General features: G+C 64.1%; 39 protein-coding genes and 3 tRNA genes (1 of these 42 cut by a window edge). 20 read left to right on the top strand and 22 right to left on the bottom strand.

Features of this window, described 5'->3' with window-relative positions:
- Positions 1–576: 576 nt before the first annotated feature.
- Positions 577–1,188: an HPP family protein gene (locus DESPIG_RS02545; protein ID WP_081446799.1), complete on the bottom strand. Its 612-nt coding sequence runs from the start codon at positions 1,186–1,188 to the stop codon at positions 577–579.
- 741 nt (positions 1,189–1,929) lie between these two features.
- On the opposite strand from DESPIG_RS02545, the gene DESPIG_RS02540 reads away from it, so the two are divergent.
- The 6 genes from DESPIG_RS02540 to DESPIG_RS02515 all read left to right on the top strand — a co-directional run bounded on the left by DESPIG_RS02540 (position 1,930) and on the right by DESPIG_RS02515 (position 12,596).
- Positions 1,930–3,138 (top strand): ammonium transporter, encoded by a 1,209-nt coding sequence (locus DESPIG_RS02540; RefSeq protein WP_006004666.1) that lies wholly within the window; start codon positions 1,930–1,932, stop codon positions 3,136–3,138.
- Positions 3,139–3,184: 46 nt separating this feature from the next.
- Positions 3,185–3,520, top strand: coding sequence for a P-II family nitrogen regulator (locus DESPIG_RS02535; protein WP_006004664.1), 336 nt, complete (start codon positions 3,185–3,187; stop codon positions 3,518–3,520).
- Positions 3,521–3,631: 111 nt separating this feature from the next.
- Positions 3,632–5,788 (top strand): glutamine synthetase III family protein, encoded by a 2,157-nt coding sequence (locus DESPIG_RS02530; RefSeq protein WP_006004660.1) that lies wholly within the window; start codon positions 3,632–3,634, stop codon positions 5,786–5,788.
- A gap of 97 nt (positions 5,789–5,885) precedes the next feature.
- Positions 5,886–10,466, top strand: coding sequence for a glutamate synthase large subunit (gene gltB / locus DESPIG_RS02525; RefSeq protein WP_006004658.1), 4,581 nt, complete (start codon positions 5,886–5,888; stop codon positions 10,464–10,466).
- Positions 10,459–11,358, top strand: a complete 900-nt coding sequence (gene dapF, locus DESPIG_RS02520) for a diaminopimelate epimerase (RefSeq protein WP_040369127.1) — start codon at positions 10,459–10,461, stop codon at positions 11,356–11,358. Before gltB ends, dapF begins: the two co-directional genes overlap by 8 nt.
- Before the next feature lie 2 nt (positions 11,359–11,360).
- The gene (locus tag DESPIG_RS02515) at positions 11,361–12,596 is read left to right on the top strand and encodes an LL-diaminopimelate aminotransferase (RefSeq protein WP_006004654.1); all 1,236 of its coding nucleotides are present in this window, start codon (positions 11,361–11,363) and stop codon (positions 12,594–12,596) included.
- Between the two features lie 256 nt (positions 12,597–12,852).
- Here DESPIG_RS02515 and DESPIG_RS02510 read toward each other — a convergent pair whose 3' ends face one another.
- The 12 genes from DESPIG_RS02510 to DESPIG_RS02455 all read right to left on the bottom strand — a co-directional run bounded on the left by DESPIG_RS02510 (position 12,853) and on the right by DESPIG_RS02455 (position 26,330).
- Entirely contained in the window at positions 12,853–14,520 is a 1,668-nt protein-coding gene (locus DESPIG_RS02510; protein WP_147589143.1) for a sigma-54 interaction domain-containing protein, read from the bottom strand.
- A 318-nt stretch (positions 14,521–14,838) separates the two neighbouring features.
- Positions 14,839–14,915, bottom strand: a tRNA-Arg gene (locus DESPIG_RS02505).
- 68 nt (positions 14,916–14,983) lie between these two features.
- Positions 14,984–15,253, bottom strand: coding sequence for a 30S ribosomal protein S20 (rpsT, locus tag DESPIG_RS02500; protein WP_006004646.1), 270 nt, complete (start codon positions 15,251–15,253; stop codon positions 14,984–14,986).
- Positions 15,254–15,397: 144 nt separating this feature from the next.
- Positions 15,398–17,488 (bottom strand): glycine--tRNA ligase subunit beta, encoded by a 2,091-nt coding sequence (gene glyS / locus DESPIG_RS02495; protein WP_006004643.1) that lies wholly within the window; start codon positions 17,486–17,488, stop codon positions 15,398–15,400.
- Positions 17,489–17,491: 3 nt separating this feature from the next.
- The gene (gene glyQ / locus DESPIG_RS02490; protein WP_006004641.1) at positions 17,492–18,370 is read right to left on the bottom strand and encodes a glycine--tRNA ligase subunit alpha; all 879 of its coding nucleotides are present in this window, start codon (positions 18,368–18,370) and stop codon (positions 17,492–17,494) included.
- Between the two features lie 116 nt (positions 18,371–18,486).
- On the bottom strand, positions 18,487–19,239 hold the full coding sequence (recO, locus tag DESPIG_RS02485; protein ID WP_006004640.1) for a DNA repair protein RecO: 753 nt from the start codon (positions 19,237–19,239) through the stop codon (positions 18,487–18,489).
- A complete protein-coding gene (locus tag DESPIG_RS02480) occupies positions 19,239–20,243 on the bottom strand; it encodes a helix-turn-helix domain-containing protein (RefSeq protein WP_006004638.1) in 1,005 nt (334 codons plus the stop codon). Before DESPIG_RS02480 ends, recO begins: the two co-directional genes overlap by 1 nt.
- A gap of 75 nt (positions 20,244–20,318) precedes the next feature.
- Positions 20,319–21,257 (bottom strand): SurA N-terminal domain-containing protein, encoded by a 939-nt coding sequence (locus DESPIG_RS02475; protein WP_040369126.1) that lies wholly within the window; start codon positions 21,255–21,257, stop codon positions 20,319–20,321.
- Between the two features lie 81 nt (positions 21,258–21,338).
- On the bottom strand, positions 21,339–24,797 hold the full coding sequence (gene mfd / locus DESPIG_RS02470; protein WP_040369124.1) for a transcription-repair coupling factor: 3,459 nt from the start codon (positions 24,795–24,797) through the stop codon (positions 21,339–21,341).
- A gap of 211 nt (positions 24,798–25,008) precedes the next feature.
- Complete coding sequence (locus DESPIG_RS02465; RefSeq protein WP_081446798.1) at positions 25,009–25,329, bottom strand: IscA/HesB family protein; 321 nt, start codon at positions 25,327–25,329, stop codon at positions 25,009–25,011.
- A gap of 176 nt (positions 25,330–25,505) precedes the next feature.
- A complete protein-coding gene (locus tag DESPIG_RS02460) occupies positions 25,506–25,832 on the bottom strand; it encodes an IscA/HesB family protein (protein WP_006004631.1) in 327 nt (108 codons plus the stop codon).
- A 171-nt stretch (positions 25,833–26,003) separates the two neighbouring features.
- The gene (locus tag DESPIG_RS02455; protein ID WP_006004629.1) at positions 26,004–26,330 is read right to left on the bottom strand and encodes an IscA/HesB family protein; all 327 of its coding nucleotides are present in this window, start codon (positions 26,328–26,330) and stop codon (positions 26,004–26,006) included.
- A gap of 120 nt (positions 26,331–26,450) precedes the next feature.
- On the opposite strand from DESPIG_RS02455, the gene pyrR reads away from it, so the two are divergent.
- From pyrR to DESPIG_RS02430, 5 genes are all read left to right on the top strand, one after another.
- Positions 26,451–26,987: a bifunctional pyr operon transcriptional regulator/uracil phosphoribosyltransferase PyrR gene (pyrR, locus tag DESPIG_RS02450; protein WP_006004627.1), complete on the top strand. Its 537-nt coding sequence runs from the start codon at positions 26,451–26,453 to the stop codon at positions 26,985–26,987.
- 345 nt (positions 26,988–27,332) lie between these two features.
- Complete coding sequence (gene yedE, locus DESPIG_RS02445) at positions 27,333–28,427, top strand: YedE family putative selenium transporter (RefSeq protein WP_006004624.1); 1,095 nt, start codon at positions 27,333–27,335, stop codon at positions 28,425–28,427.
- A complete protein-coding gene (locus tag DESPIG_RS02440; RefSeq protein ID WP_006004622.1) occupies positions 28,427–28,645 on the top strand; it encodes a sulfurtransferase TusA family protein in 219 nt (72 codons plus the stop codon). The genes yedE and DESPIG_RS02440 overlap by 1 nt, the downstream gene beginning before the upstream one ends.
- A 47-nt stretch (positions 28,646–28,692) precedes the next feature.
- Positions 28,693–29,289 carry a putative Se/S carrier protein gene (locus tag DESPIG_RS02435; RefSeq protein WP_006004620.1) on the top strand — a complete coding sequence of 199 codons (597 nt, stop codon included), beginning with the start codon at positions 28,693–28,695 and terminating at the stop codon, positions 29,287–29,289.
- On the top strand, positions 29,277–30,182 hold the full coding sequence (locus DESPIG_RS02430; protein WP_006004618.1) for an NAD(P)H-hydrate dehydratase: 906 nt from the start codon (positions 29,277–29,279) through the stop codon (positions 30,180–30,182). Before DESPIG_RS02435 ends, DESPIG_RS02430 begins: the two co-directional genes overlap by 13 nt.
- A gap of 189 nt (positions 30,183–30,371) precedes the next feature.
- Here DESPIG_RS02430 and DESPIG_RS02425 read toward each other — a convergent pair whose 3' ends face one another.
- From DESPIG_RS02425 to DESPIG_RS02400, 6 genes are all read right to left on the bottom strand, one after another.
- Positions 30,372–31,880, bottom strand: a complete 1,509-nt coding sequence (locus DESPIG_RS02425) for a tripartite tricarboxylate transporter permease (RefSeq protein WP_006004616.1) — start codon at positions 31,878–31,880, stop codon at positions 30,372–30,374.
- A 10-nt stretch (positions 31,881–31,890) separates the two neighbouring features.
- A complete protein-coding gene (locus DESPIG_RS02420) occupies positions 31,891–32,340 on the bottom strand; it encodes a tripartite tricarboxylate transporter TctB family protein (RefSeq protein WP_006004614.1) in 450 nt (149 codons plus the stop codon).
- Between the two features lie 63 nt (positions 32,341–32,403).
- On the bottom strand, positions 32,404–33,315 hold the full coding sequence (locus DESPIG_RS02415; RefSeq protein ID WP_006004613.1) for a tripartite tricarboxylate transporter substrate binding protein: 912 nt from the start codon (positions 33,313–33,315) through the stop codon (positions 32,404–32,406).
- Positions 33,316–33,751: 436 nt separating this feature from the next.
- Positions 33,752–33,828: transfer RNA gene (locus DESPIG_RS02410), tRNA-Met, on the bottom strand.
- A gap of 380 nt (positions 33,829–34,208) precedes the next feature.
- Positions 34,209–34,285 (bottom strand) — tRNA-Met (locus tag DESPIG_RS02405).
- Positions 34,286–34,378: 93 nt separating this feature from the next.
- Complete coding sequence (locus DESPIG_RS02400) at positions 34,379–35,173, bottom strand: undecaprenyl-diphosphate phosphatase (RefSeq protein WP_006004607.1); 795 nt, start codon at positions 35,171–35,173, stop codon at positions 34,379–34,381.
- An 80-nt stretch (positions 35,174–35,253) separates the two neighbouring features.
- Here DESPIG_RS02400 and DESPIG_RS02395 point away from each other — a divergent pair, with 80 nt between their 5' ends.
- Entirely contained in the window at positions 35,254–35,448 is a 195-nt protein-coding gene (locus DESPIG_RS02395) for a hypothetical protein (RefSeq protein ID WP_040369122.1), read from the top strand.
- 421 nt (positions 35,449–35,869) lie between these two features.
- Here the strand turns inward: DESPIG_RS02395 and metG are convergent, their stop codons facing one another.
- On the bottom strand, positions 35,870–37,834 hold the full coding sequence (gene metG, locus DESPIG_RS02390) for a methionine--tRNA ligase (RefSeq protein WP_006004602.1): 1,965 nt from the start codon (positions 37,832–37,834) through the stop codon (positions 35,870–35,872).
- Between the two features lie 12 nt (positions 37,835–37,846).
- A complete protein-coding gene (locus DESPIG_RS02385) occupies positions 37,847–38,914 on the bottom strand; it encodes a PSP1 domain-containing protein (RefSeq protein ID WP_006004600.1) in 1,068 nt (355 codons plus the stop codon).
- Positions 38,915–39,212: 298 nt separating this feature from the next.
- On the opposite strand from DESPIG_RS02385, the gene DESPIG_RS02380 reads away from it, so the two are divergent.
- The 8 genes from DESPIG_RS02380 (at position 39,213) to DESPIG_RS02345 (ending at position 50,572) form a co-directional block, all read left to right on the top strand.
- Positions 39,213–39,761: an HDIG domain-containing metalloprotein gene (locus DESPIG_RS02380; RefSeq protein WP_006004595.1), complete on the top strand. Its 549-nt coding sequence runs from the start codon at positions 39,213–39,215 to the stop codon at positions 39,759–39,761.
- A gap of 26 nt (positions 39,762–39,787) precedes the next feature.
- Positions 39,788–41,107: an ATP-dependent 6-phosphofructokinase gene (locus DESPIG_RS02375; RefSeq protein WP_006004593.1), complete on the top strand. Its 1,320-nt coding sequence runs from the start codon at positions 39,788–39,790 to the stop codon at positions 41,105–41,107.
- Positions 41,100–44,387 carry a UvrD-helicase domain-containing protein gene (locus tag DESPIG_RS02370; RefSeq protein ID WP_006004591.1) on the top strand — a complete coding sequence of 1,096 codons (3,288 nt, stop codon included), beginning with the start codon at positions 41,100–41,102 and terminating at the stop codon, positions 44,385–44,387. Before DESPIG_RS02375 ends, DESPIG_RS02370 begins: the two co-directional genes overlap by 8 nt.
- A complete protein-coding gene (locus DESPIG_RS02365; protein ID WP_006004589.1) occupies positions 44,384–47,365 on the top strand; it encodes a PD-(D/E)XK nuclease family protein in 2,982 nt (993 codons plus the stop codon). Before DESPIG_RS02370 ends, DESPIG_RS02365 begins: the two co-directional genes overlap by 4 nt.
- 113 nt (positions 47,366–47,478) lie before the next feature.
- On the top strand, positions 47,479–48,609 hold the full coding sequence (locus DESPIG_RS02360) for an NAD(P)H-dependent flavin oxidoreductase (protein WP_006004587.1): 1,131 nt from the start codon (positions 47,479–47,481) through the stop codon (positions 48,607–48,609).
- 64 nt (positions 48,610–48,673) lie between these two features.
- Positions 48,674–49,153 carry a hypothetical protein gene (locus DESPIG_RS02355; RefSeq protein ID WP_006004585.1) on the top strand — a complete coding sequence of 160 codons (480 nt, stop codon included), beginning with the start codon at positions 48,674–48,676 and terminating at the stop codon, positions 49,151–49,153.
- A 186-nt stretch (positions 49,154–49,339) separates the two neighbouring features.
- On the top strand, positions 49,340–49,552 hold the full coding sequence (gene rpmB, locus DESPIG_RS02350; RefSeq protein ID WP_040369119.1) for a 50S ribosomal protein L28: 213 nt from the start codon (positions 49,340–49,342) through the stop codon (positions 49,550–49,552).
- A 54-nt stretch (positions 49,553–49,606) separates the two neighbouring features.
- Positions 49,607–50,572, top strand: a complete 966-nt coding sequence (locus tag DESPIG_RS02345; RefSeq protein WP_006004581.1) for a rhomboid family intramembrane serine protease — start codon at positions 49,607–49,609, stop codon at positions 50,570–50,572.
- 135 nt (positions 50,573–50,707) lie between these two features.
- Here DESPIG_RS02345 and DESPIG_RS02340 read toward each other — a convergent pair whose 3' ends face one another.
- Positions 50,708–50,717, bottom strand: partial view of a PTS sugar transporter subunit IIC gene (locus tag DESPIG_RS02340; protein ID WP_006004579.1) — the end only. 674 nt of this gene lie beyond the right edge of the window; the window shows 10 of its 684 coding nt (coding positions 675–684); the start codon falls outside the window, past its right edge — the gene reads right to left on this strand; it ends in the stop codon at positions 50,708–50,710.

The raw sequence follows: 50,717 nt of genomic DNA, 5'->3' as shown, positions 1-50,717 counted from the left end.
TTCGGCGGCGGTGGCGTCAGAGCCGGACAGGGCGCTGTTGAGCAGGTAGCCGCCGGCAAGACCGGCCCCCACCCCCAGCAGGGCGCTGCCCATACCGCTACCCTGCGACTGGGGTGCGGCCATGGTCTGGCCGGGTGCCGCCGTCTGGCCATAGGGCATGCCCTGGGCCGTGGTGGGCTGGGTGGCCGTAGCCGCAGGGGACGTAGCCGTCCTGGGAGCTGTCGTCGTAGCCGCCGCTGCCGGGGCAGAGTGGTCTGTTGCGTGGCCGTCGGGGCAGGCTGCGTCACCGGTTTGCTGACCGTACGAGGACGCACGCGGTTACGCTTGACCGCCGCATCCGAACAGTCCACAGAAATCATGGTGCCAGCCACCAGAAGACCCAACAGCACGGTAAAAACCTTTTTTATCATCAAGCTATCTCCTTTAGAGAGGGAATGTCCACTAAAGCATAGTGATTCGGTTACTCCTTTTATAATGTAGACTATTCCCCTCCCGCAGGCAAGATAGAGGATGACAGGGGAAATACAGGCAGGAACTGCCGCCCTGCATTCCCCACTGCCGGGCCTGCTCTGATCTTTATGCCATACGGGACCCCGCATCTTGCCGGACGGGCCGCGCGTTTTCCCTCTCCGACAGGATGCGGAGAGCCGATGTATCTCTCTCTTCCCCCACGATCACACGGCCATGCAGGTTGCCCCACCGATAAACCACCGCCGTCATGACCCAGGCGACGGCCAGCATGAGAGCGGCTCCGGCCAGGCAGGGGACCACAGCGTACCAGAAGCCCAGTTGCCGTATCTGCTCACCGCCCGTTACGGCGATAAGGGCCGTGGCCCCTCCCGGCGGGTGCAGGGTCCCGCTCAGCATCATAACGGCGATGGCTGTGGGCACGCAAAGGCAGATGGCCCAGAAGGGCGGCAGCCATTGCGCGCAGGCCACACCGACCAAGGCAGAAAAAAAGTGCCCTCCCAGCAGATTGCGTGGACGGGACAAGGGACTGTCCGGGGCCGCGAACAGCAGGACTGCCGAGGCTCCGAAAGACCCTATCAGCATGGGGACGCCGTAATCTCCCACGACGAACCTGTCCAGAGCTGCTACCAGCAAAAGGCCGCAACAACTTCCCAGCCAGGCCCGCCCTATCCTGAGAGTACTGGCTCCCTTTCCTGCCAACCATCTTTGTTCGGGCATGCCGATCTCCTTGTTTGTGTTTGAAGGTATGACCTTCGATCCACAGGGAGATACCCGCATCACGTCCAGGATTCCGTGTGCGAGCGCACGAAAGCTGTCTTTTCCTGGCAATAGCAGGACCACTGCGCAGGTCCTCCGGCCTTTTCGGGCATCCCTATCCCAAAATGCTTTTCCCCTGCCGGCTCCGCCTTGATCTGCAGGGAACGCCCCGCTCCAGAAAGCGGTCAGGATATGCCGCCGTCCGCTCTGCCCGATAACTGCGTCCTGTCCACATTTTGGTATAAATCAAAAAAAAGATAACGATACCAAAATGATATATCTCAAACATCCATGACTGAGCGCTCAATCAATGAGCAGTATGATTATTTTTCACATTTTGGTAGAAAATAAGCATATCCAGTATATCCATTTGATTTTTCAAACTTATCCCGCATTACATCCCGTTTGTGCCGCAAAGCACATGCTTGCATGTCCATGCCATTTCTACGTTTTGGTAGAAATATGCCTTCCCCAACAAGTCATTTTCCCCTGTTTTGTCATGCCCCTTGCCTAGAAATAATTTTTTATAAGTAATTCCAGCATATTAAATAAAACAAACCTTCCTCGATACCGGTTATGGCACAGGGCTTGCTTTGTCCTGTGACGTCTGCCGCTGCTCGCTGTCTGAGAAAACGGCAATCATGTTTCCGCAGTGCACAAGTCCGGTACCTGTCGCACCGCCAGACCACAGGAAGGTTTTCCATGAATCCCGCAGACACCGCGTTCATCATTCTTTGCGCCACGTTCGTCATGCTCATGACCCCGGCCCTGGCCTTGTTCTACGGCGGGCTCGTCCGGTCAAAGAACATCCTCTCCACGTGCATGCACAGCTATGCCTCTCTGGGGATGGTCTCCATCCTCTGGGCCCTGTTCGGTTACTCCCTTGCCTTCAGCGGCGATATTTCCGGCCTCATCGGCAACCTTGACCATGTGTTCCTCATAGGAGTGGGGGGCGAAGCCAACGGCCCGGTCGCCAATCTGCCGCACAATGTCTTCATGGCGTTCCAGTGCATGTTCGCGGCCCTTACCGTGGCGCTCATCTCCGGTGCCTACGCCGAACGCATCCGCTTTTCGGCCATGCTGGTCTTTTCCGCGCTCTGGACGGTCTTCGTCTATTGCCCCATGGCGCACTGGGTCTGGGGCGGCGGCTGGATGGCCAAGCTGGGCGCCGTGGACTTTGCCGGTGGTGCCGTGGTGCACATGGCTTCCGCCGCAGCGGCCCTGGCCTGCGCCCATGCGGTGGGCCCCCGTACTGACCTGGGCAAGACGCCCATGATCCCCAACAACCTGCCCATGACGCTCTTTGGCGGCGGCCTGCTCTGGTTCGGCTGGTTCGGCTTCAATGCCGGCAGCGCCCTGGCTGCCAACGCCCTTGCGGGCCACGCCCTGGTCACCACCCATCTGGCCACGGCCGGCGGCATCTTCGGCTGGATGCTCCTTGAATACCTGCGCTTCGGCAAGGCCACGACCCTGGGTGCCATTTCCGGTGCGCTGGCGGGCCTCGTCTCCATCACGCCTGCGGCCGGTTTCGTGGGAGCCATGCCCGCCCTGGTCATCGGCTTTGCCGGCGGCATGATCTGCTACGGCGGCATCCTGCTCAAGAACCGTCTGGGCTATGACGACGCCCTCGACGTGGTGGGCATCCACGGTGTGGGCGGTACCTGGGGCGCCTTTGCCACCGGCCTGTTCGCCTCCGCCAGCATCAACGGCGTCAACGGTCTGTTTTACGGCAACCCGTGGCAGCTCGTGGTCCAGGTCATCTCCATCGTCGCCACCTGGAGCTTCGTTTACCTGGTCAGCCGCATCCTGCTGAAGCTGACGGATGCCCTGGTGGGCCTGCGTGTGGATCCCGCCTCCGAGATCCGGGGCCTGGACCTCAGCCTGCACAACGAACGCGGCTACACCCTGTAACTGTCGAGACCTCTCCACCTGCTGTCAGGAATATCTGGAGCCCATCATGAAAAAGCTCGAAATCATCATCCGTCCGTCCAAGTTCGAAGAAGTGAAGCAGCAGCTGACCACTATCGGCATCCACGGCATGAACTACAGCGAAGTGCGCGGCTTCGGCCGCCAGCACGGGCATACGGAAGTCTATCGCGGCACCACCTACGCCGTGGACTGCCTGCCCAAGATCAAGATCGAGATCGTGGTCCATGACGAAGCGCTGGAAAAGGTGCTGCAGGCGGTTTCCGTGGCCCGCACCGGCGAGATCGGCGATGGCAAGATCTTCATCTACGACGTGCTGGACGCCATCCGCATCCGTACCGGTGAACGCGGCCCCGCCGCCCTGTAAGGAACAGCTGTTCAACATTTTCCCGTTTTCCTCCCCATCAGGCCTGCCGCGAAAGGTCTCACCCTCTCCCCTTTCCGGCGGGCCTGAAAAAAGAGTTCCAAGGAGTCCCTCATGAATGCCCGCACTGATGCCATCCGGCAGATAGCCCAGAGCCACCCGGACCACCAGCCCCCCGCCACCGAGATCGACGCCATCTTCGGTTGCGACGTTTTCTCCCTCGACATCCTGCAGAAGCGCCTGCCCAAGCCCGTGTTCCGCATGCTGAAGGCCACCATCGCCCGCGGCGAACGCCTTGACCCGGACATCGCGGATACCGTGGCCTGCGCCATGAAAGACTGGGCCATCAGCAAGGGCGCCACGCACTACACCCACTGGTTCCAGCCCATGACCGGCCTGACGGCCGAAAAGCACGATGCGTTCCTGACTCCCACCGGTGAAGGCCGCGTCATCAACGAATTCTCGGGCAAGATGCTCATCTGCGGCGAGCCTGATGCCTCCTCCTTCCCGTCCGGCGGCCTGCGCTCCACCTTCGAGGCCCGCGGTTACACGGCCTGGGATCCCACGGTCCCTGCCTTCATCATCGGCCGCACCCTGCATGTGCCCACCCTGTTCTACAGCTATTCGGGCGAGGCCCTGGACCGCAAGATCCCGCTCATGCGTTCCATTTCCGCCCTTTCCCGGCAGGCCCTGCGCATCCTGCGCCTGTTCGGCAACGATACGGCCACCTTCGTGCGCCCCAGTGTGGGTCCGGAACAGGAATACTTCCTTGTCGACCGCCGTCTGGCCGCCCTGCGCCCCGACCTGCTGCTGGCGGGCCGCACGCTGATGGGCACCCCGCCCGCCAAGGGCCAGGAGATGGAAGACCACTACTTCGGCTCCATCCCGGCGCGCGTCATGGCCTTCATGCAGGATGTGGAGGACGCCCTGTTCCGCCTCGGCATCCCTGCCAAGACCCGGCATAACGAGGTGGCCCCCGGTCAGTTCGAGATCGCGCCCATCTACGAGGACGCCAATATCGCCACCGACCACAACATGCTCATCATGAACCTGCTGCACGAGATCGCGCCGCGGCATGACTTCATCTGCCTGCTCCACGAAAAGCCCTTTGCCGGCGTCAACGGCAGCGGCAAGCACAACAACTGGTCCATCAGCGATTCCGAGGGCAACAACCTGCTCGATCCCGGCAAGACCCCGCTGGACAACGCCCAGTTCCTCGTCTTCCTGGCCGCCGTGCTGCGGGCCGTGCACAAGCACAGTGCCGCCCTGCGTCTGGGCACGGTGGGTGCGGGCAACGATCACCGTCTGGGCGCCAACGAAGCTCCGCCGGCCATCATCTCCGTCTATCTGGGCGACATGCTGACCGACGTCATCGACACCATCATGAACGGTGTGACCCACAAGCCCGGCCGCACCAGCATGGAGATCGGCGTTTCCTCCCTGCCGCCCCTGCCCGTTGATCTTTCCGACCGCAACCGCACCAGCCCCTTTGCCTTCACCGGCAACAAGTTCGAATTCCGGGCCGTGGGTTCCTCCCAGTCCATCGCGCCGGTGAACATCGCCCTGAACACGGCCATGGCCTGCGCCCTGGACGACATCGCCACCGAGCTGGAAGCCACCGTGGGTTCCGGCACGAGCCTCAATGCCGCCCTGCAGGAGCTGCTGCCCCGCCTGTTCCGGGAACATCAGGCCGTGGTCTTCAACGGCAACGGATATTCGGAGGAATGGCCCGTGGAGGCGGCCCGTCGCGGCCTGCCCAACCTGGCCACCACGGTGGACGCCCTGGAACGCTACAACACGCCTGAAGTCATGGATGTGTTCCTGCGCCAGAACGTGCTTTCCGAGCGCGAGATGCTGGCCCGGCAGGAGATCCTGCTGGACACCTACGCCAAGACCATCGCCATCGAAGCCTCGCTCATGCTGGACATGTCCCGCACGCAGATCCTGCCCGTCGCCCTGCAGGAGCAGGCCGCTGCCGCCGATCTGGTGCTCAAGACCCGGGCCGTCAGCACCGAGGCCGCCATGGAGGAAGAGCGCTTCACCAGCCTGCGCGGCCATACCGTGGGCCTGAGCTGTGCCCTTTCCGCCCTGGAACAGCAGCTCGCCGCGTTGCGTGCCGCTGCGGACGCCCATACGGCCGCCCGTATCGCCCGCGACGGGGTTGTCCCTGCCATGCAGGCCTGCCGCGAACACTGCGACGCCCTGGAGCGCATGCTCAACGCCGCCGTCTGGCCGCTGCCCTCCTACGCGGAGATGCTCTGGCTGCATTGATCCTCTAACTGGTCTCTTTGTCTCCCCGGGCCGGGCATGACCATCCCCGCCCGGGGACGTTTTCCCTCCACTCCCCCAGCCTTCCCAGGAGTGACATATGAACGGTCTTTTCGATCCCCGCCGGGAGCATGATGCCTGCGGTGTGGGTTTTGTTACCTATCTGGACGGCCAGAGCCGTCATGACGTGATGAACATGGCCCTGGGGGCCATGACCCGCATGGCCCATCGTGGCGGCGGTGACGGCAGGAACGGTGATGGCGCCGGTATCCTCTTCCCCCTGCCGCGCGGGTTCTTCCTGCGCCAGTGGCCCGCGTTGTCGGTCTGCGCCGCGCCCTGGGCCGTGGCCCAGCTTTTCCTGCCCCGGGATGCGGCGCTGCGGGCGCTGTGCCTGCAGCGCTTCCGCGAGATCTTCACGGCCTGCGGCCTGCGCGTGGAAGACGAGCGCGACGTCCCTGTGCGGGAAGACGTGCTGGCTCCCGCCGCCCGCCAGACCATGCCCGGATTTTTGCAGCTGCTCGTCCTGCCGGACACCCGCTCCCCCGAAGCCGCCGAGCTCCATGATCCCGAAGCCCTTGAACGCCGCCTGTTCCTTGCCCGGCACATGGCCGAGAACCTGATCTGGAAGGAATTGCGCCGGCAGGGACAGGACACCCGTCTGTTCTATGTGGCCAGCTGCTCCTGCCGGAGCATCGTCTACAAGGGCATGCTCCCCGGCTCCCGGCTGGGCGAATTCTATACCGACCTGACGGACGAGGATTGCGCCGCGCCCTTTGCCGTGTTCCACGAACGTTTTTCCACCAACACCCTGCCTTCGTGGCCGCTGGCCCAGCCCTTCCGCCTAGCCGCCCATAACGGCGAGATCAACACCCTGCGCGGCAACGCGGCCCACATGGGCGTGCGCGAGGCCGTGCTTTCCTCGCCCCTGCTGGGGGCGCATCTGAAGGACGCCCTGCCGGTCATCAATCCCGACACTTCGGATTCCGGGACCCTGGACAATGTGCTGGAGCTGCTCGTCCGCGCGGGCTACACCCTGCCCCACGCCCTGATGATGATGGTCCCCGAGCCCTTCGGCCCCACCTTCGTCATGGGCGACAACAAGCGCGCCTTCTACGAATATCACTCGTCCCTCATGGAGCCCTGGGACGGTCCCACCTGCCTCGTCTTCACCGACGGCTGGCGGCGCGTGGGCGCCATGCTCGACCGCAACGGGCTGCGCCCCTGCCGCTGGAGCGTCTCCCGGGACGGCCTGATGGTGCTCGGCTCGGAAAGCGGCCTTGTGGACGTGCCTGAAGAGGACATCATCCAGCGCGGCCAGCTCCAGCCCCGGCGCATGATCCTGGCGGACGTGGAACATCACCGCATCGCTCCCGATGCGGAGATCAAGGGGCAGGTCATCCGCTCCCAGCCCTGGCGCCGCTGGCTCCAGAAGCATGCCGTACGCCTTGAGACCTTGAACAGCATGGGCGAAGAGAACGACACCGCACACGCCCTGCCGCCCCTGGAACGCCGCTTGCGTCAGGCCGGTTGCGACAGCGCCTGGCAGCGTCAGGTCCTCGTGCCCATGGCCGAGAACGCCCAGGAGCCCGTCTGCTCCATGGGGACGGACAAGCCCCTGCCCTGCCTCAGCGACGAGCCGCAATCCCTGTTCCGCTGGTTCAAGCAGCGCTTCGCCCAGGTGACCAACCCGCCCATCGACCCCTACCGCGAACAGCTGTCCATGTCGCTCATGGGCCATGCCGGACGTGCGGGCAACATCCTGGAACCGGGCCCCGAAAGCTGCGCCGTCCTGCGCCTGCCCCATCCCTTCCTCACCACGGACGACATGCGCCGGATCCGGGCCTCCCGGCGTCCCGCCGTCCGGGCCGTCACTCTTGACGCCACCTTCCCGGCCCACGGCGACGGGGAAGCCCTGCGCGCGGCCCTGGACCGTCTGTTCGCGGACGCCGAGGCAGCCATCGCCCAAGGCGCCACCATCCTTGTGGTGAGCGATACGGCCATGACGGCGGACAAGGCGCCCATCCCCGTCCTGCTGGCCTGCGCGGGCCTGCACCATCACCTCATCCGTGCCGGGCTTCGCCATGCCTGCGGCATCATCGCGGAAAGCGGCGAGGCCTGCGAGGTCATCCATATGGCACAGCTCATCGGCTACGGCGTCAATGCCGTCTGCCCGCACGCGGCCCTGGATGCCGTCCGCCGCATGGCCCGGGAAGGCCGCCTGAGTACGGACGCCGGTCCTCTTGACGAGGAAGACGCTCAGGAACGCTATATCAACGCCCTGAAGAAGGGCCTGCTCAAGGCTTTCGCCCGTCTGGGCATCTCCACCCTGCGCTCTTTCCGCGGATCGCAGCCCTTCGAGGCCCTGGGGCTGGCACAGGATGTCATCGACCGCTATTTCACGGGTACGCCCTGTTCCATCAACGGCATCGGTCTGGAGACGCTGGCCCGCGATGCCGCCCTGCGTCACGCGCAGGCCTGGGACGATGCCGGCACCTCCGCGGCCGCCCCTTCGGCACGCCTCTGGAGCCCCCGCACCGTGCGTGCCCTGCATACGGCCGTCAATGAAGAAATGGCCGGACAGGCTCCCTCCCCGGCATGGCAGACCTTCTCCAGCCTTTGTAACGGGCAGGAAGCCCAGGGCTTCACGCTGCGCTCCCTGCTGGAGATCGCTCCCGACCCGGCCCGGACGCCCGTCCCGCTGGACGAGGTGGAGCCGGAAGAGGCCATCCTGCGGCACTTTGTCGGCGCGGCCATCTCCTACGGCGCCATCAGTGACGAAGCCCACCGCACCCTGGCCGAAGGCTGCAATGCCTGCGGCGTGCCCTCCAACTGCGGTGAAGGCGGCGAGGATCCGGCCCGCAACACGCCCCGGACGGATGCGGACGGCCGTCGCCATGACGCGCGCTCCCGCATCCGCCAGATCGCTTCGGGCCGCTTTGGCGTCACGGCGGAATATCTTGCCCATGCGGAAGAGATCCAGATCAAGGCGGCCCAGGGTGCCAAGCCCGGTGAAGGCGGCCAGCTGCCCGCCTACAAGGTCACGGTGGACATCGCCCGCGTCCGTGCCACCATGCCCGGGGTCTCTCTGGTCTCCCCGCCACCGCACCACGACATCTACTCCATCGAAGATCTGGCGCAGCTCATCTACGACCTCCGCCATCTCAATCCTTCGGCCCGCATCTCCGTCAAGCTGGTGGCCGAAAGCGGTGTCGGGACCATCGCGGTGGGCGTGGCCAAGGCCGGTGCGGACTGCGTGGTCATCTCCGGCCATGACGGCGGTACCGGTGCCAGTCCCCATTCCGCCATCCACTATGTGGGCCTGCCGTGGGAATCCGGTCTGGCCGAAGCCCATCAGGCGCTGGTGACCTGCGGCATGCGCCGGCGGGTCTCCCTCCAGACCGACGGTCTGCTGCGCACCGGCCGCGACGTGCTCGTGGCTGCCCTGCTGGGCGCCGAGGAATTCGCCTTCGGGACGGCGCTGATGGTCAGCATGGGCTGCGTCATGTGCCGCAACTGCATGAAGGGCCGCTGCCCTGCGGGCATCGCCACCCAGGACGAAAAGCTGCGTGCCCGCTTCAAGGGCCGTCCCGAACATGTGGAACGCTTCCTGCGCCTGCTGGCCGGGGACGTGCGCCGCGAGCTGGCCTCCCTGGGCTTCCGCTCCCTGAACGAAGCCGTCGGCCATGCCGACCTGCTGGCACAGCGTACGGACATCACGGGCCGGGCGGCTTCCCTCGATCTCTCGCGCCTGCTCTGGACGCCTGACGCGGCCTGCGAACATCACGCCGGTGGTTTCCCCCGTGTCTGCGAACCCACGGCGCTGGAACAGGATCTCGATCAGGCTGCCGAACCCGTGCTGGCAGGCCAGTGCGATCATCTGCGCATCGAGCGGGCCATCCGCAATGTGGACCGTGCCGTGGGCGCGCGCCTTTCCGGCAGCATCGTCCTGCGCCACGGGGCCGCCGGTCTGCCCCAGGGCAGCCTGCATCTCCACTTCCATGGCCAGGCCGGGCAAAGCCTTGGGGCCTTCCTGGCCCCCGGCGTGACCCTTGAGGTGGAAGGCAGCGTCAACGACTACGCGGGCAAGGGCCTTGCCGGCGGCACCATCGTTGTCCACCCCGATGCCGGGGCCCGCTTCGTGGCAGCGGAACAGGCCGTGGCCGGCAACGTGGCCCTGTACGGCGCCACCGCCGGGGAAGCCTACTTCTGCGGCCAGGCCGGGGAACGTTTTGCCGTGCGCAATTCCGGTGCCTGCGCTGTGGTGGAAGGTGTGGGCGATCACGGCTGCGAATACATGACCGGCGGTACCGTCGTCGTGCTGGGACGCACCGGCTACAACTTCGCCGCAGGCATGAGCGGCGGCACGGCCTTCGTCTATGACCTGGACGAACATTTCCAGAACCGCTGCAACATCGAGAGCGTGGATCTGGAATCCATCTGGCAGGAAGAGGATCAGGCTCTGCTGCGCCGTCTGGTGGAACGGCACGCGGCCTGCACCGGCAGCGCCAAGGCCGCGTCCCTGCTGGCCAACTGGGATGCCGCCCTGCCGCTCTTCGTCAAGGTCATGCCGCTGGATTACAAGAACGTGCTCCGCCGTCAGGCGGAAGCCGCCCACGACGCGGAGACCGCCTCCGCCACCGAAGAAGTGTTCCATGCACGAGGAGAGAACGACCATGCGTAAGATCGCCTTCACCAAGATGGAAGGCTGCGGCAACGATTACGTCTATCTTGACGGGGTCTCTGAAGATCTGCGGCTCGCGGAAGGGGACATCCCCGTGCTGGCCCGTGCCGTCAGCGACAGGCATTACGGGGTGGGCTCCGACGGGCTGGTGCTCATCCTGCCGCCCACCTCACCGGACAGCGCCGACCTGCGCATGCGCATGTTCAATGCCGACGGCAGCGAAGCCGAGATGTGCGGCAACGCTTCCCGCTGCGTGGGACGCTTTGCCTGGGAACATGCCCTGACCGACAGGCCCGTCATCCGGCTGGAGACCCTGGCCGGGATCAAGCTCCTGCAGCGGGTGGACGATGCCGGGGGATGCCCCTCCCGTGTCTGTGTGGACATGGGCACGCCGGAACTGGCCCGGCAGCGCATCCCCGTCTGCCCCGACACGGCATCGGATCCCGAAAGTCCGTGTATCGGCCAGCCCATCCGGGTCCTGGATCGTGAATGGACCATGACCTGCGTATCCATGGGCAATCCTCATGCCGTGGTCTTCGTGGACGATGTGGATAGTCTGGACCTGCCTGTGGTGGGCCCGGCCTTCGAACACCATCCCTGGTTCCCCAGCCGCACCAATACCGAATTCGTGCAGCTCATCGATGCGGGACATGTGCGCATGCGCGTCTGGGAACGGGGCGCCGGAGAGACCCTGGCCTGCGGCACCGGCGCCTGCGCCGTGGCCGTGGCCTGCCACCTTACCGGCCATACCGGAAGGGAAGTGGCCGTGCAGCTGCGCGGCGGCACGCTGGACATCCGCTGGGACGAACGGACGGGACATATTTTGATGACCGGCCCGGCCCGCACCGTGTTTTCTGGAGAATACAGCCCTGCCCAGGGACAGGAGGACTAACCATGATCCGCAGCAATGAACATTACGCCGGACTGCCCGGTGCCTATCTTTTCGCCACGGTGGCCGCCAGGGTCCGCGCGCACCGGGAACAAAATCCCGCCCTGCCCGTCATCAGCCTGGGCATCGGCGACGTGACCCGCCCCCTGCCGCCTGCCGTCATCACGGCCCTGCACACGGCAGTGGATGAGATGGCCTCTTCCGCTTCCTTCAAGGGCTACGGCCCGGAACAGGGCTATGATTTCCTGCGCGAAGCCATCGCCGCGCATGACTACCGGGCCCACGGCGTGCGGATGGACGCCGCGGACATCTTCGTCAGTGACGGTTCCAAGTGTGACGTGGCCAACATCCAGGAGCTGTTCTCCCTGTCCTGCCGTGTGGCGGTCACCGATCCGGTCTATCCTGTCTATGTGGATTCCAATGCCATGGCAGGCCGCGCAGGCCGGTGGACGGGCGAGCGCTGGAGCGACCTCATCTATCTGCCCTGCACGGAAGCCAACGGCTTCGTGCCGGACTTTCCCGCTGCGGTGCCCGACATCATCTACCTTTGCTATCCCAACAATCCCACGGGCACGGTGCTGCACAGGGACGCCCTGGCTGCCTGGGTGGACTATGCCCGCCGCCACGGGGCCCTCATCATCTATGACGCGGCCTACGAAGCCTTCATCAAGGATGCGGACAGCGACGTGCCGCACAGCATCTTCGAGATCCCCGGCGCCGAAGAGGTGGCCGTGGAATGCCGCTCCTTCTCCAAGACCGCGGGATTCACCGGCCTGCGCTGCGCCTTCACCGCCATCCCGGCCGCGGTGACCATCCCCGGCCCGGACGGTTCCCGCATCCGCCTGCAGGATATGTGGAAGCGCCGCCAGAGCACCAAGTACAACGGCTGCCCCTACATCGTGCAGCGTGCCGCCGAGGCCGTCTACAGCCCTGAGGGCCAGGAACAGGTCCGCGCCACCATCGCGGCCTACATGGCCAATGCGGCCCGTATCCGCTCCGGCATCGAGGCCATGGGCCTTGCCTGCTACGGCGGCATCCATGCCCCCTATATCTGGGTGAAGACGCCTGACGGCATGGGCTCCTGGGACTTCTTCGACCTTCTGCTGTCCCGCACGTCCCTTGTCTGCACCCCCGGTGCGGGCTTTGGCCCCAGCGGCGAAGGTTATGTGCGCTTCACCGCCTTCGGCAGTGAGGAGGATACCACCGAAGCCCTGGAGCGTTTGCAGGGACTGCAGTTGTAACGATCAGCCGGGGAAGGGCCCTTTGCCATCGATGCAGCCGGCCCTTTCTCCACCCCCTGCCTTTCTCCTCTTGGGAAAGACAGGGCGAATTTTCCCCGGAGCATAGCGGAGCGCGGGGAAGGCACGAAGCGCTCCCTTATGCATAAGGCCCGCCGGAGTCATGCTCTGGCGGGCCTTTTTCATGCTGTCATCAACAAGGTAAGATACTGCGGCACACAGGGAAAGCTCTGGTTCCCCTTCCTGGCGTAGCCCGGCATCAATGCTGGCGGAAATCCTTGTAATTGATGCCATGCTTCTTCATGCGCAGGGCCATGACACGCTCCGTGAGCCCCAGCGCCTGGGCCGCATGGCCCATGTGCCCCTTATGACGGGCAAGGGCATCCGTGATGCAGGCGCGCTCCAGCTCGTCGAGCCGATCCTGCAGCGTGCCGGAGGCAGCATAGGGCTCCACCGGGCCCTTGTGCGCCGCAGGGCCGAAAGGACAATGCGTACTGTGCAGTTCACGCGGCAGATGCTGGGGCAGGATCAGACCATCCTGACCGACAAGGAGCACGGCACGCTCCATGACGTTCTCCAGCTCACGGATGTTGCCGGGCCAGGTATAGCGCTGCAGCATGTCCATGACGGCCAGCGAGATGCGGATGCCCGAACGTCCGTTGGCCGCAGCGTATTTGTCCACGAAATAAGCCGCCAGAGGCTGGATGTCGTTCTGCCGCTCGCGCAGGGGCGGCATGTGGATGGGGAAAACGTTCAGACGGTAATAGAGATCGCGGCGGAAGGTGCCCTCTTCCACCATGCGGGCCAGATCCCTGTTGGTGGCCGTGATGATGCGCACGTCCACGGACAGGCTCTCCGTGCCGCCCAGACGCTCGAAGCAGCGTTCCTGCAGGACGCGCAGCAGCTTGGCCTGCGTCAGCAGGGAAAGTTCCCCCACTTCATCAAGAAAGAGCGTCCCGCCATCCGCCAGCTCGAAGCGCCCCTTGCGTATGCCCGAAGCACCGGTGAAGGCCCCTTTCTCATGGCCGAACAGTTCGCTTTCGATGAGGTTTTCCGGCAGGGCCGCACAGTTCAGCGAGATGAACGGCCCCTTGCTCCGCTTGCCGGCGGAATGGATGGCATGGGCGGCCAGTTCCTTGCCCGTGCCGCTTTCGCCATACAGCAGCACCGTCGTGGAGGAAGGCGCCACCTGCGAGATCTGCTCATAGACAAGGCGCATGGCGTCGGAATTGCCGACAAAGCCATGCGGACGTAATGGTGCGGACAGGGCATTGCGCAGGCGCATGTTCTCTTCGATGGCCGCGACGCGCTCATCCATGACGTTCTGCCGCGCCCGGGCCGCATGGGCGATCATGGAGGCGATGATGGTCAGGATGCGTTCATCCTCTTCCAGCGTCACGGCATCCGCAAAGACCCGGTCCACGGAAAGGGCGCCCAGCACCTCGTCTTCGAATTTGATGGGCACGCAGATGAAGGCGATGGTATCCTTTTGCAGGTCACGGGAGCGGGTACGGTTCAAAAATATGGGGCTGGCCGAAACATTGGAAACGACCATGGGCTGGCCGCTCTGGATGACGCGCCCCGTAACGCCCTCGCCCAGCGCATAATGGCCCCGCCGCTGTTCGGCGGGATTCAGGCCGTGGGCCACCTCGATTCGGATCTCGCCGGTATGGGGAGAGACAAGGGTGATCATGCCCCGCATCATGTGCAGATGCTGCGCCATCAGGGAGAGCGTCGCCTCCAGGCTGTGGCTGATGTCGCGGGAATGGTCGATGACCTGGGAAAGATCGAACAGCAGACGTAGCTCGCTGACCGTTTCGCGCACGCGCTGCCGATGCGGCGGCAGCACAGGAGATGTGCAGGAAGCCGCCCCTTCCTGATCAGGGGCGGAAGAATCCGCCGGCGGCGTCTCTTGGTGTCGTTTCATGCGCAGAACTCCCCCTTTCCGGCTGTCCGCGGACATCCCGGTCCGTCTCCACTGCTCCCGAAGACCAGTCCCGTATCCTTTTCCGGTCATCGGCGACCACCGGAAGCGGCACTCGAAGCAAGAGACCTGTGCGGTCTGTGCTCATGCCTGGGGAGAGAACATGCCGAGCATGCGAGAAGGGGCATCCGTACCAGGAAAGGTGCGGCAGCACGGGCCGAGCCCCGGGATACCTGCCCGCGGTATCCTGGAGCCCCGAATGATGCGTTGGGAATACAAAAAAAGCGGCCAGCCATGACAGCCAACCGCTTGTTTTTGTGATGGTGCGCCCGAAGAGATTCGAACTCCTGGCCTACAGGTTCGTAGCCTGTTGCTCTATCCAGCTGAGCTACGAGCGCATGTTTGAAATATTACGTTACCCGGCCGTGCCCGTCAAGGAAAAATGACGGTGACCGGTGCAGCCGCACTACTGGGCGTCGATAGCGTTGACGGCGCGAGACAGGCGGGACAGCTTGCGGGCAGCCTTCTTCCAGTGCATGGCGCCCTTGCCGGCAGCCTTGGCCAGCACGGAAGCGGCAACAGTCAGAGCGCTGCTGGCCTGTTCCTTGTCGTTACCGGTGATGGCGGCGCGCACAGCCTTGACGGCGTTCTTCACGCGGGTACGGGCAGCGCGGTTACGGGCGGCGTGTTTCAGGCTCTGCTTATGACGCTTGATGGCAGACTTATGGTTAGCCACGGTATTCCTCCGATATTTTGGCCTGCAATGCAGGTATAGTGCCTTCGTGTGAAGACGGATTCTTAGCAGAGCATGACATATCTGTCAAGCTCTGCGGCCATATTGGCGCATTTTCATGCAAGGGGCGGTGCCCCTTGCCACATTTTAGATCTGCAGGGCGGCAAAATCCGCCAGCCGAGCAAACCGGGTGCCCAGGGCATTGAGCATGGCCAGACGGTTGGCGCGCAGCGCCGCATCATCGCACATGACCATAACGCCGTCGAAGAAGGCATCCACCACAGGACGGACTTCCAGCAGCGTTTTGAGGGCGGCGGTATGGTCACCGGCCTCCCACAGGCTGTCCAGACGCGGCAGCAGATCATCCAGCGTGGCGGCCAGGGCCTTTTCGGCATCTTCCTGCAGCAGGTCAGCCTGCCAGGCAGCGGCAAGCTGTTCAGCCGCGCCCTGCTTGCGGACGATGTTGGCCACACGCTTGAAGGTCTGCACGGCCTCGGCATAGCCGGCTTCCTTGCTGAACTGGGCAAGGGCGGCCAGACGGGCCCCGCACTGGCAGACATCAGCCACACCGGCGCCCAGGGCGGCATCCACCAGCAGGCTGTCTTCGCCACGGTTCTGCCAGTAATTGCGCACACGGCCCGCGAAGAAGTCCAGCAGCTTGTCCAGGGCTTCCTGCGGGGCCAGCTTCCACTGGCGGTCACCATAGAGTTCATGCGCACGGGCGAACAGCTGACGGATGTCGAAGTGCAGGTCGAACTCCAGCCCGATACGGATGATGCCCAGAGCGCAACGGCGCAGGGCATTGGGGTCGGCAGCGCCGGTGGGGATCATGCCCAGACCGAAGCAGCCCACCAGGGTATCGGCCTTGTCGGCCATGGACAGCAGCGCGCCGCACAGGCTGGCGGGCACGGGGCTGTCGGGACCGGCGGGCAGATACTGCTCGCGCAGGGCCTGGGCCACCACCGGGGTCTCGCCCTTGCGCTCGGCGTAGATGCCGCCCATGATGCCCTGCAGGGTGTCGAATTCGCCCACCATGCCGGTCACCAGGTCGGCCTTGGACAGACGGCCGGCACGGGCGGCGTCTTCGGCGCTCACCTTGCCCTGGGCCACGTTCTCGGCCAGCCAGCGACACAGAGCCTCCAGACGGCGGGTCTTTTCGCCCATGGTGCCCAGACGGCCGATGAAGATGACGTGATCCAGCTTTTCCAGCCAGTAGTCGAAATTGTCACGCAGGTCGGCATGCCAGAAGAAACGGGCATCTTCCAGGCGGGCACGCAGCACGCGTTCCCAGCCGTGCTTGACCAGGCTCATGTCCTCGGGGGAGATGTTGAGCACGGTCAGGAAGTGCGGCATCAGGGTGCCGTCGGCGGCCTCGATGCCAAAGCTCTTCTGATGGCTTTCCATGCTGGTGAGCAGCACTTCACGGGGCACTTCCAGGTAGGAAGGATCGAAGTCGGCCAGCAGGGGCACGGGATGTTCGGTCAGGCCCTGCACTTCGCCCAGCAGGCCGTCACGCCACAGCACCTTGCCGCCGATGGCGGCAGCCTGGGCATCACCACCTTCCACGATGACCTTGCGGCGGTCGGCGGCATCGGGCGTCAGGCCGCCCTTGTCCGCCAGCACGGCCAGCAGCTCGTTGGCATGGGCCACGCTGAAGGGGCCATGACCATGGATGCGGTGGCCCATGGTCTCACGGCCGGAAGCCACGGGGCCCACGGTGAAGGGCACCACGGCGTCATCCAGCAGGGCCACGATCCAGCGCAGCGGACGGGCATAGGCCAGGGTGTTGCTGCCCCAGCGCATGCGCTTGCCGAACGGCAGGGAGGTGATGACGGCGGGGCAGATCTCGGCCAGCAGATCGGCAACGGCAGCGCCGCCGATGCGCTTGCGCACGGCCACGTATTCACCCTTTTCGGTGGTGATGCGGTACACATCGTCCACGCTCACGCCGTTGGTACGGGCAAAGCCTTCCAGGGCCTTGGTGGGCTTGCCGTCAGCGGCAAAGGCCACACGCACCGGCGGGCCGGCCACTTCTTCCTCGCGCTCCTGCTGCACGGGGTTCACGTCTTCGATGATGACGATGGCACGACGCGGCGTGCTCATGGTATGCAGGGCGCCGTGTTCCACACTGGCTTCCTGCAGGGCCGCCGTGAAACGGGCCGCCAGTTCGGCTTCTTCGCCGGCCAAAAAACGGGCAGGCAGTTCTTCGCTGCCAATTTCAAGCACAAAGGTCGCCATGCCTTACCTCGCCTCGGTGTTGAGCATCGGATACCCCAGCTCTTCACGCTGGGCCACATACAGTTTGGCCACGCCTGCAGCCAGAGCGCGCACACGGCCGATATAACCGGCACGTTCCGTGATGGAGATGGCACCGCGCGCATCCAGCAGGTTGAAGGTGTGGGAGCACTTGAGGCAGTAGTCATAGGCGGGCCAGGGCAGGTTCTGCTCCAGCATGGCCTTGCACTGGCCTTCAAAATCATTGAAATGACGCAGCAGCATCTCGGGGTTGCTGGCCTCGAAATTGTGCTTGGACTGCTCCACTTCGTTCTGGTGGTAGATGTGGCCGTAGGTCACGTTCTTGTTCCACTTCAGGTCGTAGACGGATTCCACGCCCTGCAGATACATGGTCAGACGCTCCAGACCATAGGTCAGTTCCACGCTGATGGGATGCAGGTCGATGCCGCCCACCTGCTGGAAGTAGGTGAACTGGCTCACTTCCATGCCGTTGAGCCACACTTCCCAGCCCAGGCCCCAGGCGCCCAGAGTGGGCGATTCCCAGTCGTCTTCCACAAAGCGGATATCGTGCTGGGCGGGGTTGATGCCCAGGGCGTTCAGGCTTTCCAGATACAGCTCCTGCACATTGGCGGGAGACGGTTTCATGATGACCTGGAACTGGAAGTAGCGCTGCAGGCGGTTGGGATTTTCCCCGTAGCGGCCGTCAGTGGGACGACGGCTGGGTTCCACATAGGCCACGCTCCAGGGTTCGGGGCCCAGCACGCGCAGGAAGGTGTTGGGGTTGAACGTCCCCGCCCCGCATTCCACGCCTGAAGGCTGTTCCACGACACAGCCCTGCTCCGCCCAGTAGCGTTGCAGGGTAAGGATGACATCCTGAAAATACATGTGCAGTCCTTTTTTAACACATTTCGGCACGACGCGACGCTCGCGTCAGCTACGGCGCCGCCAGTCCGACGCGTCCCCTTCGTTCGTCTTTCGTCCCGCAGACGGGACGGGCAGACTCAAACCCGACGAAAATAGTTTCCTTCCCAGGCCAAGCCCAGATGGTACTGGACAAAACCATCGATGGCCCGGGCGCAGGCCCGCCGCACCGGAGGCGACAGCTCGCCGTCCGGCCACCCGGACGGGAAACTTTGCTGTACATGGCGCAGAAGGTCAAGCCCCTGTGCGGGGATCTCCACACCATAGCGCTCCAGCTCGAAGCGGCTGCTGCGACAGGACGAGCAGCGCAGCTGGCCTTCATCGACCACGAAGAGCGCATCCTCGCTGATCTCCCGGCCACACCGGCCGCACTGCCCCAGGTTAGGGGCAAAACCCAGGGCCCCGGCCAGACGCAGGCGGAAATACAGGGGCAGGAGCACGGGCGGGGCCTTTTCCGCCTCCAGCACCGCGCGCAGATCCTCCACCAGCAGGAAGGCTTCCGGCGCGGCGTCCTCCCCTACTCCCATGGCTTCCACGAAGCGCAGGCAATTGGCCGCCAGCCCCATGCGCTGCCAGTTGCGGCGCAACAGGCGCGGCCCCTGCAGCAGGGCCGCCTCCTCAAGATTGAGGAAACGTCCGTCCTTTGAAGAACGGACCCGGCACTGCAGGCTGTTCAGCACGTCCAGACAGCCGCAAAAGCGTCGCCTGCTGCGGCTGCCGCCAAAGGCGAACAGCGTCAGCAGGCCATGTTCACGGCACAACAGCTTGAGCCAGATGTCCGACTCACGAAAGGCCCCCATGCGCAGCACGAGGGCCTGGTCGGTCCATTCCATCAGTTGGCGGCAGGCGGGAAGACCAGGGTCTTCACCTGACCGGCCTGACCGGGAGCCGGCAGCTCCGTCCCATCATACGAGACCTGCACCCCGCCGGCGTTGCCCAGCTTGACTTCCAGGGCCTTGGCAAATTCCAGGGTGATGATATCGCCCTTGTGCACCGAGAACTGGCGCACTTCCCCGTCCACCGTGGCCCGCATCCAGCATTCGCCGATGCCGGTCACCACCACGCGGTGCATGCCCGCAGGCAGGGAGGGATCCTGGGCGGCCGTATCCTGGACCGTGGCCGCGTTGGCCGTCTGGCCCCAGGTCAGTTCCGCGGGCCGGGTATCCATCATGCCCGTGTACGCGGGCGCGGCACTGCGTTCGGGCTGCACGCTGCCGGGCACGGGAGCCACACCACCGGCAGGGGCGGCCGTGCCGCCATTGCCCTGTGGGGCGGGAGCGGCCTGACCACCGGCCGGAACGGACGCCGCAGGTGCGGCAGGCGTCGTGGCGGAAGGCGCCGGGGCCATCGGCTCGGGCGCAGGAGCCACGGCCGCGGGCTCCGCGGTCGGCAGGCTTTGTTCCTTGCCGCCGGTGAATTCTTTGAACACGCCCCGCTGCCACAGCATCCAGCCACCACCGGCCAGCGCCACCACCAGGATGAGCAGGATGAAGACACGCAGCCAGCCCGCGATGCCCTGACGGGCACCGTGCCGCAAGATGGCGGGATTGCTGCGCAGGCCCTCGTCCCCCCCCATGACGGTGCATTCCGTGGCCGCCGCGGGCTGCAGGGCGTGCGCCACTTCCGCCACGGCTTCGGGATCCAGCGCCATGTACGAGGCATAGGCCCGCAAAAAGCCCTTGGTGTAGGCAGGATGGGGCAAAGCGGAAAGATCCCCGCTCTCCAGGGCCTGGATGAGCCGCGAGCTGATTTTCAGGTGGGCGGCCACATCATCAAGGCTCAGGCCACGGCGTTCGCGCTCCGCGCACAGCGCCGCACCCAGTTCTTCAAAAGTCATGCAAACCTCGATACGGGGAAAGCGGGTATCTGCCGACCGGGTCTCCCCGTCTGGTTCCGGCCGGAAGGCTGTGTCTTACAGACGGATATCGATGACGGCCTTGTTGCGCAGCTGCTGGGAGTATTCGTCAAAACGCTCCATGGCCTTGGGCTGGCGCAGGATGTTGTCGATGACGGGCCGGGCTTCTTCAAAGGTCATGGGACGGCCGGGGCCGCTCTGTCCGGGACGGAACAGATGCACCTGGGCCTTGTGGCCCTGCACGGTGAAGATGTCGGTCACATCGCCGGGCTTCATCTTTTCCAGACGGCTTTCCCACTCGGGATTGAGACGCCCCCACTCCACCGGGCCCATGTCGCCGCCTTTTTCGCGGTTAGGGGCGATGGAATACTTGCGGGCAGCCTCTTCGAACGAAAGGGAACCGGAAGCGATCTGCGCCGCGATGCTCCTGGCGTTGACATTGGGGTTGTAGACGATCAGGCCCATATGCAGACCATTACGATCATACATGGTGTCCTTGTGCTTTTCGTAATAGGCGCGGATCTCGTCATCGGTCACCACCACGCGGCGGCCCACTTCGGCGCCCATGACGCGCTGGCGCAGCATATTGGTCTTCATGGTCTTGCGCAGCTCGTCCACGCTCATGCCCTGCTTTTTCAGCTCGGCTTCGAACTGGGCGCGGTTCATGCGGCGCATCTTCATCATCTTGGTCAGTTCCTGATCGATCTCGCTGTCGGAGGCCGTGATGCTCAGGCGCTTGGCTTCCTGCTCCAGCAGGATGTCCATGATCATGGAATCCAGCACCTTGCGGAAGACCACATTGACCTTGTCGGCCTGCTTGGGGTCATTGGGATTGAGACGGGCACGCCCCAGTTCAGGCAGCGCGGCCTTCTGCAGGTCGAACATGGTGATGACCTGGCCGTTGACCACCGCGGCAATTTTGTTGAGCTGGGCAGCCTGGGCCGTGCAGGCCAGGCAAAGCCATGCCATCAGGATCAAAAGGGCAGATTTTTTCAAGGCAAATTCTCCCGTTATGCGCATAGGCTGTAGTAGCAGCCGAAAATAGCCAATATTTCCCTCTTTGGCAATCGCCGCGGCCTAGGCCGTGCCGCCCGGGGATTCCGGTGTGCGGATGCCTTCCAGGGCCTGCCGCAGCCCCTGCAGCCCCTGGGCAAAGTCCTTGTCCGCCGGCAGGGGCAGCATGAGAGCCGCCGGGGGCAACATCCGGGCCCCCTTCATGGAAGCCACCAGCTGCAGGATGCGTTCGGGCTGCACGGCTGTCTGACCGTCGCCCCACACCAGGCGGACATGATCCAGATAGATGTCCGCACGCTGGACCTGCAAGTGGCTCAGGAACTGCTTGAAGTCGAGCACGGCGATGAAATTGACCAGTTCCTGCGGGAAGCTGCCGAAACGGTCACGCATGGAAAGGGCCACTTCCTCACGGGCCGCCCCGCTGGTGGCCGAGGTGAGCGCCTTGTAACAGCGCAGGCGCTCCCGGCCATCCTCGATGTAGGACTGGGGGATATGGGCAGGCAGGCCGAGATTGAGTTCCGTTTCCACGTCCTGGGTGACGGGCGTGCCCTTGAGACGGGCCACGGCCTCTTCCAGCATCTCCAGATACAGGTCGAGCCCCACCCGGCCCATATGGCCGGACTGCACCTCGCCCAGGATGTTGCCCGCGCCGCGCAGGCGCAGGTCTTCCATGGCCACCTGAAAACCGGCGCCCAGATAGTCCATGTCCATGATGATGCGCAGCCGCTCCTCGGCCACTTCGCTCAGGTGCTCCGTATCGGGCACCACGAAGAAGGCGTAGGCCTGACGGTCACTGCGGCCCACCCGGCCCCGCAGCTGGTAGAGCTGCCCAAGGCCGAAGAGCTGGGCCTGGTCCACCACCAGCGTGTTGGCACGGGGAAAATCCAGCCCCGACTCGACGATGGCCGTACAGACCAGCACATCCAGCTCGCCGTGCCAGAACTTGTGCATGTTGCTTTCCAGTTCGCTTTCCGACATCTGGCCGTGCGCCATGCCCACCCGGGCGGTAGGCACCAGCTTGCGCACGTATTCGGCCACGCGCTCCAGGCCCTGGACACGGTTGTAGACCCAGAACACCTGGCCTTCCCGCGCCAGCTCGCGTTCCAGGACCGTGCGCAGGGTGGCGTCATCTCGCCGCAGCACGGCCGTGGCCACAGGCTTGCGATCCTGCGGCGCTGTCTCGATGACCGAAAGATCGCGGATGCCGGACATGGAAAGCTGCAAGGTACGCGGGATGGGCGTGGCCGTCAGGGTCAAAACGTCCACGTTCTTTTTCAGGGCCTTGAGCTTTTCCTTGTGCCGTACGCCGAAGCGCTGCTCCTCATCCAAGATGAGCAAAGAGAGGTTGGGCAGGGAAACATCCGAGGACAACAGGCGGTGCGTACCCAGCAAGATGTCGATCTGTCCCTCGGCCGCGGCCTTGAGGACCTCCTTTTGGCGGGCACGGGGCACGAAACGGCTCAGCAGGCCCACCGTGACCGGGAAACCGGCCAGACGGGCCCGGAAGGTCTGGTAATGCTGCTCGGCCAGCACCGTGGTGGGACACAGCAGGGCCACCTGCCGTCCCTCACTGGCCGCGCGGAAGGCGGCACGCAGGGCCACTTCGGTCTTGCCGAAGCCCACGTCACCGCAGACCAGGCGGTCCATGGGCTCGGACTTGTCCATGTCGGCCAGCACGTCCTCGATGGCCCGGGCCTGGTCCGGGGTCTCCTCAAAGCCGAAGGTCGCCTCGAACTCGTGGTACAGCTCGCCCGGCGGATCGTAGCGGAAGCCCTTGGCCACCTTGCGATAGGCGTACATCTCCACCAGGTCGGCCGCGATCTTCTCGATGGCCTTGCGAACCTTCTCCTTGCCGGAACTCCAGCTGGCGCCGCCCAAACGGTCCAGGGCCGGTTCCGCGCCCTCGCCGCCCTTGAAGCGCTGGATGAGCCCCAGACGGTCCACGGGCACATAGAGCCTGTCCTGCCCGGAATATTCCACCAGCAGAAAATCATTGCCCTGCCCGCCCTGCACCAGATGATGCAGACCGGCGAACCGGCCGATGCCGTAATCCCGGTGGACGAGCAGATCCCCGGCCTTGAGGTCGTCGAAACTGTCCAGCCCCTTGAAGGCGCGCGAGGAGGCGCGGGTCTTCTTTTCCGCACGCGGATAGAGGATGTCCTCGCCCAGCACGAGCACATCGTCCCAGACCAGTTCCGCACCGGAGCGCCAGGGAGAGACCAGGGCGAACAGCCCGCGCTGCTCCGGCGCATAGCGCAAGGCAGGCGTGATGCCTTCCTGCTCGGCCAGCTTGAGGAACTTGGCCCGGCTGCGCTGCGAGGAAAAACTCAGCACCACCTGACGGCGCCGGTTCTGCCATTCCTTCAGACCGGCAGACAGGTGCTGCCAAGGCCGGTCCGCCGCACCGGGGACGGGGAAAAGATCCGTGAAGGCATGGAGCGGACGTTCCTGCACGTCGTCCCCCACGGCGTCCACGCCCATGACCAGAGGCTCCAGATAAAAATGCCGGTCCTTTTTCCAGGGCAGATCCTGCAGACTGCCGCACAGGCACAGGGCGGACGGCTGCGGCAGGGGCGCATCATCCTCTTCCAGCTGGTCGCGCAGCTGCATGGCCGTCCCGTGCAGGGCCGCATCGCAGTCCGCCTGGCCGGGCAGGAACCAGAGCGGCTCCTCGGGCAGCCAGTCCGCGATGGTGCTGGCCTTTTCGTGCACCACGCCCGGCAACAGGCCCAGCCCGCCGGCATCCAGGGTCTTCTTGAAGGTGTAGCAGTCGTTCTCGCTGATGCGCGCCCCGGCGAACAGGGCATCCATGCGCTTGCGGGCCGCGGCCAGGCCCTGTGCGTCCAGCACGAAAGGCAGGGCCGGCAGCAGGGTCATCTCGTCCAGGCCCTGCAGGGAGCGCTGGCTCTCGGCATCGAACAAGCGCAGCTCTTCCAGGGTATCGCCAAAAAATTCCATGCGCACAGGACGCGGATAGCCGGACGGGAAAATGTCGAAGATGTCGCCGCGCCGGGCCATCTGTCCCGGTCGGGTCACCAGGGGGACACGTTCGTAGCCCCACTCCACGGCCTGATCGAGGATCAGCTCCGGGGGATAGTCGCTGCCCCTCGTCAGGTCGAGCGTGTGCTCGGCAAAGAAATCGCGGGGCACATGGCGCAGCAGCAGCGCTTCCGTGCTCAGGATGAGGCAGCGGGGACCGCCCTGGGCAAGGCCGTACAGGGCCGCCAGCCGTCCTGCCCAGGAATCCCGGTCGCGACGCAGCAGCAGACCGGCAGGGAGCGCGACAAAGGGCAGTTTCCAGGCAGGGACATCAAGGGCCATGTCAGCCAGGGAAAGCGAAGGAGAAAAAAGGGTCAGCAGTGCACGCGCCGCCGTGTATTCCTCACGGTCGCGCACCAGGATGACGCTGCTGCGTCCCTGGGCCAGCGCGGCGCAGGCAAGGCGGCAACAGGACGCCATGCCGCTGCGCTGCCAGTGTCGGGCCTCGGCCGGCCCTGAGAGCAGGGAAAGGATATCTGCCATACTGTCCGCCGGAAAAGCAAAAACGACGCCACCAACGACGCCGAATCCTGGGAAAGGGTTCAAAAAAGGCGGCCCGAAGGCCGCCTTGCGGGATCTCTTATCGTAGCTGTCGGGGGCCATGCTTCAAGCGACCCGGGGGGATGCGTGCATGCACATCCCGGGCGGTGTGGGAACATTTCCCCGCACGGACAGCCGACGGATCACGATCCGCCTAGTGACTGCCGCAGCTGCTGCCGCAACTGCCGCAGCTGCTGCCGGAAGAGGCCAGCGGCACCTCGGGATCCACGGTGAATCCCATGTAGGTCATATCAATCTTGACGCCCTTGATCTGCGCCACCAGGTCGGTGGCCATGCAGAAGGTGAAACCGTCAACTTCCTCGGTGCTGTCCTGTGCGTTAGGCTCATCCAGAGCCAGGGCGAGACGCGGGCCGCTTCAGCCGCCGGGGGCAAGAAACACGCGGATGGACTGGCGTTCCTTGTCCGCGAAGTAGGCTTCCAGCTCTTTACGAGCGTTTTCAGACAGAGTGATCATTCCTATTCCTCTCTGGGCCGTATCTGCGGAGCGTCCTGCCCGTCAGGAACCGGGACCGATGCCCTGGGGCAACAGGCCCTCTCCGCCGGTAACGGCAGTTGATGGAAACAGAAGACGGGACCTTCTGTTATGACAAAACCGGCCGGGCCGGGACAGCCGGCCCCACCGGACAGGGACTACTGATGACTGCCGCAGCTGCCGCAGCAACCGCCGCAGGAACTGCCGCCCGCCGAAGGCAGGGGCACTTCGGGGGTCACGGTGAAGCCCAGATAGCTCAAGTCTATGCTGACGCTCTTCACCTGTTGCAGCAATTCTTTGTTGATACAGAACGCAAAGCCGTCCTGTTCGAACCTGGCGTCCTCGTCCCCGGGTTCGTCCAGAGCCAGGACGAGCCGGGGGCCGGAGCAGCCGCCGGGAGCGAGATACACACGGATGGTCTGGCGTTCCTTGTCCGCAAAGTAGGCTTCCAGCTCCTTGCGGGCATTCTCGGACAAAACGATCATTCCTTCTCCTTGACGATGCCGCGTCCCGGACTTCCCGTATCCCGCAGGGGAAGAGGCGCCGTCAAAGGCAGCGCCCGAGCCGGTGCGGCAACTGTTGACGCAGAAGGTGACAGGTATCGTCAGAGCAGGGATGACACGGGAAGGAACATGTCGCGCCTTCCCGGCAAAAGGCTACTGGTGGCTGCCGCAGGCACCGCAGCAACCGCCGCAGGCGCTGCCGCCCGACGACGGCAGGGGCACTTCGGGGGTCACCAGAAAGCCAAGGTAGTTGGCATCGATACTGACGCTTTTCACCTGCTGCAAAAGTTCATTGTTGATGCAGAAGGCAAAACCGCCCTGTTCGATCCGGGTATCGTTCTCACCGGCTTCGTCCAGCGCCAGAGCAAGGCGCGGGCCGGAGCAGCCGCCGGGGGCAAGGTAGATGCGGACGGTCGCTTTTTCCCTGTCGGCAAAAAAACCTTCCAGTTCCTTCTGGGCGGCATCGGTCAACGTAAGCATGGCACTACCTCCAGTGTTGCCCGTAACATGTAAGGTCAGCCCCAAAGATTGTCAATCGCTCGCGGGGCTTTTCTCCGCCGGTAAAAAGGCGTATGGAAAGACATCACTTCTGGAGGAATTATGCCCACGACATTGCTGCTGGACAAAGAGGAAATGACCCGTATTCTGGAACGTCTTGCCTGCGAAGTGCTGGAACGGCACGGGCAGTGCGAGCGCGTCATGCTGGTGGGCATCGAACGCCGCGGCGCCGACCTGGCCCGCCGTCTGAGCGCCCTGATGCAGCAAAAGCTGCAGCGCCCCCTGCCCCTGGGCACGCTGGACATCAACCTGTACCGTGACGACTGGACGAGCCTGGAAGGCAAGCCCCACATCGGCCAGTCGCGCATCACCGCCCCGGTGGACAACGCGGAGATCATCCTCATCGATGACGTGCTGTTCAGCGGCCGTACCATCCGCGCCGCCCTGGAAGCCCTGCTGGATTACGGTCGCCCCCGCAAGGTGGAGCTTCTGGTGCTCGTGGACCGCGGCCACCGCGAACTGCCCATCCAGGCCGACTACATCGGCCGCAGCGTGGATACCCGCCCTCAGGAGCAGGTGGACGTGCTGCTGGAAGAACGGGACGGACGGGACGAGGTCCTGCTGACCGCCAAAAACTGACTGTCAGGGGCATCCGCCGGATGCCCCTTTTTTTATGCCCGCCCTGCTCCCGGTCCGGCACCTGTCCCCTTTTTCCCCAAAAGCACTTGACCCGCCCCTGTTCTTTTCCTAGGCTGCCCTTATCCCATCACGACCTGTCTGATCCAAGGAGCACGTCCATGCCCATGCACCATACCTGACGCAACATCACCGGCTTCACGGTGTGGAGCGCAGCGGGGTGGTCGCGCCGACGGCATGTCCTGATTCCTTGACCTTCGCCATATCACGGTCCCCCATCCCCTAGGTCCGTCACGGATCTGCGCGCATCTTTCCAACTTTTGCCGCATCCCGTCTTTGGGGGGTCGCATGAAAAACAGCTTCAATTTCTTCTCGTCCACCACGGGCATCGTGGTCACGGGCCTTATCCTCGGCCTGATCGCCGTCTTTTTGCAGTTCTCCGGCAACCCCGGCAACATGGGCATCTGCGTGGTCTGCTTCAACCGCGACATCGCGGGGGCCGTGGGCCTGCATCGCGCGCCCATCGTCCAGTACCTGCGCCCCGAGATCATGGGCATGGTGCTGGGTTCCCTGGCCGCCGCCCTCTGCTTTGGCGAATACCGCGCCCGCGGTGGTTCCGCCCCGGCCGTCCGCTTTCTGCTGGGCGTCATCGCGGCCATCGGCGCCCTGGTCTTCCTGGGCTGCCCCTGGCGCGTCATCATGCGTCTGGCCGGTGGCGACGCCAACGCCCTGTTCGGCCTGGCCGGTCTGGTGGTCGGCATCGGTCTGGGCACGGTCTTCTTCCGCATGGGCTTCTCCCTGGGCCGCAGCCAGAGCCAGAGCAAGGCATCCGGCCTGATCCTGCCCGGCATCATGCTTGCCCTGGTCGCCGTCTATCTGTTCAACCCGCCCATGGAAGGCCAGCCCCAGAGCGGTGTCCTCTTCTACTCCCTCAAGGGCCCCGGCTCCATGCACGCCCCCTTCCTGCTCTCGCTCGGTGCCGGTCTGCTGGTGGGCTTCCTGGCCCAGCGCAGCCGCTTCTGCACCATGGGCGCCGTGCGTGACGTCCTGCTGTTCAACCAGTGGCATCTGGCCCTGGGCTTCCTGGCCATGCTGGTCGCCGCGCTGGTGGCCAATCTGGCTGTCGGCGGCTTCCATCCCGGCTTCGAAGGACAGCCCGTGGCCCATACCGACGGCCTGTGGAACTTCCTGGGCATGGTGACGGCCGGTCTGGCCTTTGCCCTGGCCGGCGGCTGCCCCGGCCGCCAGCTCTTCATGGCCGGTGAGGGCGACAATGACGCGGCCGTGTTCGTGGTCGGCCTCATCGTGGGCGCGGCCTGTGCCCATAACTTCGGCATGGCTTCCAGCACGGCGGGCATCGGCCCCAACGGCATGCTGGGTGCCCTGGGCGGCCTGGCCGTCTGCCTGCTCATCGGTTTCTTCAATTGCAAGCGAGGTGCGTAATGGCGACCCTTATCGATACTTGCGGGCTCTCCTGCCCCCAGCCTGTCCTGATGTTCCTGACCGCTGCCAAAAAGCAGCCCGACGGCCCCTTCTCCGTCTTGGTGGACAATGAAGCCAGCCGCGAGAACGTGACCCGCGCAGCCCGCAACAGCGGCTTCAGCGTGACGGAAAGTGAAGAGAACGGCATCTGGCGGCTGGAGATCGCCCGCCAGGCCTAACAAGATCCGTGCAGGGGCGGCTTCGGCCGCCCCTTTTCAGGAAACGCATGACCTCGAAGTATTCCCTTTTTTCCTCTCTCGGCCGCCGTCTGGGCGGTCTGTTCAAAAAAGAGAGCGCTGCCGATGCAGGCCCCCGCGCCCTTTCCGACCGGGGGCTGCTGGCCTTTTCCCATACGGGCGACGTCATCCGGGCCGAACGTCTGCTGCGGCAGCAGGGCTTTGACGTGGACGTCAAGGGCCCGCCCCCGCAAATGCGCACCGGTTGCGACATGGTGGTGGCCTTCCCGCTCATCCGCCAGGCCGCTGTGCTGGCCAGCCTGAAAGCGGCCGATCTGGAACCGGAACAGGTGGTCAGCGCCCATGACGTGCTGCTGGAGCCCGTGTCCCTGTTCCAGACCAGCCGTCTGGAGCACTGGCTCATGGTGCGTGCGGCCAACATGAAGATCACGGTGGACTGCCGCGACCGGCGCATCGTCAACATCTCCGGCGGCGGTTGTCCGGACGTGCCCTGGCTGGCCCACTGCCTGTGCGGCAAAACGCTGGATACGGCCCCCGAACCGCTGAGCATGGGGCAGACCCTGTGCTGCTACAGCCTGCAAAAAGCCTTTGAGGAGATACGGAGACAGCTCGCATGTGGATCATAGCCGGAACCATCCCCGACCCTGATTTTTCCCTGCTGGTACCGGAGCGGGAAGGCTCTGCCCCGCGTGCCGCCAGCCTTTCGGAAGCGGGCCTGCACCTGCCCGACGGCCGCACCGTACCTGTGGAACGGGGCACCGCGGCCCTGGCCGCCACGGCCCTGCAGACCTGCACGGCCCTGGGCTGTACGCCCCCTGCCCTGCTGCTGGCCGGAGATACCGGCTCCGGTTCCGGCAGCCGCCAGCTCTATGCCTGGCTGGAAAAAGCCCTGCCCGGCCTGGCTCCGCGCGGTCTGACCTTCCACTATCTCTTCCCCGATGTGGACTGGCACAACCGTCTGCTGCTGGCTGTCCGGGAGCTGGAAAACGCGCCCCTGATGGTGGCCGATGCGGGCTTCATGTATGTGGCCAAAATGAGCGGCTATGCCGATGCCTACGAACTGTTCACCCCGGACGTGGGCGAACTGGCCTTCCTGGCGGATGAAAAAGCGCCCCACCCCTTCTATACGCGCGGCTTCCTGCTGGCCGAGGAGCAGAACATCCCCGTACTGCTGGCCCGGGCACAGGAGCACGGCAACTGCCCCGCCAATCTGATCATCAAGGGCAAGGCCGACCATATCATCCATGAAGGCCACCTCCACGCCGTGGTGGACAGTCCCTCGGTCCCGGCCATGGAATGCATCGGCGGCACCGGCGACATCGTGACCGGCCTCGTCACCGGCCTGCTGTGCGCCGGTCTGTCCACAGCCACGGCCGCTCTGGCCGCCGCACGTCTGGCCCGTCTGCTGGCCGCCCATTGCCGGCCCGATCCGTCCACACCGGTGAGCCGCCTCATCACCGCCCTGCCCGAGATCCTGCCCCGCAGCAAGGATGAGATCCTCGCCCTGGGACGGGCCTGAGCCTTTTCAAAACTATCCCGAAACCGGCGGAAAGCGCCATCGTGGCCATCTTTCCCCGTATCCGGACATCGTTCCCCGACAACACACCCCAAAAGAAGACGGCGGATGCTCCCATGGGAGTATCCGCCGTCTTTGTTTACAGATCGTTCCATGCCGGGACCATCCGAAGAGCCCGGCCGTGCCTGGTGGCTAGCTTTCGGCGCTTTCGCGCATACGGCGTTCCATGCGTTCCATGAGCAGGGGCGACAGCACGCCCAGCACGCACAGGGCGATCAAGATCCAGCACAGGGACGTGGAGAAGAGGATGGACGGGTCACCGTCACTGATGAGCAGCGAGCGGCGCAGACCACGTTCGCCGATGGGACCGAGGATCAGGCCCAGCACGATGGCGGCGGCATTGAAATCGAACTTGCGCGCCAGATAGCCGATGACACCAAAGATGAGCATGATGACCACTTCCACCACGTTATTGTGGATGGCATAGGAGCCGACCACGCACAGCAGGAAGATGGACGGGATGAGGATGGCATCGGACAGGCGGGAGATCTGGGCAAAGCCCTTGCAGCCCAGCATGCCCACGCCCAGCATGAAGAACTGCACCAGCACGAAACCGGCAAAGAAGGTATAGGTCATGCCGGCATAGGTGGTGAACAGCTCCGGTCCGGGCTGCAGGCCGTGGATGATGAGGCCACCCATGAGCACGGCGGTCACGGACTCGCCGGGGATGCCCAGGGTCAGGGTGGGGATGAGCGAACCGCCGGTCACGGCGTTGTTGGCGGCTTCGGAACCCGCCACGCCTTCGATGGAGCCCTTGCCGAACTCATCCTTGTGCTTGGAGAAGCGGCGGGCCTCATTGTAGCCCATGAAGCAGGCGATGGAGGCACCCGCACCGGGCAGGATGCCCACGATGTTGCCGATGAGCCACGAGCGGATGATGGTGGGCGAGATGCGTTTGTATTCCGCCTTGCTCAAACCGAAGCGGTCGGTCATGGCCGAAGCCTTGGGCCGCTGCACGATGCGCTTTTCCGCCAGGATGAGCACCTGCGACATGGAGAACAGGCCGATGAGGGCGCAGGTGGTGTTGACGCCGTTATACAGCGTGGTCTGCCCGAACATGAAGCGCGGCACCCCTTCCATGGGGTCCATGCCGATGGTGGAGATGAGCAGACCGATGCCGCCGGAGATGAGGCCCTTGAGGATGGACTTGGACGACACGCCCGCGATGATGGTCAGGCCGAAGAGCGAGAGCCAGAAATATTCCGGGCTCTTGAACTTCATGGCCAGCTGGGCCAGCAGCGGAGAGAAGAAATACAGCGAGATGCAGCTCAGAAGGCCGCCGCAGAAGGAGGCGAAGCAGGCCGTGAACAGGGCCTTGGCCGCCTTGCCGCGCAGGGTGAGCTGGTAACCTTCGATGGCGGTGGCCGCCGAGGCGGGCGTGCCGGGCGTATGGATGAGGATGGCGCTGATGGAGCCGCCGAAGATGGCACCGCAGTAGATGCCGCCCAGCACGATCAGGCCCGTGGCCGGATCCATGCCGAAGGTGACGGGCAGCAGCAGGGCCACGCCCATGGCGGCGGAAAGGCCGGGCAGACAGCCGATGGTGATGCCCACGATGGTGGACGCCAGCATGGCCAGCAGATTGATGGGCGAGATGGCATGCATGAAGCCTGCAGCCATGAGAGCCAGAGTATCCGTCATGACGATCCCCTTACTTGAACAGCAGGCCCACAGGCAGCGGGACCTTGAGGAAAAGCGTGAACACCGCGTAGATGAGCGCGGCCATGACCACTACCGTCAGCACGATATGCCAGCGCGGGACACGCAAAAAGGCCAGCGTGCCCACAAGATAGCAGATGCTGGCGATATAGAAGCCCGCCACATACATGAGCAGCATGTAGCCCACGCAGCCCAGGCAGATGAAGGCGAACTGCTTCCACTGGAAGCCCGCGAACAGATCGGGCAGATCATTGTGGATGCCCGCCTGGCGGCGCAGCTGCCACAGGCAGCGCACCAGATAGCAGGTATTGAGGACCAGCAGGCCGGCGATGAGGCAGAGGGGATAAGTCTGCGCGTCCGGCGGCAGTTCCAGGGTCATGTACAGAAAAAAGAGCGTGAAGGCATACACCAGTGCCGTCACGCCGATATCGGATCGTTTCATACGGACCGCCTGAATGGAAAACGGCGGGAAAGGTCGCCCTTCCCCGCCGGGACATGACAGAGATTACTTCTTGTACAGCTTGGAGACCACGTCGCGGCAGAAGATCTCCTGCGCGGCGATGAGTTCGGCCAGCTGCTTGTTGTCCTTGAAATCAAGGCTCATGCCGGCCTTCTGGTGAGCCTCGATGCAGGCGGGATCCTGCATGGTCTTGCGGAAGGCTTCCACATAGAAGTCCACGATCTCCTGCGGGGTGCCCTTGGGCAGCACCAGCGCACGGGCGGAACCGTACCATTCCTTGTAGTAGCCCAGCTCGCCCAGGGTGGGCACGTCGGGATATTCGGGCAGACGGGCGGTGTTGAACACGCCCAGGATGCGCAGTTCGGGCTTGTCACCACTGCACAGGGCGGCCACGTCGGCCACCTTAGCGCAGGAGAAGTGCACTTCGCCCTGGCGCAGGGCCAGCAGCTGGTCGGCGGTACCGCCGTAGGGGATGGCCTTGTAATCGAAGCCGGCGGAAGTGGCCAGCAGCTGGGCAGCGGTATGGTTGGAAGCTTCCACACCGTTGGTGGAGCAACGCAGGTTGCCCTTGGCCTTGCAGGCATCCACCAGTTCCTTGAGGCTCTTCCAGGGGCTGTTGGCGCGCACGACCACCACACCGGTCTCGCTCAGCTGGTTGCAGACGGGCACCACGTCGCTGACGGCGAAGGTGGAACCGGGCTGCACGGCCAGGGTGGTGAAGGTGGGCAGGTTGATGAAGCCGATGGTGCGGCCGTCGGGCTTGGAGTTGACCAGCTCGGTCCAGCCGATCTTGCCGTCGCCGCCGGGCAGGTTGTTGATGATGAGGGTCTTGCCCACATACTTTTCGGCCTGGGAAGCCAGCAGGCGCGCACCGGTATCCGTGCCGGAACCGGCCTTGTAAGCCACGATGACGGTCACATCGCCGTCAGGGGTCCACGCAGAAGCTGCCAGCGGCATGGCCAGCAGGCCATGACCAGGAAAGCAAGGATCTTTTTCATGTTTCCTCCTCAAAGATCTGTCGAACTGTGGCGCTTTGGTGACATTTGGGTGACAAGCGTCCGTTTCCCCTTACCGCCTTGCCCTGATGGCGTCAAGGAATGCCTCTTTTTCGCGGGGGTTGCACGGATATTCCCCGGATCCCGCCGGCTTCCGCCATGTGGTCATGCGTCTTGCCGGAGCGGATCGCCCCGCTCTGCTTCCGCTTCGATCCGGGACCATGCGGCAGGCATGCAGAGCCCCTTGCCCGGCAACACAGCGTGACACCGGATATCCAGGGCGGACGCAAGATCAAAAAACGCCGCGCGGCAGGCGTCCATTGTGCGCCGAGGCGCTCAGCAGGCTCAGGCCATAACAAAAAAGCGGCCCGGGACAGACCCGAACCGCTTGAATCTTCTGGTAGCAAGGGAGGGATTTGAACCCCCGACACTGCGGGTATGAACCGCATGCTCTGACCAACTGAGCTACCTTGCCATAGGGCATCCGTGGATTTTCCACAGCGCAGAGATGCATCTACAGAACTTGCTCCCCTTTGGCAAGTATTTTCTGCATTTTCTCCCGGCAAAGAAGAAAATCCTCCCAAAAGGGCATACCCTGTGCAAGGGACAGCAGCATCTCCTCGCCCCTGCCGGAGCCCACTGCCGTCTTCGTCCATCCCGGAACCACCGCGATCCGTCAGGGGCCGATCGCCGCATGAAGGACGTTCCGCAGCAAAGACATCATTTCCGGGGCTTTCCCTCAACCGCCGGCCAGTTCGCCCACAGGCGGGCCGTTATCCGGCATGGAAAAACACACGACAGGTGGAGCCCATAACAAAAGAAGCCCGGGATATTCCCGGGCTTCCTGTCATGTTCTGGTAGCAAGGGAGGGATTTGAACCCCCGACACTGCGGGTATGAACCGCATGCTCTGACCAACTGAGCTACCTTGCCGTAATGGCGTTTCGTGTCCCACTCAACGCAGAGATGTATCTACAGAAGTTGCTCCCCTTTGGCAAGCATTTTTTGGGGATTTCCCCAATTTTTTTAATGCACCATGAAATACCAGATAAAGGGAGCCAGCAGGAGGCGGTACACGGCAAAGGGCACCAGGGTCATGTGGCCCACCAGTCTCACGAAGGCCTTGACCGCGATCAGTGCGGAAATGAAGGAACCGATCATGCCCACGGCAAAGAAGGGGATGTCCGCCGCGGTGAACAGGTGCAGGCTCTTGAGCAGGTCAAAGCCCGTGGCCGCCACCATGATGGGCACGGCGGCGATGAACGAATACTCGGCCGCCAGCGGACGGCGGGCCCCCAGGATCATGCCGCCCATGATGGTGGCCGCCGAACGGGAAAAGCCGGGGAACAGGGCCAGGCACTGGAAGCAGCCGATGCCGAAGGCCAGGCCGGGCGTCATGTCGTCCAGGGTCTCATAGCGGGGATGGAACTGGCGGCGTTCCACAAAGATCATCAATAACGCGCCGATGACGAAGGGGATCAGCACCATGCTCGGCGTGAACAGGCTCTTGATCTGGGAATGCAGCAGCAGGCCCAGCACACAGGCGGGCACGCAGGTGAGGAAAAGCATCCAGATGCCGCGCAGCCCGGCAAAGGGCACGCCCTGTTGCGGCCGCAGCAGGCCCCAGAAACGCCCCCAGTAAAGGACGACCACCGCCATGATGGCCCCCAGCTGGATGACCACCTGGAAGGTCGCAGCCTTTTCACCGCTGAAATTGAGCAGATCGCCCACCAGCACCAGATGGCCCGAGGACGAGACCGGCAGGTATTCCGTCAGCCCTTCCACGATGCTGAGGATGAACGCAACCCACAAATTATCCATATATGCCGTCCTTTGGATCCGAAGACCCGTTGTTTCCCGAAACGGACTCGGCTAAGGTATCCCACAAAAAGGAGAACGCCATGGCCACCATCATGCCCGCTTCGGAACTGGTACGACGAGCTGCCGCCTGGCTGGCGGAACAGCGCGCCCTGTATCCTGAAAAATCCCTGGCCGCCCTTCTGGATGAAGCCGGGATGCGCTTCAACCTCAACCCGTTGGACGCGGCGGCACTGGGCCGCCTGTTCGATCCCAATACGCAGGAAAAGAGCGAATAGGCACCGCCTTTCCTGAACAGCGCCTGAAGCCCGTACGGGACGGCTTGCCGTCCTTTCCGGGAGCCCGGAACGGGATGCCGCTCTTCCCGCATGGCAATAGCCCATCCCGCCAGGGGGCCCGGCAGCACCGGCGCCCGCGGCCAGCCTATAGACGGAAACGCCGGGCATTGCAATCCCCGCCGCACGCATCATGCCGCGAGGTATGAAAAAAGGGAAGGCGGCCTGCTGGTCGTACTCCCCTTGTTCCAGTCTCCCCCATCCCTTGCGGACGGGGGAGCTTTTTTGTCTCTGTCCGGGCGGTTCCCCGCCGCTCTCCCCTGTTCCTCCCTACGGGTGTGGGAAAAGAAAGAGCACGGGGAAGGGAGCGCCTTCTTGCCACCGGCAAAAAAGCCCGCCCCGCCCTTGTCGAACATCGTTTATCCTAGGCGATCTGGCTGCCGTTGGGCACGGGCGCGGCAGGCGTCAGGACGGAGAGTTTGCCGTCCTTTTCCGCGGTCAGCACCATGCCGTTGGACATGAGGCCACGGATCTTGCGCGGGGCCAGGTTGAGCACGGCGATGACCTGCTTGCCCACCAGTTCCTCGGGCTTGTAGTAGTCAGCCAGGCCGGACAGGATCTGGCGCGGCTGGCCTTCGTCAAAGTCGATCTCCAGGCGCAGGATGCGGTCGGCATTGGGATGCTTTTCCGCCACGACCACAGTCCCGGCGCGCATCTCCACGGCCTTGAACTGGTCGAAGCTGATCTCGCCGCTCTGGCCTTCGGCGGCAGGAGCGGCCTTGGGGGCTTCCTGCTTCTTTTCCTTCTTGGCCTTGAGGGCCTTTTCGGCCGGGGCTTCCTGCTGCAGGGCCTTGACGTCGATGCGCGGGAAGAGGTTGGAGCTGGCCGCCACTTCGGTGCCGGGCTGCAGACCGTCAAAGTTGCCGGCCTCGGCTTCCAGAGAGGTGGTCACGGGGCCTTCGCCGGGCTGCTGGCCCAGCTGTTCCAGCAGGGTGCGGGAAGCATCGGGCATGACGGCCCACAGGCACAGGGCCACCTTGCGCATGGCCGACAGCAGCACGTACATGACCGTGCCCAGACGCATGGTGTCGCCCTGCTTGAACAGGGTCCACGGAGCCTGCGAGTCCACGTACTTGTTGAGCGCGCGCACCAGATCCCACAGGGAATCCAGGCCCTGGGCGAACTGGGTGTTGCCGAACAGCTGGATATAGTTGGTCATGGCCGTGGCGCACAGCTCGACGATGGCCTTGTCGTCCTCGCTGAATTCGCCGGGCTGGGGCACCTTGCTTTCAAAGTATTTGGCCGTCATGGACAGCACGCGGCTGAACAGGTTGCCCAGGTCGTTGGCCAGGTCGGCGTTGATGCGGGTCACCATGCCTTCTTCGCTGAAGGAGGCGTCGGAACCGAAATGCATCTCGCGCAGCAGGAAATAGCGGAAGGCGTCCAGACCGTACTTCTGGCGCATCTCCAGCGGCTCGACCACGTTGCCCAGGGACTTGGACATCTTGGTATCGCGCACCAGCCAGTAGCCGTGCACGTTGAGATGCTGGTACATGGGCAGGCCGGCGGCCTTGAGCATGGTGGGCCAGAACACGGCATGGGGCTTGAGGATGTCCTTGGCCACCAGATGTTCGCCGGGCCAGAAAGTCTTGTACTTTTCACCGTCGGGCCAGCCCAGGGCGCTGATGTAGTTCAACAGGGCGTCGAACCACACATAGCAGACGTAATCTTTGTCGAAGGGCAGCTCGATGCCCCAGGTCAGGCGGGACTTGGGACGGGAGATGCACAGGTCTTCCAGCGCGCCCGATTCCAGCATGGACAGCACTTCGTTGCGGTAGCGCTCGGGGCGGATGAAGTCGGGATGGCTTTCGATGTATTCCCGCAGCCAGGGCAGGTACTTGGACATGCGGAAGAAGTAGTTCTTCTCGCTGATGAACTCAGGCTTGGTCAGGTGCTGGGGGCACAGACCGTTCTCCAGCTCCTTCTCCGTATAGAAGCGTTCGCAGCCGTAGCAGTAGTGGCCGCCGAACTCGCCGAAATAGATGTCACCGGCATCATAGACCTGCTGCAGGAAGCGCTGCACGCGGGCCTTGTGGTCTTCGTCGGTGGTACGCACGAAGGCGTCGTTCTCGATGCCCAGATGCGGCCACAGCTGCTGGAACAGACCGCTGATGCCGTCCACGAATTCCTTGGGGGAGACGCCCTGCTTTTCGGCGGCCTTGACGATCTTGTCACCGTGTTCGTCCGTACCGGTCAGGAACATGGTGTTGTCGCCCAGGGTCTTGTGGAAACGCGACAGGGAGTCGGCCACGATGGTGGTATAGGCATGTCCCAGATGGGGCTTGGCATTCACATAGTAAATGGGGGTGGTGATGTAAAAGTTCTTCACGTCTGACTCCGTTTATTCGGCAGCGCCGTCCTGCCGTTGCTGCGACTTGCGGCGACGGCGGCGGCGACTTTTGCTGTTCTCTGCGGGGGCGGCTTCCGCCTGCGGCTGGGCTTCCGGCCCGGCGGTCAGGGGCGCATCAGGCGGCAGCACATCGGCGAACAGATTGGGATCGTCCACGTTCTCCGGCGTGACGGAGACCACCAGCAGGCCATCCCCCTGCGCCGCCTTCTGGGGCTGCTGCGCCTGTTTGGGCTGGACATTGTTGGGATGGGGCTCGGGACGATGCGGATCCAGGGCCTGCCATTCTTCCAGCGTCAGTTCCTGTTCTTCGTTGTTCTCGTTGAGCACGGAAAGCGAATTGCGGAACATATTGGCCCGCAGGACCTTCATGGTGCCCTGCGTAGTCTGGTACTTCTTGCCCAGACGCGGGCAATTGTGATGGAAGCGGTCGTAGTTCTCCTGCTCGTAGGAAAGGCAGCAGAGCAGGCGACCGCAGATGCCCGAAATCTTGGCAGGGTTGAGGAACAGGTTCTGCTCCTTGGCCATGCGGATGGTCACGGGAGCAAACTTGCGCAGGTAACGGCGGCAGCAGCAGACCATGCCGCAGTTGCCCACGGCCCCCACCATCTGGGTCTCGTGGCGCACGCCTATCTGGCGCAGCTCGATGCGGGCACGGTATTCGCGCACCAGATCCTTGACCAGCTCGCGAAAATCGATGCGGGCCGGCGCCGTGAAGTAGAAGATGAGCTTGCTGCGGTCAAAAAAGACCTCCACATCCACGAGCTTCATGTCCAGGCGGCGGTCACGGATGCACTGACGGCAGAATTCCGTGGCCTCACGGGCCAGTTTCTCGTTGGTGCGGCCCTCGGCCAGGTCTTCTTCCGTGGCCCGGCGCTCGATGGGCGTCAGGCTCTCCGGCTCCACACCGGCCACATAATCATAGGGACCGGAAACCACCTGCGCCAGGGCCTGCCCCTGATCGGCCGCGATCAGCACATGATCGCCCACGGCCAGATCGGCAGGGCCCGTATGGTACAGGGTCTGTCCCAAAGCGCGAAAGCGCAAACCGTATATTGGCATAGTTTCCAATCTTTGTTGCGGGGATTATCTGAATCTCTTTACATCGGGCATATCCGGGCCGCTGTCAACAGGCAGGGCCCGCTCCGGTACGGGCCGAAAAATGTTTTTCCTTTCCGCCCGCCGCCAGCCGCCTTCCTGCCCTGCCGCCGCTCCACGGATCCATTTTATACGGGGGAACGCTGCCATATGGCGACACCTGCGCCCTTGCCGTGCAGCGCGCTTCCTTTCCAGAACAGCCGGGCTTTCCCTTGCTATGCAGTTCTGCCTGTTTTAGAATCGTGACAAGGAGAATACCATCATGATTTCACGAGACGAAGCGCTGGCCCTGCTGGCGGAAAACCATGTCCAGGCAGGCCTGCTGCAACACTCTATCGCTTCCGAGGCCGTCATGCGGGCACTGGCCCGTGAATTTGGTGAAGATGAAGAGCTGTGGGGCCTGACCGGCCTGCTGCACGATGTGGACTATCCCGCCACGGAAGCCACACCGGAAAAACATGGCCTGGAAGGCGCCCGCCTTCTGGAGGGCAAACTGCCCGAAGAAGCCCTGACCGCCATCCGCGCCCACAACGGCGAGATGACCGGCTGTGCGCCCGAGACCCGTTTCGACTATGCCCTGCGCTGCGGCGAGACCATCACCGGCCTCATCAGCGCCGCCGCCCTGATGCGTCCCACGGGCTATGAAGGCATGGAGGTCAAGAGCATCAAGAAAAAGATGAAGGACAAGGCCTTTGCCGCCAGCGTCTGCCGCGACAACATCCGCCAGTGCGAACAGGCGGGCCTGCCGCTGGATGCCTTCCTGGCCCTTTCCATCGCCGCCATGCGCGACTGCTTCTCGCAGCCTGCCTAACCGAGCATCCCACCACGAGGTGAAGCATGACCCAACCCGGCGCCATCGATACCAGCATCCGTACTCTCGGCACCCCCAAGCTCACGTCCCGGCTGCCCTACCGTACCTGGGTGGATGATGTGCGCCTGCCCATACAGGTGGACAGGGAACTCTGCGACGAGTTCACCGAACCCGTACGCCTGGATTTCGAGGCTGCCGGCCCCCGGAAAAAACTTTACTTCGATCCCAGCCGGGCAAAATGCGCCATCGTGACCTGCGGTGGCCTTTGCCCGGGGCTCAATGACGTCATCCGCGCCATCGTCATGGAGGCGCACCACGCCTACCATGTGCCCTCCATCATGGGCATCCGTTACGGGCTGGAAGGCTTCATCCCGGCCTGCGGCCATCAGCCCATGGAGCTGACGCCCGAACGCGTGGCCGACATCCACCGTTTCGGCGGCACCATCCTGGGCTCGTCGCGCGGTCCCCAGTCCGCGGAAGAGATCGTGGACAGTCTGGAGCGCTCCAACGTCAGCATTTTGTTCGTCATCGGCGGTGACGGCAGCATGAAGGCCGCCCTGAGCATCAGCCGCGAGGTACAGGCGCGCAACCTCAAGATCGCCGTCATCGGCATCCCCAAGACCATCGACAACGACATCAACTTCATCCCCCAGTCCTTCGGCTTCGAGACGGCCGTTTTCAAGGCCACCGAAGCCATCGAATGCGCCCATACCGAGGCCAGGGGCATGCCCAACGGCATCGGCCTGGTCAAGCTCATGGGCCGGGAATCGGGCTTCATCGCGGCCCAGGCCACGCTGGCCATGAAGGAAGTGAACTTCGTCCTGGTGCCGGAAGCGCCCTTCACCCTTGAAGGGGAAGGCGGCCTGCTGCCCGCGCTGGAAGAGCGCCTGAAAAGCCGCCATCATGCCGTCATCGTGGCGGCCGAAGGCGCCGGCCAGCACCTGCTGGACCGTTCCGGCGCCACCGACGCCTCGGGCAACCTGCTGCTGGGCGACGTGGCCGACCTGCTGCGCTCCGAGATCAAGCGCTACATGGACGCGCGCGGCATCCCCCACGCGCTCAAATACATCGACCCCAGCTACATCATCCGTTCCGTACCGGCCACGGCCAATGACAAGGTCTATTGCGGCTTCCTGGGCCAGTATGCCGTCCATGCGGCCATGGCCGGGCGCACCGACATGGTGGTGGGCAAAATCCAGGACCGCTACGTGCATCTGCCGCTGGAGCTGGTGACGCGCCGCCGCCGCAAGCTCAACATCTATTCCGACCTCTGGCGTGCCGCGCTGGAATCCACGGGACAGGGCATGCTGGCCGGCATGCTGCCGCAGCAGGAGACGCATGGCTAGTCTGTACCAAGTCAAGGCTTCCGCCGGGTCAGGCAAGACCTATGACCTGACCCGGCGTTTTTTGTGTCTGCTGGCGGCCTGCGGGTCACCGGCACCGGCCGCTGCCGCCTCCTGCGGGCTGGGCAACGGCCCCTCGGGCTGGGACGAGATCCTGGCCATCACCTTCACCAATGCCGCCGCCGGCGAGATGCGCGACCGCGTCATCGGCCGTCTCAAGGCCATCGCCCTGGGCACGCCGGAAAAGGACATCCCCCTGACGCCCGACATGGCCGCCCGCTGGCTGGACGTCATCCTGCGCGATCTGGCCAGCCTCAACATCCGCACCATCGACAGCCTGCTCCATGCCATCGTACGTTCGGCCTCCCTGCAGCTGGATCTGCCCCCGGATTTCCAGCCCGCCTTCGTGAGCATGGATGCCGTGACGCCCTATCTCGACACCCTGCTCAACCAGGCCTCCCAGGGCAACGAAGCCATGGAAAAACTGCTGCGTGACCTCTACTGGGCCATCGTCCATGTGCAGCAGAGCAAGGGCTTCAACGCCGGGGAAAAGCTGGGCGACATCATCCGCCCCCTGCTGGACGGCATCCTGCGCGGCGAGTTCACGGACATCGCGGGCCCGGAAGAGCTGGAAAAACGCCACCGGCAGCACTGGCACAGGACCATCGCTCTGGTCACGGACGTGCTGGAGGCGGAAGAACGCGCAGGGACGAAACTCCATGCCACGAGCCGCAAGGCCCTGGTGCGTCTTCAGGAACGGGATGAAGGGGCCTTCAAGCTCAAATCCATCGCCGAGCCCGAGGTCGACAAATTCCTCACGGCCAAAACGAAGCGTACGGAAGAGCTGCTGTCGGCCCTGGAGGCCCTGACGGCCTGGCTGCCGGATTTCAGCCGCCGCCATGCCCTGCTGCGTTCGGCCCGCAATTTCGCCCCGGCCGTCCAGCTGGCCACCCTGCTGGTCCACGCCATGAGAGCCAACCAGCAACAGGAGGGCACCCTGCCCGCCGTCCTGGTGCCGGAGCTGGCCGGTTCGGTGCTCAGCGGCAGCTTTGGCGTCTCCGAGGCCCTGTGCCGCCTGGGCAGCCGCCTGCAATATTTCCTGCTGGACGAGTTCCAGGACACCAGCCGCGAACAGTGGCAGGCCCTGAGCCCGCTGGTGGAAGAAGCCCTTTCCCGGGGCGGCTCCCTGACCTGGGTGGGCGACGTCAAGCAGGCCATCTACGGCTGGCGCGGCGGGGATGCGGCCCTTTTTGACGGCATCGAAGCGCCCTTGCGCCGTCTGGCCCCGGACGTGCGCCACGAAACGCTCACGGCCAACTGGCGCAGCTGCCGTCAGATCATCGCGCACAACAACGCCCTGTTCTCGCCGCTGGAGGATGCCTCCGTGGCCCGGCAGGCCCTTGCCGCCCTGATGCCGCAAGAGACGCCGGACGATCTGCTGGACAGCTATGCAAGACGCGTGGCCGCGGGCTATGCAGGAACGGCCCAGGATTTTTCGCCCAGCTCGCCTTCCGGCGGCCTCGTGCGTGTGGAAGCCATCGACGCGGACAACAGCGAGGAACTCAACGCCGCCGTGCTGGGACGCCTGCGTCACGTGCTCCGGCAGGAACTGGCCCCGCGCCGCCCCTGGCAGGACATGCTGGTACTGGTACGCAGCAATGCTCAGGCCGCCCTGGTGGCCGAAGATTTGGCCGCTGCCGACATCCCCATCGTCACGGAGAACAGCCTGCTGCTGTCCACCCATCCCCTGGTGATCCAGAGCGTGGCCCTGTTGCAGTTCCTGTGCAATGCGGAAGACGAGCTGGCCCTCTGGACCGTGGTCACGGGCAGCCTGGTGCAGCAGGGCCCCCTGCCCGTACCCGATCTGCAGGTCTTGCACGACAGTTGCGTGGGCAGGGGCAGTATCCCCCTGGTCCAGCATCTGCAGCAGGGCTTCCCCGAGTTCTGGACCGCGGTGCTGGCGCCTTTCCACAATCAGGCCGGGCTCATGACACCGTACGACACGGTCATGGAATGGTACGACCGCCTCCGGGTCTTCGAACGTTATCCCGATGCCGATGTCTTCCTGCGCTGCTTCCTCGAAGTGCTCAAGAATGCCGAGGACCAGGGGCTGGCCACCCTGCCCGACTTTTTGGCCCACTGGCAGGAAAAGGGCGAGGAAGAAAAAGTCCCCATGCCCGAAGGCATCGACGCCGTGCGCATCATGACCGTCCACAAATCCAAGGGTCTCGAGGCCCCTGTGGTCCTCCTGCCCTGGACCGACGCGTCCCTGAAGGCGAGCGATCCGGTGCTCATGGAAGAAGACGGCCTGCGCATGGTCTGCAAGAACGGGCCGCATTGCGGCAGGGTCTACTACGAGGCCCTGTTGCGGCAGGCCATGGAACTGCTCAACCAGTTCTATGTGGCCTTCACCCGGGCACGGGAAGAGCTCCTTGTCTTCCGCACCAGTGCCGCCACCGTGCGCAAGGGCTGCGGCAGCGACGCCCTGGATGTCCTTTGGCAACAGGCCGGGCTCGACGTCCCCTACCAGCTGGAAGGCGGGGACGATGTGCTGCATCCTGTCCAGCCCCCGGTGGCGGAGGATGAAGAGGAAGATACGGCCCCGGCACCGGAAGCCGCAGAGGCCGATACCGTTCCCGATCGACTTTCCGGCGGGCGGGCGGCCCCCTCCGTGCCGGAAGAGGACTGGCGGCCCATGCAATGGCTGCCCCGGCTCAAGATCTACCGCAACCCGCTGGAACGGATGCACTTTTCCGCACGGGATCGCGGCACCCTGCTCCATGCCTGCCTGGAACAGCTGCCCCTGGGCGGCCTTAGTGAGGACAATATCAGGGCAGCCGTGCGGGAGGTGCTTGCCACCATCCCCCTTGCCGACGGTCAGGATGCCCCTGACAGGGAAAGCGTCACCGCCGATATGGAATCCTGCCTGCTCTGGCTGCTGCGCCTGCCCCAGTTCGGCCTCTGGCAGCAGCGCGGCGTCCCGGAGCAATCCATGCTGGCCGCCGACGGCCCCCGCAGGGAGCTCTTGCGTGCCGACCTCATCGTCCCGCTGTCCTGGGGGACCCTGGTGGTGGACTACAAGAGCGGCAGGGTCATGGACGAACATGTCCGGCAGGTGCAACGCTACCTGCGCTGTCTGGAACAGAGCGGTACGGCGGTGGCCCGCGGTCTGCTCATCTATCTGGACAAACAGTCCTTCCGCCTGGTGGAACCCGAAAACGCTTCGGAACTGTTTACGGATCTTGGAGCCTATCCCCGTTATTTCTGTGAGGACGAGGCATGAGCAGCCCCTTCCATATCTTTTCCTGGCAGCACCCTTTCCTGCCTGCCCTGAAACAGGCCACCGACCTCTGGAGCGGCGGGCGGCCCGGTGATGCCGTCATCATCGTCCCCCACAACCGTCCGTGGCGGTATCTTGTGGACATCTATGCCGCTGCCGGGGCCACCGGCCTGCTGCCCAAGGTCCTTTCCCTGCCGGACATGGTGCGCCTGTGGCGCATGCACGCCAGCCCCGTGCCGCTGCGCACGGCCTGCCTGCTGGACAGGGTGGCCCTGCTGCGGGACTGCGTCCTCGATCTGGCCGATGAAGACCACGAGCTGGAAAAGCGCTTCGGCGATCTGGCCCCGGGCGCCTTCCTGCCCTGGGGCATCCGCCTGGCCAACCTGCTGGAAGAGCTGCTGGGCCAGAACATGGTCACCGACGACCTGCCTTTCATCGACGAGGTGAGCCCCCCGGCCGCGGCCCTGCTGGGCGCCCTGGGGCGCATCCGTGATGCCTATGTAGCCGCGCTGGCCCAAAAGGGCTGGACCACGCCGGGCCATGACTTCTGGCTGGCCGCCCGCCATGCGGAGGACATCCCCGATCTGCTACGCCCTGCGGACGGGCACCCCGTGCTGCTGGCCGGTTTTTCCCTGCTCACCGAGACCGAGGACATCCTGCTCCGCAGCCTCTGGCAGGCCGGGGCCCGCGTCTGCCTGCATACGGATCCCGCCCTGGCCCGGCATGACGAGGACGGCCGGTCGGCCGTACACTGGGCCTGCCAAGAACACGTCCAGTGGTTGCAGCGCTGGCAGGCCACGGCCCGCCCCTGGGAGGAGGACACGCCCTCCCCGGCGGATGACGGGCAAAAATGGCATTATTTCGCGGGCTACGACCTCCACTCCCAGCTCAAGGCCCTGCAACGGGATCTGGATGCCCCATCGGAGGCTTCCACGGCCATCCTGCTGACCCACGGTGACCTTCTGCTGCCCGTGCTGCATCACCTGCCGGACAAGGAAGTCAACATCTCCATGGGCTATCCCCTGGACCGCTCACCCCTTTTCCATCTGCTGGACAGCCTGTTCCGCCTGCATGAAGGCCGGGACAAGGACGGGCTCTTTTACTGGCGACATCTGCTGGCCTGCCTGCGCCATCCCTATCTGGGCATGCTGCAGGCCTCCGCTCCCGAAGGGGAAACAGGCACGGGACAGCCCCTGCGCCCCCTGCTGCGCCGTCTGGAACGCCGCATCCGCAGCGGCAGGCGTCTGGTGGCCCTGGATGACCTGCTGGATACTCTGGCGGAAGGTGAAGGATGCGCGGATGAAACGACCGGCCCGGACGGGCCCCTTCCGCCCCCCAGCCCCGAACGCGCCTTGCTGGAAGAGCTGCTGCACCTGCTGCTGGAAGATTTCGGCGACGTCGCCACGCTGGCCGGTCTGGCCGGGGCCCTGCTGCGCCTGAGCGACTTCCTGACCCGGCACGGCCAAGCCGTCTGGGAACGCTTTCCCCTGGATGCCGAGGCCCTGTACCGGCTGGTGCGCCACTGCGTGCCGGAATTGCAGCACAATGCCCTGTCCGGCGAGGAGATGCTCCCCCGCCTCCTGCACGGTCTGGCCCGCCAGCTGCTGCAACAGCAGCGCATCCCCTTCGAGGCCGACCCGCTGGGCGGCGTGCAGGTACTGGGCATGCTGGAAAGCCGTCTGCTCCAGTTCGACCGCATCTTCATCGTCGATGCCACCGATGACGTCCTGCCCGGTGCCCCCGGTCAGGATCCCCTGCTGCCGGACAGCCTGCGCCGCATCCTCGGCCTGCCCGATGCCCGCCGCCGGGAACGGGCGGCCTCCCACACGCTCTACCGCCTGTGCGCCTGCGCCCGCGAAGTGCGCTTTTACTGGCAGGAAAGCCAGGGACGCTCGGGGCTCATGGACAGCAAGAAGGCCCGCAGCCGTTTTGTGGAACAGCTCATCTGGGCGCACGAACAGCGTACCGGGGCCATCCTCAAGCCGGGCACGCCGCCGCTGGCTGTGGCCACCTGTGCCGTGGCCCCCATGCCGCCCCGCGAGCTGTCCCTGAAACGCAACCAGGCCCTGCAGGATGCCATGCGGGACTTTTTGGCCGCGCCCATCTCTCCCACAGCCCTGGATACCTATTTGCGGTGCCCGTTGTCCTTCGTCTGGAAACATCTGTGCCGTTTCCGGCCTGTCCAGGAGGTCAACGAAAAGGACGACCCGGCAGAAGTGGGCTCTGTGCTGCACGATGTGCTGCAACAGCTCTACCGCCCGTATCGCGGCAAACCGGTGGGGGCCGGGACCTTCGACATGGCCGTCATGCGCGCCGAGCTGCAGCATCAGATAGAAAAGCACGACCTGCGGACCCAGCTGCCTCCCGACAGCCTGATGATGTTCTCCATGGCGGCCCCGCGCCGTCTGGAGGAATACCTCTGCAACCAGCCGGCCGCCACCATCCTGGAGCTGGAATATCCCCTGACCCAGGTCATCCGCTGCAACGGCCGGGAGTATACGTTCAAGGGACGTCTGGACAGGCTGGACAGACGGGAAGACGGCCTTTGCATCGTGGACTACAAGACCGGCATCATCAACAGCCCTGCCGGGGCCCTTTGGGATGATGAAGCCCTGTTCCTCCAGATGGCACAGGTCAGGGACGCACGGCTTCCTCTGGAGGATCGCCGCCGGCTGGCCGCCGTGGTTTTCGACCAGCTGGCCGAGAAGCTGCGAATGATCCAGCTGCCCGCCTATCTGTGCATGCTGCACGCCGCCGGTTTCACGGAACTGCACGACGCCGCCCTGGTGGAATTGCGCGACAAGGGGCGGGAATACTGGCTGTTCGGCCCCAGGCTGGATCTGGACAATGACGAACGCATCCGTCAATGCTTCGACGTCCTCTCCCTGCTGCTCTGGCATATGGAGCACGGCCCGGATTTCACCGGCCGCCCGGGCGAAGGCTGCCGCTGGTGCGATTATCAGGCACTTTGCCATGCCTGATAAAGACAGCAGCCTTGTGAAAACAAGTTTTTTCTGGTACTGATTTCCGAAAACTGATTTCAATACCGCCCCTCGAGGGCTTTACCTTATAGCGCCATGTTGGAGGTTGCATCATGGCTTTTCCTTCTTTGTCCATTGGAGACCTGACCGCTAAAATGCCCATCGTCCAAGGCGGCATGGGTGTTGGCATTTCCCTTTCCGGCCTCGCCTCTGCTGTTGCCAATCAGGGCGGCATCGGCGTCATCGCCGGAGCCATGATCGGGATGAAAGAACCCGATGTGGCCAAGAACCCCATCGAAGCCAACCTGCGCGCCCTGCGCCAGGAGCTGATCAAGGCCCGTGAAAAGACCCAGGGCATCATCGGCGTCAACATCATGGTGGCGCTGACCACCTTCAGCCAGATGGTGCGCACGGCCATCGAAAATCGTGCCGACATCATCTTTTCCGGTGCCGGTCTGCCCCTGGAGATGCCCAAGCATCTCCTGCAGGCCTGCGAAGAGAAAAAGGAAGAGTTCAAGACCAAGCTGGTCCCCATCGTCTCTTCCGCCCGCGCGGCGACCCTGATCGCCCGCAAGTGGCTCTCCCGTTTCGATTACCTGCCTGACGCCTTCGTGGTGGAAGGCCCCAAGGCCGGCGGTCATCTCGGCTTCAAGCGTGAAGAGATCAACGACCCGAACTTCGCCCTGGAAGTCCTGGTCCCCCAGGTGGTCGAGGCCGCCAAGCGCCTTGAAGACCAGAAAGGCCGCGCCGTGCCCGTCATCGCCGCCGGCGGCATCTACACCGGCGAAGACATCAAAAAATTCCTCGACCTCGGCGCTTCCGGCGTCCAGATGGGGACCCGCTTCGTGGCCACCAAGGAATGTGATGCCGATGAGCGCTTCAAACAGAGCTATATCTCTGCCCGGGAAGAAGACATCACCATCATCAAGAGCCCGGTGGGCATGCCCGGCCGCGCCCTGCAAAACGACTTTATCGAGGCTGCCCGCCAGGGCAACAAAAAACCCTTCAAATGCGTCTTCCACTGCGTACATACCTGCGACCAGGAAAAGACGCCCTACTGCATCGCCCAGGCCCTCATCAGCGCCATGAAAGGCAACCTGGAGCGCGGCTTCGCCTTCTGCGGTGCCAACGTGGCCAGGGTCAACAGCATCGTCTCCGTCAAGGAACTGATGGAATCCCTGCAGCAGGAATTCGACCAGACCATCAGCAAGGGCAAGCAGACCCTGCAAGGTCTGCTGAAGTAAACCCCGTCACATCTGCCATCCCGGGGCCGGCCCTGCCGGCCCCTTTTTTTGCCCCTGGAGGACCATGGACGACACCCTTCCCCTGGTGGACAGCGCCACGCTGTCCGATGCTGAAAAAAAACGCCTGCGGAACAGCCATCCCCTGTACGGACGCATGAACGGCGAAGTGATCTGGGTGGCCTATGAAGAACTGGGCTATGATGCCGAGACCTGCGCCACGGCCATGGATGCCGAGCTGGATCTGCGCCACCGTACCGTCAGCCTCATGGCCACGCTGGAACAGTGCCCTGATGCCTGCTGCGTGCTGGAACTGCCGGAGGCCCCTTGCGCTTCCTGCACCGCCTGCCCGGATCTGGAGCACCTTTCCATCGACGCCATGACACCGCAGTGGCGGCAGTGGCTGCCCCCCTATGCCATCGGCTGCCGGGTCCATGCCCGCCTGCTGTCACACAAGGACGCCCGACAGGCGGGGTGCTCCCCCGTCAAAGGAGACGATCTGCCCCGGCGCGGGATGCTCTGCCCGTGCCTGACGCCCCAAAAGTAGCCCGCAGCAAAGAAATTTGGGCTTTTCCCGGAAAAAGGCTTGCCTTTTTGGCAAAGCTTGGGTAAAGGAACTGCTTGCGCGGCCATGCTGGATGCATGGCTCATTGCCTGCGCAATGCGCGGCCGCTGTTACCCGGCTTTGCCGCATAAACGATACACACAGTTTTCTGCATATACGGAGGACATCATGAGCAAAGAATGCGATTTCTGCGGCAAAAAGCCCCAGGTCGGCAATCTTGTCAGCCATTCCAACATCAAGACCAAGCGTCGCTTCAACCCCAACCTGCAGCGCGTGCGTCATCAGTTCGCTGACGGCACCGTGCGCACCCTGACCGTGTGCACCCGCTGCCTGCGTTCCGGTGTGGTGACCAAGCCCGCCGCCCGCGCCAAGCAGGACTAACTTGTTTTTTGCCCGCAAAGCCCCGGTTGCATCTGCAATCGGGGCTTTTTTGCTATGAAGCCCCGCCTTCTGCGTCTGCCCGCCCCTTTTGCGGGATACTGGCACGTCCAGCGTCGCCCGCGTCCCCTGCCGTCCCACTGGCGTTCCCTCACCGGCGCCGAGGGCATCAGCTCCTACGGCCAGCGCCAGGAAATGATCCTTGTGCTCAGCGCCTGCGGTCTTCCCCACCAGCTCTGGCGCTTCCGCCAAAAAGAATACATCTATGTCCCTGCCCTGCTGGAAGATCTGGCCCGGCAGGAATTGCAGCACTTCCATGCGGAAAAGCAGCGCCCCCCGGCCCCCCGGGGCCTGCCGCCCGCGCTCCATGCCTGCTGCTGGCTGGCCGCCCTGCCCCTGCTACTGCTCGTTTTTTGGCACGGCTTACGTTGCGGCTGGTGGCCGCTGCCCGACGGGCTGCCCCTTCCGGTGAGCTGGGAACAGGCCGGAGCGCTGGACAATGTCCGTCTGCGCATCTACGGCGAATGGCATCGCCTGTTCACGGCCCTTACCCTCCATGCCGACGCGGCCCATCTGACGGGCAATGTCCTGCTGGGCGGCATCATGCTGCCCCTGCTGGCCCGGCTGACGGGGCCGGGGCGGGCCCTGCTGCTGACGGTGCTGGGCGGCGGGCTCGGCAATCTACTCACTGTGGTGCTGCGTCGGGAATTCGTCCTCAGCCTGGGCTTTTCCACGGCTGTCTTCGCAGCTATCGGGGCCCTGGCCGGCTATATGGTCCTGCATCATGAAAGCAAGCGCTATCTGCCGCTGGCGGCCGGTGTGGGCATCCTGGCCATGTGGGGCATGGGAGAAGGGAACGTGGACTACCTGGCCCACATCTGCGGTCTGGCGGCCGGAACGGCTCTCGGTTTTGGAGAGGCCCTGCGTACCAGACGCGGCTGGCCGGCCCTGCCGCAATGGCTGTCCGCCCTGCTGGCTCTGGCAGTGCCCGCGCTAGCCTGGATGCGGGCTTTCCATGGATGACGGACTCGGGATATTCCGGCGCTGGCCCAACGGCGATGACCGAAAAAAAGCTGCGTCCGCATGGTGATGCCATGCACGACGCAGCTTTTTTATGCAAAATGAGGAAAGAACTGTGCCGAGGGATCCCGGCAGCACCTAAAAGATG

The sequence above is a fragment of the Desulfovibrio piger ATCC 29098 genome, from assembly GCF_000156375.1.
Lineage (GTDB): Bacteria > Desulfobacterota > Desulfovibrionia > Desulfovibrionales > Desulfovibrionaceae > Desulfovibrio > Desulfovibrio piger.
The sequence above is the reverse complement of the archived record's forward strand: the minus strand, read 5'-3'. Positions and strand labels throughout refer to the sequence as shown.

Coding starts and splice junctions, on each gene's coding strand:
- DESPIG_RS02385 (WP_006004600.1), bottom strand. CDS start 38,914: ATGCCAATATACGGTTTGCGCTTTCGCGCTTTGGGACAGACCCTGTAC.
- DESPIG_RS02515 (WP_006004654.1), top strand. CDS start 11,361: ATGATCCGCAGCAATGAACATTACGCCGGACTGCCCGGTGCCTATCTT.
- pyrR (WP_006004627.1), top strand. CDS start 26,451: ATGCCCACGACATTGCTGCTGGACAAAGAGGAAATGACCCGTATTCTG.
- DESPIG_RS02480 (WP_006004638.1), bottom strand. CDS start 20,243: ATGACTTTTGAAGAACTGGGTGCGGCGCTGTGCGCGGAGCGCGAACGC.
- mfd (WP_040369124.1), bottom strand. CDS start 24,797: ATGGCAGATATCCTTTCCCTGCTCTCAGGGCCGGCCGAGGCCCGACAC.
- DESPIG_RS02380 (WP_006004595.1), top strand. CDS start 39,213: ATGATTTCACGAGACGAAGCGCTGGCCCTGCTGGCGGAAAACCATGTC.
- recO (WP_006004640.1), bottom strand. CDS start 19,239: ATGGAATGGACCGACCAGGCCCTCGTGCTGCGCATGGGGGCCTTTCGT.
- DESPIG_RS02460 (WP_006004631.1), bottom strand. CDS start 25,832: ATGATCGTTTTGTCCGAGAATGCCCGCAAGGAGCTGGAAGCCTACTTT.
- glyS (WP_006004643.1), bottom strand. CDS start 17,488: ATGGCGACCTTTGTGCTTGAAATTGGCAGCGAAGAACTGCCTGCCCGT.
- DESPIG_RS02415 (WP_006004613.1), bottom strand. CDS start 33,315: ATGCCGCTGGCAGCTTCTGCGTGGACCCCTGACGGCGATGTGACCGTC.
- rpmB (WP_040369119.1), top strand. CDS start 49,340: ATGAGCAAAGAATGCGATTTCTGCGGCAAAAAGCCCCAGGTCGGCAAT.
- DESPIG_RS02365 (WP_006004589.1), top strand. CDS start 44,384: ATGAGCAGCCCCTTCCATATCTTTTCCTGGCAGCACCCTTTCCTGCCT.
- DESPIG_RS02375 (WP_006004593.1), top strand. CDS start 39,788: ATGACCCAACCCGGCGCCATCGATACCAGCATCCGTACTCTCGGCACC.
- gltB (WP_006004658.1), top strand. CDS start 5,886: ATGAACGGTCTTTTCGATCCCCGCCGGGAGCATGATGCCTGCGGTGTG.
- DESPIG_RS02545 (WP_081446799.1), bottom strand. CDS start 1,188: ATGCCCGAACAAAGATGGTTGGCAGGAAAGGGAGCCAGTACTCTCAGG.
- yedE (WP_006004624.1), top strand. CDS start 27,333: ATGAAAAACAGCTTCAATTTCTTCTCGTCCACCACGGGCATCGTGGTC.
- DESPIG_RS02535 (WP_006004664.1), top strand. CDS start 3,185: ATGAAAAAGCTCGAAATCATCATCCGTCCGTCCAAGTTCGAAGAAGTG.
- DESPIG_RS02435 (WP_006004620.1), top strand. CDS start 28,693: ATGACCTCGAAGTATTCCCTTTTTTCCTCTCTCGGCCGCCGTCTGGGC.
- DESPIG_RS02360 (WP_006004587.1), top strand. CDS start 47,479: ATGGCTTTTCCTTCTTTGTCCATTGGAGACCTGACCGCTAAAATGCCC.
- DESPIG_RS02395 (WP_040369122.1), top strand. CDS start 35,254: ATGGCCACCATCATGCCCGCTTCGGAACTGGTACGACGAGCTGCCGCC.
- DESPIG_RS02345 (WP_006004581.1), top strand. CDS start 49,607: ATGAAGCCCCGCCTTCTGCGTCTGCCCGCCCCTTTTGCGGGATACTGG.
- DESPIG_RS02455 (WP_006004629.1), bottom strand. CDS start 26,330: ATGCTTACGTTGACCGATGCCGCCCAGAAGGAACTGGAAGGTTTTTTT.
- DESPIG_RS02355 (WP_006004585.1), top strand. CDS start 48,674: ATGGACGACACCCTTCCCCTGGTGGACAGCGCCACGCTGTCCGATGCT.
- DESPIG_RS02510 (WP_147589143.1), bottom strand. CDS start 14,520: ATGAAACGACACCAAGAGACGCCGCCGGCGGATTCTTCCGCCCCTGAT.
- DESPIG_RS02425 (WP_006004616.1), bottom strand. CDS start 31,880: ATGACGGATACTCTGGCTCTCATGGCTGCAGGCTTCATGCATGCCATC.
- DESPIG_RS02430 (WP_006004618.1), top strand. CDS start 29,277: ATGTGGATCATAGCCGGAACCATCCCCGACCCTGATTTTTCCCTGCTG.
- DESPIG_RS02370 (WP_006004591.1), top strand. CDS start 41,100: ATGGCTAGTCTGTACCAAGTCAAGGCTTCCGCCGGGTCAGGCAAGACC.
- DESPIG_RS02420 (WP_006004614.1), bottom strand. CDS start 32,340: ATGAAACGATCCGATATCGGCGTGACGGCACTGGTGTATGCCTTCACG.
- DESPIG_RS02540 (WP_006004666.1), top strand. CDS start 1,930: ATGAATCCCGCAGACACCGCGTTCATCATTCTTTGCGCCACGTTCGTC.
- dapF (WP_040369127.1), top strand. CDS start 10,459: ATGCGTAAGATCGCCTTCACCAAGATGGAAGGCTGCGGCAACGATTAC.
- DESPIG_RS02440 (WP_006004622.1), top strand. CDS start 28,427: ATGGCGACCCTTATCGATACTTGCGGGCTCTCCTGCCCCCAGCCTGTC.
- DESPIG_RS02530 (WP_006004660.1), top strand. CDS start 3,632: ATGAATGCCCGCACTGATGCCATCCGGCAGATAGCCCAGAGCCACCCG.
- glyQ (WP_006004641.1), bottom strand. CDS start 18,370: ATGTATTTTCAGGATGTCATCCTTACCCTGCAACGCTACTGGGCGGAG.
- DESPIG_RS02400 (WP_006004607.1), bottom strand. CDS start 35,173: ATGGATAATTTGTGGGTTGCGTTCATCCTCAGCATCGTGGAAGGGCTG.